Below are 55,374 nucleotides of genomic sequence, written 5' to 3' on the forward strand. Positions count from 1 at the left end.
CAGTTCCTGGAAGCGATCGAGCGCGACCTGTTCAAGCCACGCGGCTGGGACTACAAGGTCCAGTTCACCGGCCCGACCGGTGCCGACGCCGTCGAGGCGGCGTTGAAGCTGGCGCGCAAGGCGACCGGGCGTACCAAGGTCGTATCGTTCTACGGGGCTTACCACGGCATGACCGCCGGCGCCCTGGCCGTCACCGGCAACCGCACTCGCCGTGGCCCCGGGCTTTCCACCGACGTGGTGTTCGTGCCCTACGAAGACAGCCCCTATGGCGAATTCGACAGCATTGGCTTCCTCGAGCGCCTGGCCAACGACCAGGGCAGCGGCTCGGAGCTGCCGGCGGCGGTGATCGTCGAGTCGGTGCAGATCCAGGCCGGCGTCTACCCGGCTTCCAACCAATGGCTGCAACGCTTGCGCAAGTGGACCACCGACCACGGCGTGCTGCTTATCTGCGACGAGATCCAGGCCGGTTGCGGCCGCACCGGCGACTTCTTCGGCTTCGAGCGCTCCGGGGTGGTGCCGGACCTGATCACCTGCGCCAAATCGATCGGCGGCTTCGGCCTGCCGATGGCGATCGTGTTGCTTCGTGCCGGGCTGGATGTATGGCAACCGGGCGATCACATCGGCACCTTCCGGGGCAACCAGTTGGCGTTCCTGACCGCCCGCATCGCGCTCAGCTATTGGCACGATGAGCAGTTCCTGAAATTGCTGGCCGACAACTGCGCGGCCATGGAGCGCGCGGTTGCCGGCTTTGCGGAAATTCCAGGCGTCGCGTCCGCGCGTTGTCGCGGCATGATCGCCGGCATCGATTTCGGCCGCGGCAACGTCGAGGTCGCCAAGGACGCCCAGCAGCGCGTGCTGCAAGCGGGCGTGCTGGTCGACCGCTGCGGCCCGAATGGCGAAATCATCAAGCTGATGCCACCGCTGAACACTCCGACCGACCAACTCGAAGACGGCCTCAGGGCCTTCGGCGAATCGGTCGCGGCAGCGCTGGGCGAATAGCTGCCAGGGTCACCCTTCGGCCTGTGTTGAAGCGCAGGCCGGAGACCTGTTGGACATCAGCCAGAACAATAATCAGGAGACCTCGAGCGTGCGTGAACACAATGATGAAAGCGTCGAGTTCGAAGTGTCCGTGATCGGGCTCGGAGCCATGGGAACCATCATGGCCCAAGCGTTGCTCAGGCAAGGCAGGCGCGTGGCGATCTGGAACCGCTCACCCGGCAAGGCCGCGGCGCTCGTCGCCGCTGGCGCTCACCTGTGCGAGAGCGCCGAAGCCGCGCTGGCTGCAAGCCCGGCCACGATCTTCGTGCTCCTGGACAACCAGGCGACCCATGAGGTGCTCGGGATGCCAGGTGTGATGCAGGCACTGGCCAACCGTACGATCGTGGATTACACGACCAACGCCCGGGACGAGGGCCTGGCGCTTCAGAGTCTCGTCAACCGCGCGGGCGGCCATTACGTCAAAGGGATGATCGTGGCCTACCCGCGCAATGTTGGTCGTCGCGAAAGCCACAGCATTCATACCGGTGATCCTGAGGCCTTCGAACGGCATCGGGCGCTGCTTGAGGGGCTTGCCGGTCATACGACGTTCCTCCCCTGGGACGAAGCATTGGCCTTCGCCACCGTGCTCCACGCGCATGCGTTTGCCGCGATGGTGGCTTTCTTCGAGGCCGTGGGGGCTGGTGTCCACTTCGGCCTGCCGCCTTCGAAGACCGCTCGGCTCATGCTCGACACGTCGCGCTTTTTCGTCGCCGATGCACTCGAGGAAGCGGTCCGTCGGCTGGAAGCGCAGGATTTCGCAGGCGATCAGGCGAGGCTCGATGTGCATGCCCAGGCCTTCGCCCATATCGCCGGAGCCCTGCACGCACAAGGGGCCTGGACGCCGGTCTTCGACGCGCTGTGCCAGGCCGTGCAACGCGCGGCAGCCATGGGCTATGGCGACCAGGACATCGTAGCCGTCACCCACCTGTTCGCCCGCGAATGCGACACCGCAAGCGCGGCGGGACAGTGACTGCGCTGCGCTTCTAAGGTCCTCGTGGATAGCGCCCGAAGACAACAACTATAAAAAATCGCTGGAGAATCATATGCGCCGATTCGGTTTTCTACTGGCTGTCCTTGTACTGGTCATCTTCCTGAGTGCACTGTTTTCGAAGCCTTCCGTCGTCAACCGCGGGACGGCTCAGCGCATGGAGCACTACCCCACCGTCGGTATCGGAGACATCTTCCGGGGGCACTAGCCAGGCCTCGGGCGACAGACAGCCTCAAAGCCTGCCATGCGGTCGCTGCCACCCGTTCGACAGCGACCGTGTGCGCCTCAGTGGTCTATGGCTCCGCTGGCGCCAAGGCCGGTCTGGCCTCGTACGTACTGGTCGGCGAAGGCTTCCCTTTCCGCCATGGCCCGCGTGGTCCGGTCCAGGCGGGAAACGCCATACGCCACCAGGAACGCCAACGGCATGGAGAACAGCGCAGGCTGGGTATAGGGGAACAGCGGCTCGGCGAAGTGCAACACATCCACCCACACCAGCCTGGAGAAAACCACGAAGCCCATGGCGCTGAACAACCCGACGTAGCCACCGGCCAACGCGCCACGGGTGGTCAGCCCCGACCAGAACATCGACAGGAACAGCACCGGGAAGTTGGCCGAAGCGGCGATGCCAAAGGCCAGGGCGACCATGAAGGCCACGTTGATGTTCTCGAACACGATGCCCAGGGCTATCGCCACCAAGCCAAGGCCCAGGGTTGCCAGCTTGGTTACCCGCAGCTCCTGCGCCTCGCTGGCCGCGCCCTTCATGATCACCCGCGCATACAGGTCATGGGCGATGGCGGACGCCCCGGCCAGGGCCAGGCCTGACACCACGGCCAGGATGGTGGCGAAGGTCACGGCGGAGAGGAAGCCCAGCAGCAGGTTACCTCCCACTGCCTGGGCCAGGTGCATGACCACCATGTTGCCCCCGCCCAGCAGCTTGCCTCCCGCTTCCCCGCCCTCGAAGAACCGGGGCTGCTGGCTGACGATCACGATCGACGCCAGGCCCAGCAGGAAAATGACATTGAAGAAGTAGCCGATGAACCCGGTGGCGTAGAGCACCGACTTGCGCGCCTCCCGGGCATCGCCGACGGTGAAGAAACGCATCAGGATGTGCGGCAGCCCGGCGGTGCCGAACACCAGCCCCAGGCTCAGCGATAGCGCGGTCAACGGGTCGGCCAGCAAGCCACCAGGGGCCAGCAGGCGTTCGCCCAGGGCATGGCTATCCATCGCCTGGCTGACCAGCCTGTCATAGCTGAAGTCGAATTCGCGCATCGCCAGGAACAGCACCAGCGAGCCGCCGACCAGCAGCAGGAATGCCTTGACGATCTGCACCCAGGTGGTTGCCACCATACCGCCGAAGGTCACATACAGCATCATCAGCGCACCGACGATCACCAGGGCGATCTGGTAGTCCAGGCCGAACAGCAGCCTGATCAACTGCCCGGCCCCGACCATCTGCGCCACCAGGTAGAAACACACCACGGTCAGCGAGCCGATGGCGGCCATGGTGCGCACCTTGCCCTGGTCGAGACGGTACGAGGTGATGTCGGCGAAGGTGAAGCGGCCCAGGTTGCGCAGCCGCTCGGTCATCAATAGCAGCAGTACCGGCCAGCCCGCGAAGAAGGCGATGAGATAGATGTAGCCATCCATCCCGGAGCTGTAGATGAGCGCGGTGATTCCCAGCAGCGTGGAGGCGGACATGTAGTCGCCGGCCAGCGCCAGGCCGTTCTGCCAGCCCCGGATACCGCCACCGGCGCTATAGAAATCCGCCGTCGAATGGGTCCGTCGCGCCGCCCACCAGGTGATGCACAGGGTGAACAGCACGAACACCATGAACATGCCGATGGCATGCAGGTTGAGCGGCTGGCGCTGGCCAGCGTCCAACGCGGGCGAGGCCAACAGCAGGCCGGAGTGCAGCGACAACGCCAGGGGAAGGAGCTTCTTCATGCGCCCCGCTCCTCTTCCAGCCCAGCGACCAGAGCCTGGGTCAGGCGATCGAATTCGCCGTTGGCGCGGTACACATAGAGCGCCGACAAGGCACAGAAGAACACGAACAGGAACACGCCGGCCGCGACCCCGAAGGTCATGTTCGAGCCCTGCGCCAGACGCCTGGCAATCAGCTCGGGGCAGAACGATACCAGCGCGATGTAGCCGTGGAACGTGGCCAGGATCAGCAGGAGCAGGCTCAGGGTGAAACGGTTTCGGCGCGCCACCAGTTGCTGGAACCGGGCACTGGCGCGGATACGCGCGTATAGCAGGCTGGACATGGGACACCTCGGGCAACCTAGTTATTGTTATGGAATGTGCGGGTGCGGCAGCGCCATCAGCGGCCGGCGTCGCCGGCCTCCTCCTCCTGCCGGGCCCACTCGCGCAGGACGAACTTCTGGATCTTGCCGGTGGCGGTCTTGGGCAGTTCGGTAAGCGTCACATGCCGCGGCGCCTTGAAGTGCGCCAGGCGCTCGCGGCACCAGCGGACCAGATCGTCACCCGTGGTTCTGGGTAAGGCATCCGCCCGCAAGGCGACGAACGCGTGGGGTGTCTCGCCCCAGCGCGAATCCGGGCGCGCCACCACCGCGGCCTCGACCACCTCGGGGTGCTGGTAGAGCACTTCCTCGATCTCCAGCGAGCTGATGTTCTCGCCGCCGGAAATGATGATGTCCTTGGCCCGGTCCTTGATTTCCACGTAGCCGTCCGGGTGCAGCACGGCCAGGTCGCCGGTGTGCAGCCAGCCGTCGGCCAACGCGGCGCGGGTGGCCTCGGGGTTGTGCAGGTAGCCTTTCATCACGGTGTTGCCCCGCACTACCAGTTCGCCAAGGGTGCGGCCGTCGGCCGGGACCGGACGGCCGGTGTCGGTATCCAGCACTGTGGCCTCCTCGAGCATCGGGTGGGCGACGCCCTGGCGGCTCATGAACTGGGCCCGGGCCTCCAGCGGCAATTCGTCGACCCCCGGCTGCCACAGGCACAGGGTGCTGGGGCCGTAGCTTTCGGTCATGCCGTAGGCGTGGGTGATGCTGAAGCCGCGTGCTTCCATGGCGGCGATGACCGCGCTGGGCGGCGCGGCGCCGCCGGTGATCACCGATACCGGCACGGCAGGGACGCTGGCATGCTCGGCATGGATCAGCATCGACATCACCACCGGCGCGGCGCTCAGGTGGGTCACGGCATGCTCGGCAATCGCAGCGTTGATCGCATCAGGCTGGACCTTGCGCAGGCACACATGGGTGCCACCGGACAACGTCACCGCCCAGGTATGGCTCCAGCCGTTGCAGTGGAACATCGGCAAGGTCCACAGGTAGACGCTGCGCGGCCCCAACTGGAAGATCAGCGCGCCGGCGCAGGCGTTGAGGTAGGCGCCGCGGTGATGCAGGACCACGCCCTTGGGATCCCCCGTGGTGCCGGAGGTGTAGTTGATGGCGATCGACTGCCATTCGTTCTGCGGCGCACTCAGCGGCCGCCCGGGGTCGCCCTGGGCCAGAAACGCCTCATAGTCCAGGTCGTGGGCGAGGTCGGCGCGCTCGGCCTGATCATCGTCGATGCCCACCAGCAAGGGCGGCGCATCGAGCATGGCCAGCGCCTGCTGGGCCACGGCACCGAACTCACGGTCGCAGATCAGCACCCTGGCCGCGCAGTGGCGCAGGATGAAGGCGATGCTGCGTGCCTCCAGGCGGATGTTGATGCATACCAGCACCGCCCCGGCACCGGGTACGCCATAGTGGGCCTCGAGCATTTCCGGGATATTCGGCGCCAGTATCGCCACCCGCTCGCCCGCTTGTACGCCGACCCGCTCCAGGGCACTGGCGAGGGCGCAACTGCGCTCGTGCAACTGGCGGTAGCTGTAGCGCCTTGCGCCATAGACCACCGCATCGCGCTGCGGGTACACCTGCGCGGCACGCTTGAGGAACGACAGCGGCGACAGCGGGACATGGTTGGCTTCGTTGGGAGCAAGCTCGTGCTCGAGGGTAGGAACCATCATGGCAGCCACCTCATCGACACATTGCTCCGGTCTTGCACGCACATACATACCTCCTGTTCTTGTTGTTATTGCGCCAGGGCGCGTTACAGGCTGCTGCACAGGTGGCCGCCATCGACCACGATCTCGGCGCCGCTCATGGCCCGCCCGGCATCGCTGGCGAGCAGCAGCAAGGCGCCGTCCAGGTCCGCCGGCACGCTGAAGCGGCGGCTGGGGATACGCGAGCGCAACTTGTCGCCGGCCTCGCTGGCCAGGAAGGCCTCGTTCAGGTCGGTCATCACGTAGCCGGGCGCCAGGGCATTCACCCGGATGCCATGGCGCGCCAACTCCAGCGCCATGGCGCGGGTCAGGTGGGCCAGGCCGGCCTTGGCCGCCAGGTAAGGGCCGACGGCACCGGCCACACGGCTGGCGAGGATCGAAGTGACATTGATCAGGCTGCCGCCCTTCCCCGCCGCGACCATGCGCCGGGCACTTTCCTGGGCCACCGCCCAGGCGCCCTTGAGGTTGGTGTCGAGCACGCGGTCCCAGCTTTGATCGTCGCAGGCCAGCAAGGGCTGGCTGTCGCTCACCCCCGCATTGTTGACCAGCACATCCAGCGGGCCGGCGGCATCGAGCACCCGGCAGATATCCTCACGGCAGGTCACATCGAGGGCAAAGGCCTGCGCCCGCCCTCCCGCCACCTCGATGGCCTCCACCAGCGCCTGCAGCGGCGCCTGGCGCCTGGCGGTCACCACCACCTCGGCGCCTGCGGCGGCCAGGGTCATGGCGAAGTGGCGGCCAAGGCCGCTGGAGGCTCCGGTCACCAGGGCGCGGCGCCCGTTGAGGGCGAACAGTCGGGCAAGGTTCGGTTGCATCAGTGGGCCTCCAGGCGCTGGTCGAGCAGCTTCTTCGCCAGGCTCATGCGGTGCACCTCGCTCGGGCCGTCATAGATGCGGAACGGGCGAATGTCGCGGAAGATCCGCTCCACCACGGTGTCTCCGGTCACCCCGCGCCCGCCCAGTACCTGGACGCAACGGTCGACCACCCGCCACAGCGCTTCGGCGCTGATCACCTTGGCCATGCTCGAATCGACGTTGGCGCGCCGGCCCTGGTCGAGCACCCAGGCGCAGTGCCACACCGCCAGGCGCACCACGTGCAGGTCCATCATGTTGTCGGCCAGCATGAAGCCCACACCCTGGTGCTCGCCCAGCGGCTTGCCGAAGGCGTCGCGGGTGCGCGCATAGTCGCAGGCGATGTCGTGGGCACGGCGCGCGGCGCCGAGCCAGCGCATGCAGTGGGTCAAGCGCGCGGGCGCGAGGCGCACCTGGGCATAGCGGAAGCCCTTGCCGATCTCGCCGAGCACATCGCTCGCCGGAATACGCAGGTTGTCGAAACGCAGCTGCCCGTGGCCACCGGTGAAGCAGCTGTCCAGCGAGTCCAACTGGCGCTCATGGGTGATGCCGTCGCGTTTCATGTCGGTCAGGAACATGGTCGCTGTACCATCCTCCATGCGCGCCATGACGATGCCGAAGTCGGCGCCTTCTGCGCCGGTGATCAGCCACTTGCGGCCATTGATCAGGTAGTCGTCGCCATCGCGGATGGCGGTGGTGCGCAGCATCGAGGGGTCCGAGCCTGAGCCTGGCGCAGGCTCGGTCATGGCGAAGCAGGAACGGGCATGGCCCTGGACCAGCGGGCGCAACCAGCGGTCTTTCTGCGCCTCGGTGGCGACCACGTCCATCAGGTGGATGTTGCCTTCGTCCGGGGCATGGATGTTCAGCGCCACCGGGCCCAGCGGCGAGTAGCCGGCCTCTTCGAAGACGATCGCCTTGGCCACGTGGCTCAGCGCCAGGCCACCCATTTCGCGGCTGGCGTGGGGCGTCAGCAAGCCGGCCGCGCGGGCGCGGGCCACCAGGTCCTGGCGCAGGGCGTCGCTGGGGCCGTGGCTGTCCTGGCGGGGGTCGTTCTCGAGCGGGATGACCTGTTCGGCGATGAAGTCTCGGGTCTTGGCCTGCAAGGCGAGCAGTTCGTCCGGGAGGGTGAAGTTCATGGTTGTCCTTCTGGGTGCTTGTCTGTCGGGAATGAGATGGCTGACGCCGTTCAGGGCAAGGCCTTGGGATTGCTGATGGCCAATCGGGCGAGGGTGACCTGGCGCAATGTCTCGACCAGGGTTCTATGGTTTTGCGGGGCGTCATGGCTGCCCAGGCGAATGGCCCGTGCCAGTTGGCGGCGCAGGTCGGGCAAGGCTGCGGGCGCCTCGTCGACCAAGGCGGCCAGACGTGTCCGCTCCTGGTCCTCGGCCAGAGCCCCCAGGCGGCTTTCGCGGGCTGCGATGGCCATGGCATTGGCGATCATCAGGGCCGGGTAACGCAGCTCGCCGGGCAGCGCTGGCAGCAGTTGCTCCAGAAGCGTCGAGCGAGCGATGTCGAGCAGTTCATGGGCATCGGGCTGGGTCATGGCGCTTCGGCTCCGGTCATGTGCAGGATGTCGAGCTCAAGCTCCGGCAGCAGTCGTGCGGTCAGTGCCAGCTCAATGGACGGCTCTTCGCCGGACAGGTGGCGCTGGCCTTGCTGCAGGGCGATCACCGCCCAGCGCAGGGTGGCCATGACCTGCCAGTAGTGCAGTTGGCTGCGCTCGATACGCAGCGGAGACACCTCGTGGTAGCCCCCCAGGAAGTCCTCCAGTTGGCCGATACCGCCGGCCTCGAGGTCTGGGCGGGTGAAGCGCCAGCAGCGGGCGGTGAACCAGCCTAGGTCCTCGCAAGGGTCGCCCCAGCCGGTGAACTCCCAGTCGAGTACGGCTTCGAGTCCCTGTTCGCTGGCCAGGTAGTTGCCGGTGCGGTAGTCACGGTGCAACAGACACAGGGTGCCGTTGTGCGGTGCGTGCAGCTCGCACCAGCGCAGGCCCCACTCCAGCACCGGGTAGGCATCGGCGAGGGTGTCGAGGTAGCGGCGATAGGCGTCGATGATCGCCAAGGCCGGTGAGCGGGTTGGCATCGGCAGGAAATCCAGCGCGGCGCACGGCGGGCGAACCTGATGCAGGCGCGCCAGGTTGGCGCCAAGCTGCGCCGCCAGCTGCGCCCGGCCCTGGGTGCCGGCGCCGGCGCTGAGCAAGCGACCGGCGGCGACACCCGGCACGTACTCCATCAGGAAGAACACCCGCCCATGCACGCGCATATCGCGGCACAGCCACAGCGGGCGCGGTACTTTCACTCCGGCCTGATGAACCACTTGCAGCACCGCGAACTCCTGTTCGCGGTCAAGGCTGGCGGGTAGCGCGGAAAGCGCATCGCTGCGCAGCACCCAACGCCGGGCGCCAGCCCAGGGGCCGCCTTCGATCAGCAGGTCCAGCAGCCAGTTTTCCTGGATGGCGCCGCCGCTCAGGCGCTGGCGTGCCTGGATGACCACCCGCTTCGCTGCGGCGTGCTCGCGGATGAACTCGACCAGTGGCTGGTCGTCCGGGGCCACGAATGTCTCGCCGTCCCGTACGGTCGTAGGAGGAGTGCTCATGGGGTTGTAGGGCCTGCCTGTAGTCATGTTGTCAGACAGCTTTAGCAACGCCTGGGCCAATTTTCGGGATATGCCTGTAACCCGCGCGCTCTCTGGCGCCAGGCTTTTCCATGGCGCTCGACGAAGCAATCCGGGTTTCACTTTTGCAACGAACTGATTCAGTATCGAAACAATTCAATCCTGAACAGGTTTCGACATGCGTCCTCCCCTTTCCCAGGTCGTCGTGCTGGTCAGTCACCTTCAACGACCTCGGCAGCGCAGTCGCCTCGCCAGCCTGGTGGCCGGCCTGGCGGCGGGCTACCCGGACGTCCATATCGAGGTGCTCGACACCTCGGTATCCGAAGCCCTGCAAACCGCCCGCGATCTCGAACAGCGCGGCAAGGCCGACGTGTTCGTCTGCGCTGGCGCCACTGCCGCCTACCTGCGTAGACACCTGGCACGTCCGGTTCTGACGATGCGCGTTGGCGGCGGAGACCTGTTGCGTGCGCTGGAGCAAGCCCGCGAACACTCCTCCCATGTCGCCCTGCTCAGCTACAACCGCATCGACCGGGACCTGCAAGCCATGCGAACGCTGTTCACGGTGCAGGTTCACCAGGTTGCCTACACCACCCTGGAAGAGGCTCGCCAGGCTGTCCTGGAGGTAGCCCGGCTGGGTTGCCGCAGCATCATCGGCTCGTCGACGGTGGTGGAGCTGGCGGAACAGGCAGGCCTGCACGGCGTGCTGTCGCTGAGCGAAGACACTGCGCGCAAGGCGCTCGAGGAAGCCATGGGAGTCCTCGACAGCCAGCGCCTGGAGATCGCCAAGCGGCGGCATCTGGACGCGGTGCTGCAACACATTCCAAGCGGTGTGGCAGCGGTCGACAACCAGGGTGTGGTGCAATCGCTCAACCCTGCCCTTGCCCAGTTGCTGGAGTTGCCGGTCAGCTCGGCTCTGGGTCGACCGTTACAGCAGCTATGCCCGGAGCTTGACCTGCAACAGGCGCTAGAGGATGGCGGTGGCGAGGAAAACCGGGTGATCCGGCTGGGCTCGCACGCCGTGGTCAGCAATCTCCTGCCGATCCTGGAGAATGGCGAGCGTACCGGCCTGGTGCTCACCTGCCAGGACATCACCGCCGTGCAGCGCGCGGATCAACGCATCCGCTCCACTCGCCGTCCAGGTGCCTTCACCGCGCGTTACCGGCTCGAACAACTCAACGGCGCGAGCAAGGCCAACCGTGAGATGTTGCAACTGGCCAAGCGCTTTGCCGCCAGCCATTCGACCATCCTGATCACTGGCGAAAGCGGCACCGGCAAGGAACTGCTCGCCCAAGGGATCCATAACGAGAGCCCTCGCCGGCACGGGCCTTTCGTCGCCATCAACTGCGCGGCGTTTCCCGAGTCGCTACTGGAAAGCGAACTGTTCGGCTACGAGGAAGGCGCCTTCAGCGGTTCGCGCAAAGGCGGCAAGCCCGGCCTGTTCGAGGCGGCGCACCGTGGCACGCTGTTCCTCGACGAGATCGGCGACATGCCTGTGTCGCTGCAGACTCGCCTCCTTCGTGTATTGCAGGAGCGAGAGGTCTTGCGCCTGGGCGGCACCGAGCCGATCTCCATCGACGTGCGCATCGTCGCCGCCACCCACAAGGACCTGGGGGCCGCCATGAAGGATCGCGAGTTTCGCACCGACCTGTATTACCGGCTGAATATCCTGCGCTTGCAGACCACCCCCCTGCGCGAGCGGCCCGAGGACATCCCTCTGATTTGCCAGGGAATCAGCCAGCGCCTGCTGGTCCAGGGCCAGCCACCGGGTGCCGCAGGCATAACGACGCTCCTGCTACCCTACCTCGTCCGCCATTCCTGGCCCGGAAACGTCAGGGAACTGGAGAATGTCATCGAACGGGCGATGCTCTCCGCCAGCGAAATCTTCCATGAGCACGGCGTGGATGAGCATTACCTGGCTCGCGTGCTGCCCGAGCTATTCGAAGGCCAGCCTCAGCCCAGGTCCCGGAAAGAGCCATCGCGCACAAAGGATTTGCACGCCATCGGCAAAACCGCGCAGTTGCGCTACATACAGGAGACGCTGGACAGCTGCCAGGGCAGCCTTGACGAGGCTGCGCGTCGGCTCGGGATCAGCCGGACCACGCTGTGGCGGCGGCTTCGTTCGGCACGCTGAGCAAAACGATGCGCCTGGGCGATGCGGAACTCGCCCAGGCATGGACGCGGCCGGTGCCGTGAAACTCAATTGATCAGCGGAACCTGCTTGCCGATCTGCAACGCCTCCAGCGCGTCCAGTTGCGCTTCGATCTGCAGGAAGCGCATGGCCCGCCGAGGTGACATCTTCTCGGCCACTTCCTGCACGTACCGGTGCAGCACGGCCAGCTGTTTCTCCTGCAATCCCCGATAGAGGTCGACCATCCTCGAAGCTTCCGCGTCGGTAATGCTGCCGGAACCATAGGCGCGGGCATATTCGAGCAGGAGCTGGAATGTCTCCTTGTGCAGGCTGTCCGTCTCGCCTCGGTAGCGTGAATAGATCGGCCAGAACGTCTCGGCTTCGGTACCGTCCAGCGCCATGTTTGCCTCGACCATCCGTTTGCGCTTGTAGTTGATGGTTTCCAGCTGGTTCCTGATCTTTTCCTTGTGCTCGTTCATCACCTGCTCGACCGATGGCAGGGGTTCGTCGGCATGAGCGGCAAGGGAAAGGGTCGCGACCAGGGTGGCCACGAAAAGCAAGCGCCTGGACATCGGCGTTCTCCTTCTGGGTTGATCGAATGGATTCATGTTGCCGCGGTGCGATGCGACATCAACGGGCCCCGCTCCTCAGGGCGATCCTGGGCGCCCACTCCAGCCATTCGTCATTGGCCGAATCGAACAGGGCGAAGGTCTGCCCCGGCTTGGCGGGCTCGCCCATCTGCGCATTGTTCGGGGTGGCGAAGGCAATGCCGCCCTCCATCAGCGCCTCCATCGACTCGGTGCGTAGCGACAGGCCCTTGAACAGGCTGGCGTCGACGCCGAAGCCGCTGGCATTCCAGAAACGGCTGCCGGTACGCACCAGCGGTACGTAGCGCGGTTCGATGAGGATGCTGATCAGCACCCGGTCGGCCTGTTCGCCCAAGGCCAGGTCGACGACCTTGCCCACCGGGATCTGCCGGTAGGTCACCAGGTTGCCCGGCTTGATCGAGCCCTTGCGCGGCGCACTGAGGGTCAGCCGCAGGCCGTTTTCCCGACCCAGCAGGTTGGGCGCTTCGGCGAGAGTCTGGAAGCGTGCCTGGCGCTCGCCCGGCGTGCTCGACGGCAGCGCCTCGATGTAAGGGCCGCTGACCAGGGTTCCGAGGTTCTCGGTACGCAGCAGGCCGAGCGCCGGACGCACCACCCAGAAGCGGGTTCCGCTGCGGGCGACGCGCTCGCCGGCGGAAGTCAGGCGGGCCTTCATCAGTACCCCGGAGAGGTCCGGGTTCAGCTCGACGCTTTCGATCTTGCCGATGTCCAGGCCCTTGAAGCGGATCGGCGTGCCTTCGCGCAGGCCGTCGGCATTGTCGATGCTCAGCTGGATTTCCACGCCACGGGCCATCGCCGCCTCCTCGCTGTCGAAGAGGGTGAAGCGACGCACCTTGGTCACGGTCGGCGCCTTCGGATCGAGGGTGTCGAAGGAAATCCCGCCGGTGATCAGGGTCTGTAGCGACTCGCTCTTCACCTGCACGCCGCTGAGGTTGCCGGTCAGGGTGATCCCGCTGGAGTTCCAGAAGCGCGTCGAGGTATTCACCAGGTGCGCGTACTCCGGCTCGATGTGTACACCCACCACCACTCGCTGGCGGTCGCGCGACAGCTGGTAGCTCTGCACGCTGCCGACGCGGACCTGGCGGTAGAGGATCGGCGCGCCGATATCGATCGAGCCGAGCTTGTCGCTGGTCAGCACCAGGTGCAGGCCGGGCGCGTCGGTGTTCAGCGGCGGCGCTTTCGGGCGGATGGTGAACTCGCGACTCGGCGCGCCGCTCTTGGCGAAGCGCACGTCGATATAGTTACCTTTCACCAGGGCCTCGAGGCCGGTGATGCCGGCCAGGGAGATGCTTGGCTTGACGGTCCAGAACTCGGTGCCTTCCAGCAGCATGTCCTCGACCCGCGGATCCATCGCCAGGTCGGCAGTGGCACTGCTGTAGTCCTTGTCCATGTCGATCGACTTGACCAGGCCGACCTGCACGCCGTTGAACATCACCGGGGTGCGGCCCGGATCGATACCACTGACGTCGTTCATCTTCAGCTTCACGCGCAGACCGGCCTGGGCCGCGTCGTAGTCGTCGTACAGGCGGAACGGCTTGCTCGGATCGGTCGGCGGGCTGTCGCCTCGACTATCGGAAGTAGCGAAAGCGATGCCGCCGGCCGCCAGGGTCAGCAACGATTCGCTACGCACCTTGAAGCCGGACAGGCCACCGGAAATGGAGATGCCGCTGGCGTTCCAGAATCGCGTGTGCTTGCGCACCAGGTCGGCGTAGGCCGGCTCGATGTGCACCTTGATCTCGATGGTCCTCTGGTCATCGCCCAGCTGGAAGCTCTTCACCTGGCCGACCTGGATCTGCCGGTAGAACACCGGGCTGCCCTGCTCCAGGGAGCCCAGGCGATCGGCCTTGAGGGTCAGGTGCAGGCCGGGCAGCCTGTCGGAAAGGGGGGGCGGCTGCTTCAGCGCGGTGAAGTTGCGTTCTTCCTTCTCGCCCTTCACCGGATCGACCGCGATGTAGACTCCAGAGACCAGGGTTTCCAGGCCGGTGACGCCAGCCAGGGAAACCCGCGGCTTGACCAGCCAGAAGCGGGTACCCTTGCTCAGGTACTGGCGCGCCTCCTTGTCCATTTCGATGGTGGCCACCACGCCCTTGATATCTTCGCTGACATCCAGCGCGACGACCTTGCCGACCGCGATGCCCTTGTACAGCACCTCGGTCTTCTTCGCCTGGATGCCATCGCTGCTCTCGAAGCGCACCTGGATCAGCACCCCTGCCTGGTCGTAGGCGCGCCAGCCCAGCCAGGCCCCGATAGCCAGGGCCACCAGCGGCAGCACCCAGATCGCCGACCAGTTCGAGGTCTTGTGTTTCTTCGGGCTTGGCAAATCACTCATTCTCGTCGTCCAGATTGGTGTTGTCCCAGATAAGCCGGGGGTCGAACGTCACGGCGGCGAGCATGGTGAGCACCACCACGCTGGCGAAGGCGGCGGCGCCGAGATTGGCCTCGATGCTCGCCAGGTTGCCGAAATTGACCAGCGCCACGAGGATGGCGATGACGAAGATATCGAGCATCGACCAGCGCCCGACCCATTCGATGAAGCGGTACATCATGATTCGCTGGCGGGCCGACATCGGCTGGTGCCGCTGCACCGAATAGAGCAGCAGGGCGATGCCGACCAGCTTGAAGGTGGGGACGACGATACTGGCGACGAACACCACCAGGGCGATGGGAAGCATGTCGGCCTGGATCAGGGTCACGACCCCGCCCATGATGGTCGCCGGGGAGCCCTTGCCGAGCATGTTGACGGTCATGATCGGCAACAGGTTGGCGGGAACGTAGAGAATCATCGCCGAGATCAGCAACGCCCAGGTACGGGCGATGCTGCTCGGCCGCCGAGGATGCAGCTTCGCGCCGCAGCGACTGCAACGCGGATGCTCGTTCCCGTCGGCGCGATTCAACTGGTGGCACTCGCCGCAGACCAGAATGCCGGCATCGATCGCACGCATTATCGTTCTCCAGGATCTCTGCCGGGACGGTGATGGTTTGTCGTCGTCCAGCACGGCGGCCAACCTGTGCCTTGCCCGGCAGGGAATGGGCACGGGGAAACCACCTGTCGGGGGAGGCTGCCGTCGGAAGACGATTCTGTTCGGGGCGTTACAGCGATGGCATGGGTTCGGCCACTCACGCGCATCAGTTGTCCGCTCGGCTCGATCTGGCCAGGCTGGGCCGGACTCGCTATTCATGCCGCTTGGACGACGATCGAGCGCTGGGATCGCATGATGCTTATATAGTTCACATGAGTCAATATTGTCTCATGTGTTTTTCACCATCGCGCTATACGGAGCCAAGCGGCGATCCTGCCAGGGAGGCATCATGGCATTCGCCACGGAAGGAAGGACCCCCGGAGAGATTGTGGCGCGCCTCCTGTCTCATGCCGATGCAAGTGGCGGTATCGGACGAGAATCCCTCGACACCGAGAAGCGGCTTTTCCGCGTCCAGGCATGGGACGATAGGAGCGCTCGGGTAGCCCTGGATCGATACTCGCTTTGCTCATTCGGGGTACAGGCAGGAACACCGGCGGGCCTCTTCCGGGGCTCCTCCAGTGTCCTGCTGCACACCTCTGAGGCTTCGATATCCTCCGAACCTCGTCTTTGCCCGGTTCCTCTTTCAGTCAATCGCCGCCCGCGTCTCAACCCCGTCCACCAACCGCGCAATCCCCAATGGGTTGCCATCCTTCAGCGCTTCCGGCAGCCACGCGTCCGGGTAGTTCTGGTAGCACACCGGGCGCAGGAAACGGTCGATGGCCAGGGTGCCCACCGAGGTGCCGCGGGCGTCCGAAGTGGCCGGGTACGGGCCGCCGTGGACCATCGCGTCGCAGACTTCCACGCCGGTCGGGTAGCCGTTGAGCAGCAGGCGCCCTGCCTTCTGTTCCAGTAGCGGTACCAGGTCGGCGAAGGACGCCAGGTCTTCCGCTTCGGCGATCAGGGTCGCGGTGAGCTGCCCGTGCAGCCCATGCAGCGCGCGCTTCAGTTCGGCGTGGTCGGCGACCTCGACGACCACGCTGGCCGGGCCGAAGACTTCTTCCTGCAGCAACTCGTCGCCCTCCAGCAGCAGGCTGACGTCCGCCTGGAACAGTTGCGGCCGGGCCTGGCGGCCCTCCTGCGGTTGCCCGGCGAGATGGCGGACGCGCGGGTGGGCGTGCAGCGCCGCCAGGCCTTTTTCATAGCTGGCCAGCGTGCCGGCATTGAGCATGGTCTGCGCCGGCTGGTCGTCCATGCGGGCGGCGAAGCGTTCGAGGAACGCCGAGAATTGCGCAGAGTGGATGCCGATGACCAGCCCGGGATTGGTACAGAACTGGCCGCAGCCGAGCACCACCGAGGCACTCAGTTCGTCGGCCACGGCCTCGCCGCGCTTCTTCAGCGCCGCCGGCAGCAGCACCACCGGGTTGATGCTGCTCATCTCGGCGAACACCGGGATCGGTTGCGCCCGGGCGGCCGCCATGTCGCAGAGGGCGCGGCCGCCCTTCAGCGAACCGGTGAAGCCGACCGCCTGGATCGCGGGGTGGCGGACCAGCCGCTCCCCTACTCCGCCGCCGTAGATCATGTTGAACACGCCCGCCGGCATGCCGGTGCGCTCGGCCGCGCGGAGGATCGCCGCGGCGACCCGTTCGGCGGTGGCCATGTGTCCGCTGTGCGCCTTGAACACCACCGGGCAGCCGGCGGCCAGGGCCGCGGCGGTATCGCCGCCGGCGGTGGAGAACGCCAGGGGGAAGTTGCTCGCGCCGAACACCGCCACCGGGCCGAGGCCGATCCGGCACTGGCGCAGGTCGACGCGTGGCAGCGGCTTGCGTTCGGGCCGGGCGCGGTCGATGCGCGCGCCATGGAAGTCGCCGCGCCGCAGGACTTCGGCGAACAGGCGCAGCTGGCCGCTGGTGCGGCTGCGTTCGCCCTGGATGCGCGTGGCCGGTAGCGCGGTTTCACGGCAGACGATGGCGACGAAATCAGCGTCCAGCGCGTCGAGTTCGGCGGCGATGGTATCGAGGAATTCCGCGCGGCGGCTGGCCGGCAGTTGCCGGTAGTGCGGGTAGGCGCTGGCGGCGGCTTCGGCGGCGGCGTCCACTTCTTCCGGGGTGGCTTGCACGAAGCGGTACGGCAGCGCCTCACCGCTGGCGGCGTCGAGGCTTTGCAGGAAGAGCGTGCCGGCCGCGCTGCGGGCGCCGCCGATGAAGTTGTGTCCGAGGATGGCTGTCATGTCGACCTCATACAGGGGAAGCCCCGCCGGGGATGGCCGGCGGGGTTGGAGCCAAGGCTCCGCAGGAATGAAGGAAACCGTGCCGCGGGTTTCTCGTGGAGCTCCGGCCTATGCACGGCGGTGGGGCTTCAGAGCGCTACCACCCGCCCCGGCGTCAGTGCGGTCTCGACGGCGGCGATGCCATTGCGCAGCGGCGCGCCGAACTCGGCCATGGCGATCTCGAAGACATCCCCCGGAGCAGCCTTGATCCCGTCGGCGAAGGACAGCGTGGCGGTACCGAAGTAATGCACGTGGACGTCGCCCGGACGGAGGAACTGCGCGTACTTGAAATGGTGGTACTCGAGGTTCTCCAGGCTGTGGCACATGTTGTCCTCGCCGGAAAGGAACGCCTGCTGCCAGAGCACTTCGCCGTCGCGCAGGATCCGGCTCTCGCCCTGCAGGTGGCGCGGCAGTTCGCCGACTCGCAGCTCCGGCCCGTAGCAGCAGGCGCGTAGCTTGGAATGCGCCAGGTACAGGTAGTTGCGGCGCTCCATCAGGTGGTCGGAGAACTCGTTGCCCAGGGCGTAGCCGAGCCGGTAAGGCCGGCGGTCATCGCCGATCAGGTAGAGCCCGACCAGCTCCGGTTCCTCGCCGGCGTCCTCGGCGAAGGCCGGTAGCGGGAAGTCCGCGCCGGGTCGCACGACGATGCCGCCGTCGCCCTTGTAGAACCATTCAGGCTGCGCGCCGACCTGGCCCGCCGGTGGCTTGCCGCCCTCCAGGCCCCACCTGAAGATGCGCATGGTGTCGGTCAGCGCGGTCTCGTCGCCCTGGTTCTGCTGGTGCATGCGGTCGCGCGTCGCGGCGCTGCCCAGGTGGGTCAGGCCGGTGCCGCTGACCAGGCAATGGGCCGGGTCGTCATGATCCAGCGGCGGCAGCACCCTTCCCTCCTCCAGCAACCCGGCATAGTCCGGGCCTGGCTCGCTGCCTCGGCGCAGCACCTCGTCGTGCAGGCCGCTGCCCGCGCGAATCGCCGCCAGCCCCAGTTCGCGCGTGCTGCGCACGCCGCGCAGCACCTGTATCCCGGCGCCTTCGACGACGCCGACCCGGCGCTGCCCTGCCCGGTCCTCGAATTGAATCAGCCGCATCTCGGCTCCTCCTGTGGGCTCCGACTATCACTCGATGATGATGAAATCCTTGAGGTGCTCTTCGGATATCTCCAGGCCCAGGCCGGGCTTGTGGTCGTCCAGCTGGATATAGCCGTCGACCGGCTGCGGCTCGCCCTTGAACACGTAGTAGAACAGCTCGTTGCCGACCTCGACGTCGAACACCGGGAAGAACTCGGCCATCGGCGAGGCGGTGCTGGCCATGGTCAGGTGATAGTTGTGCAACTGTCCGGCGTGCGGGATCACCGGCACCGACCAGGCCTCGGCCATGGCGTTGATCTTGCGCGCGGCGGTGATCCCGCCGACGCGGTTGGTGTCGTACTGGATGACGTCCACCGCGCGGCGCTCCAGCAGGTCCTTGAAGCCGTGGCCGGTGAATTCGTGCTCGCCGCCGGAGATCGGCATGATCCCCATCTTCTTCAGCTCGACGTAGCCCTCGATGTCATCGGCGATCACCGGCTCCTCCAGCCAGCGCGGTTCGAACTCGGCGAGCTTCGGCAGCATCCGCCGGGCGTATTCCAGGGTCCAGCCCATGTAGCATTCGAGCATGATGTCGATGTCCGGCCCGGCCAGTTCGCGTAGCGCGCGGACCTGCTCGATGTTCCTGCGCATGCCCGCCGGGCCGTCCTTGGGGCCATAGCCGAAGCGCATCTTCAGCGCGGTGAAGCCCTGGTTCAGGTAGCCCTGGGCCTCTTCGAGGAAGGCGTCGAGGTTGTCGTTGGCGTAGAGCTTCGAGGCGTAGGTCCAGATCTTCTCCTTGGTGCGGCCGCCGAGCAGCTTGAACACCGGCTTGTTCACCGCCTTGCCCATGATGTCCCAGATCGCCAGGTCCACCGCCGAGATGGCTGCCATGCCGATGCCCTTGCGGCCCCAGGCGTGGGTGCGGCGATACATCTTCTGCCAGATGTACTCGTTGTCGAACGGGTCTTCGCCGATGCAGATCGGCGCCAGGTAGAGGTCGACGATTTCCTTCGCCACGCGCGGCGCCAGGGCGCAGTTGCCGATGCCGACGAGGCCGTCGTCGGTCTCGATCTCCACCACCAGCCAGCCGTGGAAGCGGAACGAGCCCATGGCGTCTCCTTTCTCGAACAGGATGTCGCTGGCATTGGTGCAGAAGTGCGCCTGCGGCGGGACGACCTTGCCCTTCCATTCGAAGACGCGGGTACGGACGGATTTGATTTTCATGTCGCAGCTCCTATCGGTGCGTAGTGTGGGTCAGCCGGCCTGCCGCGCTCGCAGCGGGACGGACGGCGATCCGGAGGTCTTCAGCCGGGCCAGCAGGCAGGCGCCGAGCAGGCCGACGGCGGCCAGGGCGAACATGCCGGCGCGCGGGTCGGCGAACTGGCTTTCCATGAGGGTCTTGAGGTTCGGCGCGACGAAGCCGCCGAGGTTGCCCAGGGAGTTGATCAGGGCGATGCCGCTGGCCGCGGCCGCACCGCTCAGGTAACCGGTGGGAAGGGTCCAGAACAGCGGCTGCACCGAGACGAAGCCGGACGCGGCGAAGCAGAAGGCGATCACCGCCAGGCCCAGGTTGCCGGCCAGCGCCGAGGCGGCGATGCCGGCTGCGGCCATGCCCAGCATGGCCACCGCGAGCTGGCGGTGCAGGCCGCTGCGATCGGCCTGGCGGGTCACCAGGCGCGTTACCACCAGGGCGCAGACCCAGGGAATCGCGGTGATCAGGCCGACGTTCAGGCCGACCTGGCCGTCGAGGAAGCTGGCGATGCGGGTCGGCAGGTAGAACACCACGCCGTACACGCTCATCTGGATGGTGAAGTAGACCAGGCAGAACTTCAGCACCTGGCCGCTGCGCAGAGCGCTGAGGAAGCCGTGCGGGCCGCGTGCCTGTTTGCGGGTGTCTTCTTCGGCCAGCTCGCCTTCCAGCGCCCGCTTCTGCTCGTCGCTCAGCCAGCCGGCATCGCGCGGGCGGTCGACCAGGTAGAAGTAGGCGGCAATGCCGACCAGCGAGGCCAGCAGTCCCTCGGTGACGAACAGCCACTGCCAGTTGGCCAGGCCGAAGATGCCGTGGAACTCCAGCAGCCAGCCGGACAGCGGACCGCCCAGCACCAGCGCCAGCGGCAGGCCGAAATAGAACAGGCCGAGCGCCTGGGCACGGCTGCGCTGCGGGAACCAGTAGGTGAGGTAGAGGATGATGCCGGGGAAGAAGCCCGCCTCGGCGACGCCCAGCAGGAAGCGCAGGACATAGAAAGTCATGGCGTCGTCGGCGAACATCATCGCCGCCGAGACCAGGCCCCAGGTGACCATGATCCTGCACAGCCAGACCCTGGCGCCGAGGCGGTGCAGCATCAGGTTGCTGGGTACCTCGAAGCAGGCATAGCCGATGAAGAAGATGCTCGCGCCGAACGCGAAGGCGGCATCGCCGAGGCCGGTGTCGGCTTGCAGGAAGGCCCGCGCGTAACCGACGTTGGCCCGGTCGATGAAAGCCAGTACATACATCAGGACCAGGAAAGGCAGGAGCCGCAGGCGGCTGGTGGCGATCGCCGAGGACAGCAGCCTGGCGTGGTCGTTCATGGCGCTCATGGAGGGCTTCCTTCTTGTTGTTGTTCGACGCGGAGGCGGCATGGCCGCTTGCGTTGGGCCGACTGTAGCCAGGCCGCTCCCGCGCGGATAATCACTTCTGCGCATTCATCGATAACCCCAGGCAATACCTTTTCACCAATCAGCCAATCGCCGGTTATCGGGCAGCAGCGAGAACGGCCCTGCGCTCAGAGCAGCGGCAGGGAATACGAGAGGATCAGGCGGTTCTCGTCGACATCGGCGGCATGGTTGGACCGCAGCATGGCGTTGCGCCAACGCAGGCCGAGGTTCTTCAGCGGGCCGCTCTGGATCACGTAGGCGACGTCCACGTCGCGTTCCCAGGCGCGGCCGTCGTCCATCGCCTTCGTCCGGGCATGGGCGCCGCTGGCGTAGCGGGCCATGGCGGTCAGCCCGGGAATGCCCAGGGCGACGAAGTCGTAGTCGTAGCGCAGTTGCCAGGAGCGCTCGCCGGCGCTGGTGAAGTTGCGCACCTGGATGTCGTTGACCAACGGCGTGCTGGTGCCGGCGATGTAGAGCATCCCGTCGTCGCCGTACATGCGCTGGTAGCCGGCGCCGAGGCTGTGGCGGCCGCGGGTCGCGCTGAAGAAACCGGTCAGCGCGCGATTCTCCAGATCACCGAGCTTCGCGGCACCTTCGTCGCGCGTGTCGAAGAGCCCGACGCTGGCGCCCAGGCGCCAGCCGCCGAAGCTCTGCTTGTGGCTCAAGCTGTAGTAGTCCTGCCGGTAGATGTCTTGCAGTCGCGCCTGCCACAGCCCGACCTGGCTGCGCTCGGCATTGAAGCGGTACTCCGCGCCCAGGTAGTCGAAACGGTCGGAGAACACCCCGCCGCGCCCATCCACCGAGAGGTCCTGGTGGTCGCTGGAGTTGCGCTGGCTGAGCGAGCGCATCTGCCCGCCGTGCAGGGTCAGGCCGGCGATTTCCCTGGAGGTCAGCATGCCGCCCTGGAAGGTCTGTGGCAGCAGGCGGCCGTCGTTGCGCAGGAGGATTGGCAGTTCCGGCAGCAGTTCGCCGAGCTTCAGCTCGGTATTCGACAGCTTCAGCTTCGGCGCCACGCCCAGTCGCGCGTAGTCGTCCGCGGCGCGTCCGTCGGCGTGGCGTGGCAGCAGCCCGGAGCCGGCACGATCAGGACTGCTGTCGAGCTTCAGGCCGAGCTGGCCGATCAGCTCGACGCCGAGGCCCAGGGTGCCCTGGGTATAGCCGGATTTTGCCTGTAGGAGAAAGCCTTGGGCCCACTCCTCCTGCTTCGACTGCGCCGCGCCGGGCTGGCGGAAGTCGCGATTGAAATAGAGATTGCGCAGGCCGAGGCTGACGCTGGCGTCTTCGATAAAGCCCTCGGCGCCGGCGAGCGACGGCAGGCCGGCCAGCAGGACCGGAGCGAGCGAGGCGGATTTCAGCAGGTTCGGAGCGGAACGGGTCATTGTTGTTTTTCCTTTTCCCAGGCCGAAGCGAGCCGTGGAGCGCTGCGGCTCCAGGCGATGTGTCTCTCGTCGAAGGTGCGACGCCTCCTGCCCCGCCGCGACGGTACAGGGAGGCGCCAGGGAGCGCGTTACGAAGGGGCGGCGCTCTGGTTGTCGCGTCGCATGCAGGCGATCAGGCTTTGTGCCTGCCCATCCGGCAGGCGATCTCGAACGCCTGGCGGGTGGCGCCGACGTCGGCCCTTCCCTGCCCGGCGATATCGAAGGCGGTACCGTGGGCCGGCGTAGCGATGGGGATCGGCAGGCCGCCCTGGACGGTCACGCCGCGGGAGAAGCCCATCAGCTTGATCGCGATCTGCCCCTGGTCGTGGTACATGGTCACCACCGCGTCGAAGGCACGGGCGTCGCCCTGCACCTTGAGGAAAATGGTGTCGGCGGGATACGGGCCGTCGGCGGCGATCCCCTGTTCGCGCGCCTTCTGCACCGCCAGAGCGATGATGTCCAGCTCCTCGCGGCCGAAGCTGCCGTTGTCGCCGTTGTGCGGGTTCAGTCCGCAGACGCCGATGCGCGGCCGCGCCAGGCCGCTGCGGCGCAGCGCGTCGTCGATCAGGCGGATCGCCTCCCCTACCCGCTCCTGGCTGAGCAGGCCCGGCACCTCGGCCAGGGCTACGTGGGAGGTCACCCGCGAGGTCCAGAGGTCGTCGAGGACGTTGAACTCGCAGAACGGGCCGCCGAACCCCAGGCGCTCGGCGAACCAGTGCAACTCGTCGCTGTGGTCCATGCCGGCCATGTGCAGCGAGGTCTTGTTCAGCGGGCCGAAGAGGATCGCGTCGGTCCTGCCGCTGCGGGTCAGTTCGAGGGCCAGCGCGAGGGTTTCCAGGCTGTAGCGGCCACCGACGGCGCTCGCTTCGCTGCGTGGGAACTCGTCCCCGCCCTGGCTGAGCCAGGGATGCAGCAGTGGCGTGGCGTCGGCGAAATCCAGGGTCTCCAGCGCGTCGATGCGTCGGTAGGGGAATTCGCAGCCGGCGATGCGCATGCCGCGGCGCATTTCCGCTTCGTCGGCGATCAGCACGATGTGCGCCTTCTCGCGCACCTCGGTGTCGGCCAGCAGGCGGGCGATCAGTTCCGGGCCGATGCCGGCCGGATCGCCCAGGACCATGGCCAGTCGCGGTAGGGATGGAGCGTTCATGGGGAAGTCCTCGGGTCGGGCGACGCCTGCTGCAGGCGCACGGTGTCGGGTACGGTGCGGTAGATGCGCCGCGCGTTGCTATGGAAAAGCCGTTCCTGGTCGGCGTACGGCAGGTCGACGACGATGCGTTTGAAACCGCCATAGATGTCGTCGAACGAGCCGCACAGGCTGTCCACCGGGAAGTTGCTGGCGAACATCGCCCGCTCGACGCCGAACAGGGCGATGCTTTCGCGGACGATCCAGGCGTTGTCCTCGACGCTCCAGCGCCGGCCGGCCTGGCCGATGCCGGAGATCTTCAACGCCACGTTGGGGCATTCGGCGAAGCGCGCCATGGCCCGTTGCCAGGCGGCCAGCCCCTCCTCGCTGCGATCGGACGGCAGGCCGGCGTGGTTGAGCACGATCAGCGTATCGGGGAAGTCGCGCGCCAGGCATGCGGCCTCGGCGAGGTTCCACCAGGGTGTCTGCAGGTCGAAGTGCAGGCCGTGCCGGGCCAGCTCGGCATAGCCGCGACGCCAGCGCTCGTCGCTCATCAGGCTGCGCAGCTCGCCGACCTGTTGCGGGCGTTGCGGACCGCCGGGCTTGTGGCGGACGCTGCGGACCCGTGCGAAGCCCGCCTGCGCCGCCAGCACCTCGGCGGCGTCCGGCGCGTCCAGCCAGGCCTGCGCCACCACTGCGTGGGGCGCGCCATGGCGTTCGGCGAGGTGATGCACGAAGCGGGTTTCGCCGAGCGGATCGCGCGGGTCCCACTCGGTTTCCACGTAGACCGTCTCGACCACCCGGTGTGCGCCGACGTCGCCGAAGTAGTCCGCCGGCAGGTAGCGGCGCTTGATCGCGCTGTAGTCGCCGTAGCGGAACGGAATCTTGGCGTCCTCCGCGAGCCAGGGGTGGTAGTTCGCCTGCGGGTCCCAGAAATGATGATGGGCGTCGACGATCGGCCCGTCGTACAGCTCAGCCATGCTTTGCCTCGGTCTTGTCCAGGGAAATCAGCAGGGTGCCGACGATGAAGGCTGCCGAGCAGAGGGCGAAGAAGCCCAGCACCGCGGCATATCCGCCCAGGTGTTGCAGCAGCAGCCCGACCAGGATCGGCACGGCGATGCCGCCGAGGCTGCCGGCCATGTTCATCACCCCGCCGACCAGGCCGACCCGGGCCGGAGTGGCGAGCAAGGCCGGAAAGCTCCAGTACAGGCTGCCCCACATCAGGAAGAAGGCAGTCAGCGCCAGCAGGGTCACGGCGGCATAGGCATCTTCCAGGCTCGGCAACAGCAGGAAGGCGACCAGCGCCGCGAGGCCCGAGACCGTCAGCAGGCCCTTGGCCGCCAGGCCGCGGCGCACGCCCTTGCGGATCAGCAGGTCGCAGAGGAAGCCGCCGACCAGGGAACCGACGGCGCCGCAGAGGAAGATGACGAAGGTCGCGGCGCCGATACCCTTGATATCGAAGCCGCGCGCCTGCGCCAGGTAGCTAGGACCCCAGGTCAGCAGGCCGAAGAACACCATGGCCCAACTGGCGCGGCCGAGGACGATACCGACCAGGGAGCGGCCGGCGATGCCCAGTCTTCCGCCGGCCTGGCAGTCCGCTTCGGCGAGCGGGGTGGTGCGGTCGGCGTTGATCCGGTCCAGCTCGGCGGCGTTGACCCCGGGATGCTCGGCCGGGTCGTCGCGCAGGTAGTGCCAGGCCAGCCAGGCCATGGCCAGGGTGGCGATGCCGGCGATGAAGAAGGCGCTGCGCCAGGAGCCGAGCACGGCGATCAGGTAGGCGATGACCAGTCCGCCGAGAGCGACGCCCAGCGGCCCTCCGCAGTCCATCAGCACGGCGCCGCGGCTGCGTTCGCTGGAGCCCAGCCACAGCGAGTTGAGCTTGCCGCCGGAGGGGAACAGCGGCGCTTCCGCCGCGCCCAGGGCGACCCGGGCGAACATCAGCGACAGGCCGCCGCTGGCGAAGGCCGCGAGGGTCTGGAAGGCTCCCCAGAGGCCGGTGGACCAGCCGATCACCCGGCGCGGGCCGTAGCGGTCGATCAGCCAGCCGCCGGGAATCTGCAACAGCGCGTAGGCCCAGAAGAAGCTGCTGAGGATCAGCCCCTGCATGCTCGGCGTGAGCTGGAATTCACCGGCGATGGTGGGCATGGCGATGGACAGCGAGACCCGGTCGACCAGGTTGATCACCGTCAGGGCGAAGACGATGGCGAAGATGCGCCAGCGGACGTTGCTGGGTTTTGCGGCAGTGGCCTTGTCCTGGGCAGGATCAGCCTGGAGCACGGCGGTCTGTGCCTGAGCCATGGGTCGTACCTCTTTTATTGTTGTTCTTGTGCTGCGGAACTGGGTTGGCAGGTCCGGCAGGCCCACTATCCGGCTTTCCATCGATAACCGTCTAATCAAAGCTGCTCATACGGCCATTTCCTACGGTTATCGCTCCAGGTATCCGACATCCGCTTCCACTCATAACCCCAGGCTATCGGTGTATGCCTTATTTTGAGTGGACGCTTATCGGTTCGCTTCGCACACTCCGCTCTACCCATAACAACAATGACAACCAGAGGTCCTCCATGCGTACCGCATATGCGCGCTCCGTCCCCTCCTTCCTGGCCGCTTGCGCCCTGCTCTGCTGCACCGCCCTGCCCGCCCTGGCGGCTGCCTGGAAACCCGAAGAGAACCTGGAGATCGTCGTCGCCGGCGGTCCCGGTGGCGGCACCGACCAACTCGCCCGCCTGGTCCAGTCGGCGATCAGCCAGAACAAGCTGCTCGACGTCAACACCGTGGTGCTGAACAAGGGCGGCGGCAATGGCGCCGAAGCCTTCCTCGACCTGAAGCTGGCCAAGGGCAACGCGCACAAGCTGGTGATCGGCACCAACAATGTCTACCTGCTGCCGCTGGTGGCCCGGCTGGGCTACCAATGGACCGACCTGACGCCGGTGGCAGCGGTGGCCGAGGACGACTTCATCCTCTGGACCTACCAGGCGGCGCCGTGGGCGGACGCCGCGGCGTTCCTCGCCGATCTGAAGAAGGACGCGGCAGGCATGCGCTTCGGCGGCAGCCAGTCGAAGGACGTCGACCAGACTCTAAGCCTGCTGCTCGGCAAGCAGGTCGGCGGCAAGCTGACCTACATCCCCTTCAAGAGCGGCAGCGAGGCGTCCATCCAGTTGGCCGGCAGGCACATCGCCGCCAACCTCAACAACCCGGCGGAAAGCCTCAGCCAGTGGCGCGGCGGCCAGGTCCGGCCGCTCTGCGTGTTCAGCCACGAGCGCATGATCTACACCGCCAAGGTCGCTGCCGAGCAGTCCTGGGCGGACATCCCCACCTGCCACGAACAGGGCCTGGGCATCGACCAGTACCGCTTCCCGCGCACCGTGTTCCTGCCCGGCGGAGTCAGCGACGAGCAGCGCGCCTTCTACGTCGAGTTGATGCGCAAGGTCAGCCAGACCGCCGAGTTCAGGGACTATGTCGAACGCTCGGCGCTGGCGCCGACCTTCCTCGCTGGCGAAGACCTAGTGAGCTACATCGAGAAGGACCGCCAGCGCGTCATCCCGCTGTTCCAGGAAGCCGGCTGGCTTCGCCAGTAACCCGCGTAGCGCGACCAGGAGACGAACATGTCCAGCTCATCCGATGCGCCGCTGGTCGCCACCCGCTGGGTGGAGATCGGCCTGGCGCTGTTCACCGCCGCGCTCGGCGCGATCGTCATGTACGGCAGCCAGGATATCGGCATCGGCTGGGGCGACAGCGGCCCCGAGGCCGGCTATTTCCCCTTCTACATCGGCCTGCTGCTGAGCGCCGCCAGCCTCGGCAACCTGCTCTTGGCCCTGTGCCGCTGGCGGGCGCTGGGTACCTCGTTCGTCGCCCGCACGGCCTTTCGCCGGGTGCTTGCGGTGTTCCTGCCGATCGCCGCCTACGTGGCGGCCATGCCGTTCGCCGGGATCTACCTCGCCTCCGCGTTGTTCATCGCCTGGTTCATGTGGCGCGACCGTAGCCGCGACAAACCCTACGGCGTGCCGCTGATCGTCACGCTGTCCTGCGGCGCGGCGCTGGCCAGCTACCTGGTCTTCGCCGTCTGGTTCAAGGTGCCGCTGGATGCCGGAATACTGGCCGACCTCGCGGCCTTCGTCGGGAGCGCCAGGCCATGAGCGAATTCGATTCCCTGATGCAGGGCATGAGCCTGGTCCTCAGCGCCCATCACCTCGGCCTGATGGTGATCGGCGTGCTGCTCGGCATCCTGGTCGGCGTGCTGCCGGGCCTCGGTGCGCCGAACGGGGTGGCGCTGCTGCTGCCGCTGACCTTCAGCATGTCGCCGGTGTCGGCGATCATCCTGCTTTCCTGCATGTACTGGGGCGCGTTGTTCGGCGGCTCGATCACCTCGATCCTGTTCAACATCCCCGGCGAGCCCTCGTCGGTGGCCACCACCTTCGACGGCTACCCGATGGCGCGCAACGGCCAGGCCGGCGAAGCGCTGACCGCCGCCTTCACCTCGGCGCTCCTCGGGGCGCTGGTCGGCGTGCTGCTGCTGACCTTCCTGTCCACCCATATCGCTCGCTTCGCCCTGGCGTTCAGCTCGCCCGAGTTCTTCGCCGTCTACCTGCTGGCGTTCTGCACCTTCATCGGCATGAGCCGCAACCCGCCACTGAAGACCCTGGTGGCGATGACCATCGGCTTCGCCATGGCCGCCGTGGGCATGGATACCGTGTCCGGCGACCTGCGCCTGACCTTCGACCAGCCCTGGCTGCTTTCCGGGCTGAGTTTCGAGGTGGCGGTGATCGGCCTGTTCGGCATCGGCGAGATCCTCTGCACGGTGGAGGAAGGCCTGGTGTTTCGCGGCGAGCGCGCACGCATCACGCCGATGGTGATCCTGCGTACCTGGGCCAGGCTGCCGCGCTACTGGCTGACCTGGCTGCGCAGCGCGCTGGTCGGCTGCTGGATGGGCGTCACTCCGGGCGGCCCCACCGCCGCCTCGTTCATGAGCTACAGCCTGGCGCGGCGCTTCTCGAAGAACCGCGAGAACTTCGGCAAGGGCGAGGTGGAAGGCGTGATCGCTCCGGAGACTGCCGACCACAGCGCCGGCACCAGCGCCCTGCTGCCGATGCTGACGCTCGGCATCCCCGGCTCGGCGACCGCCGCGGTGATGCTCGGTGGCCTGATGATCTGGGGGCTGCATCCCGGGCCGACGCTGTTCGTCGAACAACACGACTTCGTCTGGGGCCTGATCGCCAGCATGTACCTGGGCAACGTGGTCAGCCTGATCGTGGTACTGGCGACCGTACCGCTGTTCGCCTCGATCCTGCGGATTCCGTTCGCCATCGTCGCGCCGATCATCGTCATGGTCTGCGCCATCGGCGCCTACTCGGTGCACAACGCCATGCTCGACGTGGTCCTGATGCTGCTGTTCGGCGCGCTCGGCTACCTGTTCAAGAAACTCGGCTACCCCATCGCCCCGCTGGTGCTCGCCGCGGTGCTCGGCGACAAGGCCGAGGACGCGTTCCGCCAGTCGATGCTGTTCTCCGACGGGCAACTCTCGGTGTTCTGGTCCAACCCGCTTGTGGCCAGCCTGACCGGCGCGGCGCTGGCGATGCTGCTCTGGCCGTTGCTGGCGCGGTGCGCCGGGGCGCTGTTCCGGCGTGGCCGGCGGAGTCTCCGGCATGCCGCCTGAGCCTGCGTCTGGCGGCGGGGTGGATTTCTTGTCACCCTGGGTCTCCCCGCCGCCAGCGAGATACGCCATGTCCCGGATTCCCGACGCCAGCATCATCCACAGCCGCCTGCGCCTGCGCCAGTTGCGCCTGATGCTGGCCCTGGAGGAACTCGGCTCGCTGCGCCGCGCCGCCGACGAGATCGGCATGACCCAGCCGGCGGCGACCAAGATGCTCCACGAGGCCGAAGACCTGCTCGGCGTCGAGTTGTTCGAGCGTTTGCCGCGCGGCATGCGCGCGACGCCTTTCGGCGAGACGCTGATCTATTACTCGCGGATGATCTTCGCCGAGCTGTCCGGGATGCGCGAGGAACTGGTTGCCCTGGAATCCGGCAACCTCGGCCGGGTCACCGTCGGAGCGATCCCGGCGCTGGCCTCGAGCCTGCTGACGCGCACCATCGCGACCCTGAAGCAGAGTCATCCACGGCTGTCGATGAGCATCCAGGTGGACACCAGCGACGTGCTGGTCCAGGCCCTGCAACAGGACCAGCTGGACGTGGTGCTCGGACGCATCCCCAGCGGCGCGCGCACCGACGACCTGGTGTTCGACAGCCTCGGCGAGGAAGAGCTCTGCGTGGTGGTCGGCGCGCAGAACCCGTTGTCGCAGGCACGCAAGCTGGACTGGGGCGAGTTGCAGGAGCTGACCTGGGTGTTGCAGCAGCACCCCAGCCCGATGCGCGGGATCGTCAACCAGGCCTTCCACAATGCGCGCATCGACCTGCCGAGCAGTATCGTCGAGACCACCTCGATCATGACCCTGCTCTCCCTGCTGCAACAGACCGACATGATCGGCATCACTCCACGCTCGGTGATCGAGGACTACCCGGGCAAGCACCTGCTGGCGATCCTGCCGATCCAGCTGGAGCCGCGCCTGCCGCCCTATGGCCTGATCACCCGACGCAACCGGGTCCACTCCTCGGCCATGCAGACCTTCATGGCCAGCGTACATGCCGAACAGGCGCGGCACCTGGCGAAGTGAGCGGCACTAGCACTAGCACAAATGAGCTAATAGCCGCGAGCCGGCTGGACCTCTAACATCCTCGGGCATTTCAACGGAGTGAATGCCATGCCCTCGATCAAGCCCTTCGGTCTCGCCCTGCTCGTCCTCGGTCTCAGCGCCTGCGCCTCCCTCGGTCAGTCGGGGAATCGCGACAACGAGGTCAAGGTCGCCGCGCAGAAGCTCATCGGCCAGCCCGCCGACAAGGCCTTCGAACTGTTCGGCAAGCCCGACCAGGGCCTCGGCCCTTCGTCCTACGGTAGCGGCGGCTTCTACGCCTGGAACCGCGTGCGGACCCACATGGGGCCGGACAAGGTCTTCATACAGACCGGCACCGAGTACGTCGGCCAGCGCGAGACCTGGGTCGGCGTCGGTGGCCAGGGGGTCGCCGGCATGGCGCCGGTGAGTAGCGAGGCGGTCTATCGCAAGACCGGCTACTACGAGAACGAGACCATCCTCGATTATTTCTGCAGCATCACCCTGTACACCGACAGCCGGGACATCATCACCAACGCCAGCGTGATCGACTGCCGGGACAGCCGCTGACGGGGCCGCCGGGCCCCGGCCTTCCTTCTCGACGACGAACCCCCGACGCGGAAGCCCTGCGGACCATGGCGTTACGCTATCGTTTTTTATTTCCTTGAATCCTTGTTTTCATACCTCTTATTTCGTCTGGAAATAAGATAGATCGATTCATTCTTTTCTCCCGACCCTTGGCCCCTGCCAAACTCCCTTCGCCACGGGATCCCCCCCGCGCCGACATGGCGGCATTCCCATCCGGAATGTCCGCCCCACATTGCAAGGCCCTGATCGTCGATCGCGGCCGACAAGGAGCTGGAACTTTCATGAAGAAACTCCCCGCCATCACCGCCCTCGCCCTTGCCCTGATCTCCGGCCTGGCCCAGGCCGACCGCCTGGAGGACATCCGCAAGGCCGGCGTATTGCGCGTCGCGTCCTTCGACAGCAACCCGCCGTTCGGTTTCGTCGACGCCAAGAGCAAGCAGATCGAAGGCCTCGACGTCGACTATGCCAAGGCCCTGGCCGACAAGCTGGGCGTCCGGCTGCAAGTGCTGCCGACCAACCCGGCCAACCGCATCCCGCTGCTGACGGCGAACAAGGTCGACCTGGTCCTGGCCAACTTCACCATCACCCCGGAGCGTGCGCAGCAGGTGGACTTCAGCATCCCCTACTTCTCCTCCGGCCAGCAGTTCATCGTCAAGAAAGGCACCCTGACCTCGCCGGAAGTCCTCAACAAGTGGCGGGTCGGCGTGGACAAGGGCACGGTCAACGAAGGCGTGCTGCGCGAGAAGTTCCCCGGCGCCAAGGTCATCGCCTACGACGACACGCCCTTCGCTTTCACCGCCCTGCGCAACGGCCAGGTCCAGGCCATCACCCAGGACGGTCCGAAGCTGATCGGCCTGCTGGCCAACGTGCCCGACCGCGACAAGTACGAAGTGCCGCCCTTCACCATTTCCAACGACCTGATCGGCGTCGGTATTCCCAAGGGCGAGAAGTCCCTGACCGAGTTCGTCGACAAGAGCCTGCGCGAGCTGGAGCAGGACGGTCAGGCGCAGAAGATCTACGACACCTGGTTCGGTCCGCAGACCAAGACCCCGCTGGCGCGCCTGTACAAGATCGGCGACAAGAGCTGAGCGGCCCGCTTCGCCCGCACGACCCGCGCGCCTCACTTCGCTGAGGCGCGTTTTTCGTTCTACCCGACGGAATCCCGCACATGTTCGGCGAACTTCTCGCCCCGCAGTACCTGCGCTGGTTGCTCGACGGCTTCCTGCTGACCCTCGGTCTTGCCCTGCTCAGTTGCCTGCTCGCCACCCTGATCGGCGCCCCCCTGGCCATCGCCCGGCTGTCGCGCCGGCGTCTGCTGTCCTGGCCGGCGCGCGCCTACCTGGCGCTGTTCCGCAATACCCCGCTGCTGGTGCAGTTGTTCTTCTGGTACTTCGGCGTTCCCGCGCTGCTGCCGGAAGCGCTGGTGAGCTGGCTGAACACGCCGCACGAGACGCCCTTGCTCGACTGGCCGTCCTTCGAGTTCCTCGCCGGTGCCTGGGGGCTGACCCTCTATACCTCGGCTTTCGTCGCCGAGGAGTTCCGCGCCGGCATCGCCTCGGTACGCCCCGAGCAGCGCGCCGCCGGCCTCGCGCTGGGGCTGACCCAGCGCCAGGTATGGCGCGTGGTGGTGCTGCCGCAGGCCCTGCGCACGGCCCTGCCGCCGCTGCTCGGGCAGTACATGAATGCGCTGAAGAACTCCTCGCTGGCGATGGCCATCGGCCTGGCCGAGCTGTCCTACGCTTCGCGCCAGGTGGAAACCGAGACCTTCAAGACCTTCCAACCCTCCTCTACATCGGCGCCATCGCCCTGATCGAAGCCTTCGGCCAGGCGTTGCAGCAGACCCGCCGCTACCGCCAGGGAGGTGCCTGAGATGGATTTCTCGGTCATCTCGGATAACCTGTCCTACCTGCTGCTCGGCGCCTACCCGGACGGCCCGCTTGGCGGAGCGGCGCTGACCCTGCTGCTGGCGTCGCTCTCCGGACTGGCTTCGGCGGTGCTCGGCCTGGTCCTCGGCGTGGCCCTCGCGGTGCTGCCCGGCAAGCCGCGCCTGCTGCTGGTGACGTTGCTTGGCTTCTTCCGTGCGATCCCGGTGCTGATGCTGATCTTCTGGACCTACTTCCTGCTGCCGATCGTCTTCCATGTCGACGTACCGGCGCTGGCCACCGTGGTCTGCGCGCTGTCGCTGATCGGCGGCGCCTACCTCGCCCACTCGGTGTACGCCGGCATCCACAGCCTCCCCGCCGGACAGTGGGCGGCCGCCCGCGCGCTCGGACTGCGGCCGTGGCAGGTGTTGCGCCTGGTGATCCTGCCGCAGGCGCTGCCGGTGATGCTGCCGTCCTTCCTCAACCAGTGGGTGTCGCTGATCAAGGACACTTCCCTGGCCTACGTGATCGGCGTCGGCGAACTGTCCTTCGTCGCCACCCAGGTGAGCAACCGGGTGATGGTCCACCCGACGGAGATCTTCCTGTTCGTCGCCCTGCTCTACTTCCTGCTCTGCACCAGCCTCGACCTGGCCGCCGCTTTCCTCGCCCGCCGCCGGCGGGCCTGAGCGGCGGCCGGTGGCTCAGGCGTCGCCGCGCGCCCGCGCGTAGTCGACCAGGTCGCCGAGGTAATGCGGCGAGGCGCGCAGGACGCCATCGTCCCAGCCGTAGAGCACGCCCAGCGCCGACACCTCCATGGCCCACCAGCCCCAGGCGTAGGGGCCGGTCAGGCGGCGGGTCTTCTTCTGCGCCTTGGGGGAAAGCTGGAAGAACTCCCGGTACTGGCTTTGCAGGTAAGGCGCCAGCGCCTGGGCGTCGCTGCCGTCCGCCTCTTCGAAGAACGCCCGCAACTGCCCGAACGGCCGTGGATGGAAGGTTTCCTCGCTGGCGGAAGTCAGGCCGAGGGCGGCCGCGCCGAGATAGTCGAGCAGGCGGTCGGTATCGAACTGCAGGACCTCCTCGACCAGCGCCGGGATTAGCTCCTGGGCGTCGAGCAGCACGCCCATGGCGAGCAGTTGCAGCGCGAACGGGTACTGGTCGGTGCGCGGCGCCAGGGCCGGCGCCGTCTCGAAGTCGACCTCGCCCTGCTCGCGCAGACTGTCGCGGGCGGCGCCGAGCAGCCGGCTGTAGTCCAGCCACAGCGCGGCGGTCTCCAGGTAGATGGAACGCAGTTCGGCGCCGGCCAGGCCCCGGTCGATGGCCTTGAGCAGCAGCGTACTGGCGTTTTCCGCGGCCTGGCCCCAGGCCCAGGCGTTTTCCAGGGCTGCGTGCCCTTGCGCGGTGAACGGCTGGCGATAGCCGTGGCTCCGGGAAAACCTGTCGAGCGCGGCGATCAGTTCGCGCCAGTCGGCTTTCCAGTCGGCGAGGTCGATGTTCCTTCGCGGCGCCCGGTCGGTGCGGGCCAGGTTGCGCCATAGCGGCAGGGCGTCGGCGAGTCGGTTGTCCAGGGTGAGGGGGAATGCGTGCATGGCGGCCTGTGGTGATCGCGGCCGTTTCCGGCCGATCCGTGCGATCCGGAGTGCGGCCGTCCAGGCCGCGTCCGGTATGGACGGCCGATGCTAGCGCAGCGCGACGCCCCTGCGAAAGGCCCGCCCTAGCGGCCCGTCGGCTGGTTCCGGTAGTAGCCGAGGAAGGCCTCCAGCGGCAGTGCCTTGCCGAAATGCCAGCCCTGGCCGAGGGCCTCGGGCGAGCGGCGCAGCACGTGGTCGGCCTGGGCCTGTGTCTCGATCCCTTCGACGACCACGCCGATCTCCAGGTGCTCGGCCATCGAGCAGAGCTTGTCGAAGATCAGTTCGACGGCGCTGCTGTCGCCGATGGACTGGGTGAAGACCTTGTCGATCTTGATCGCGTCGACCGGCAGGTTGGCCAGGTAGACCAGGTTCGAATGACCGGTGCCGAAATCGTCCACGTAGATCTTCAGGCCGAGTTCGCGCAGGCGGTTCATCCCGGCCAGCAGGCAGCCCTGGGCCTCGGTGGTGCGCTCGGTCAGTTCCAGCGCGACCTGTTCCGGGCGCACGCTTTCCCTGGCCATCTGGCGCATGGCGAAATCGATGAAACCGGGGTCGGCGATGTCCTTGCCGGTGACGTTGACACTGACGTAGAAGCTCCGCTGCTCCCTCAGCAACGGCCCGAGCTGCTTCAGGGCGCGGCGGAAGACGAAACGGGTCAGCAGTTCGATGTCGCCGCTCTCCTCCAGGGCGCCGATGAAGACATCCGGGGAAACCCGCCCCAGGCTGCTATCGGTCCAGCGCGCCAGGGCCTCGACCCCGGCGCAGCGGCCGCTGGCCAGGCGCACGATGGGCTGGTAGTGCACCTCCAGGGCCTCGCGCTTCAACGCGCGCAGCAGCCTGGCTGGCAGTTTTTCGTCGTTGAGGAAGCCGAACAGATAGCTGAGCAGCAGCATGACGCCGAACAACAGCCCGCCGCCGAGCGCCGCGGCCATGGCCGCGCGTCCGGGCTCGGTGCCAAGCAGGCCGCGTTCACGGAGATGGGAGACCACGCAGATGTCCTGCGTCGGGTCGCACAGGCTTATCTGCCGGGCGCCGATGAAGCGCGGCCAGCCGGGCCGGCCGAGCGCCTCGAGGGGCTGGTCGTCGTCCCAGGCGAAACGGTGGTAGATGTAGTCGCCGCCGCGGCTGACGGCCGCCGCCGAGATGCCCGGGTCCGGGTGGTCGACATCGAAGTAGGCATGCGGGGCGATGAAGAGGATGGCGTTGCCGCGCCCGACCAGGCCGGAAGGCAGCATCTGCAGGGGCAAGGGCATGCCCTCCGACCAGAAGCGGGTGCCTCTGGCGTCGATCCGGTCGGGCGCAGCCAGCCCCCACGGCGATCGTAGCCGGCCGCGGACGCCGGTGCAGACGATGCGATTGCCGCTGACCCGGCCGACGTCGCTCATGAAGCGCGATTCGAGCACGATGGAGCGCAGCGCCTCCAGGTCCTGGTCGCTGCAGGCCGCGGGGCCGCCGGCGTTCATCTCGTGGAGCATCTGCTCGGCCGCGGAGGAAATCTCCAGCGCCCGCTCCAGGGCCATTTCGGTGTAGGACGCCAGGTGCGCCCCGTCGTGCTGGCGATCCAGTTCGTTGATCACGAAGATCCCGCAGACACCGCCCACCAACGACGTGGTGAGCAGTATCGGCAGGATCCGCCGCCAGTTGATCCGGCCCGCGGCAGCCGTTTCACGCTCGGACATACCTTCTTCCCGTCAAAAGAGTTCATGGAAAGCACGCCAGATTGCCGAACAGCTTCACGGGCCCTGTCGGGCCGTGCGCAGAACCTTTTCAGATTTGTCCCGATCGTGACAACGCTACCTTCGCCAGCGCCGTCCAGTCCGATTCCCCGTCGCCATGGGCGATGGCTTCGAGCAACACGTCGTGCAACAGACTGGCCAGCGGCAGCGGCACGTTGTGGCGCTTGCCGGCGGACAGCGCCAGGTCGACGTCCTTCAACCCGAGGACCAGGCGGAACCTGGCCGGGGTGAAACGCTGCTCGACGATCTGCGGGCCGTAGTTGCGATAGACAGGCGCATCGAAAAGCGTCGAGGACATGAGTTCCATGAACCGGCCGGGCTCGACGCCCAGGCGCTTCACCAGGGCGACGCTTTCGCCCATGCTTTCGATGGCGCTGGCGATCATGAAGTTACCAGAGATCTTCACCGCCATTGCGCTGCGCGGGTCTTTTCCGAAAAACCATGTCTTCTGTCCCATAATTTCCAGCAGTGCCTTGACTTGCTCGATGGCTTCCTCCGGGCCGCCGACGACGATGTTCAGCTTGCCGGCCTCGGCCACGTCGGTGCGGCCGAACACCGGCGCGGCGACGAACGCGATGCCCTGGCGCTGGTGTGCCTGGTCGAGCGCCTCGACGCAATCGAGCGACAGGGTCGACATGCTCAGGTGGATGAGACCCGGCCTCGCCCGTTCGAGCGCACCGCTGTCGAGCAGCACGGCGCGAATCGCCTGGTCGTCCGCCAGCATGCTGATGACCACGTCGAGGCCGAACAGCTCGCCGACCTCCTCCGCCCTGGTCGCGCCCAGCGCCACCAGCGGCTCGCAGGCCGCCGCGGAACGGTTCCACAGCGTCACTTCGAGCCCCGCCTGCACCAGGCGGGTGGCCATGGCGGCGCCCATGCCGCCCAGGCCCAGAAATCCGACTTTCATCCGTTTCACTCCTCGTGGGGTCTTTTAGGTTCCGGATCTACCGGAGACAGGCTGGCCGCTGGCAGTTCCTCGAGAAGGAACACCTGGCGGTCCGCCAGGAGATCGGCGACGGCATCGGCCATCGCCCTGTAGTGCGGCATCCGTCGGTGCCGCTCGATGGCGTCGCGGTCGGCCCAGCGTTCGACGAAGACGAAGCGCCCGGCCTCGTCGAGGCTCCGGTGCAGGACGTAGGACAGACAGCCGTCCTCCGCCCGCGACGGCTGCACGCAGGCCAGCAGCAGCCGCTCGACCTCCGCCGCCCTGCCCTCGCGCGCCTGCAACAGCGCTACCACGCGGATCGCCTGGTTCATGCGTCGGCTCCGACGCGCACCACCAGCTTGCCGAAATTGCGTCCCTGGAGCAGGCCGAAGAAGGCCTCGGGGGCATTCTCCAGGCCGTCGACCCGCTCTTCGCGGTACTGGATGAGGCCGTCGGCGAACCACTTCGACATGTCGCGCTGGAATTCATCGTAGCGATGGCCGTAGTCGTCGAAGATGATGAAGCCCTGCACCTTGATGCGCTTGCGCAGGATCGTGCCCATCAGCGCCGGCAAGCGGTCCGGCCCGGGCGGCAGGTCGGTGTCGTTGTAGTGGGCGACGATGCCGCAGACCGGAATCCGGGCCTTGGCGTTGAGCAGCGGAAAGACGGCGTCGAAGACCTTGCCGCCGACGTTCTCGTAATAGATGTCGATGCCGTCCGGGCAGGCCTCGGCCAGTCGTTCGGCGAAGTCCGCGGCATGGTGGTCGAGGCAGGCATCGAAGCCGAGCACCTGCACGGCGTGGCGGCATTTTTCCGCACCGCCGGCGACGCCGACCACCCGGCAGCCCTTGAGCTTGCCGATCTGTCCGACGGTGGCGCCGACCGGCCCGGTGGCGGCGCCCACCACCAGGGTCTCGCCGGCCTGGGGCTTGCCGATGTCGAGCAGGCCCATGTAGGCGGTGAAGCCGGGCATGCCGAGCAGGCCCAGGGCGTAGGACGGATGCTCCGGCGACTCGCCCAGGCGCGCCAGGCCGCTGCCGTCGGAAAGCGCGTAGTCCTGCCAGCCGTTGGCCGAGAGTACCCAGTCGCCGACCTTGAACCCGGGATGGTTCGAGGCTTCCACCCGGCTGACCGTGCCGCCGACCATGACCGCGCCGAGTTCCACCGGCGGCGCGTAGGACGGCGCGTCGCTCATCCGTCCGCGCATGTAGGGATCGAGCGACAGGTAGACGGTGCGCAGCAGCACCTGGCCCGCGCCGGGCTCAGGAAGCGGAACCTGCTCGATGCGGAAGTTATCCCGGGTCGGGGCGCCGTGGGGGCGCGAGGCGAGGACGATGCGGCGGTTGACCTGCGTGGATTGGGACATATCCAGACTCCTCTGTCTGACGCATGTGGCGAACGGTTCATACCGTGCGCGGTATAAATTAGACCAGTCGACTACTAACAGGCCGAAAAAATACCCGCCTCTCGCGGGGCGGGTATTTCCTGGCGGAACCTCAGATTTCCAGCAGGCTGCGGGTGGTCTGCATGGCTGTTTCCAGCGGTCCCGGGCTGCGGTGCAGCTTGCTCAGCAGGCTCGCGCCGAGCCACAACTGGTACAGCGCGCTGGCCATGTGCCGGGCATCGCAGGGCGCGAGGGAGCCGTCGTCGCGGCCCTGCCCGAGGCAGCCGACCAGGCGTTCGATGATCCCGTCGGAGCCGTCGCGCAGGGTGATGCGCATGCTTTCCGAAAGGTCCGCCACCTCGGCGCTGAGCTTGACCACCAGGCAGCGCTGCTCGTCGCAGGGCGGGCAGGCATTGTCCAGCCACTTCTGCCAGTAGCTCATCAGCCGTTCGCGGGCATTCAGCCCTGGCGCGGCGAAGCGCTGGTCCATGTCCGCCAGGTAGACGCGGAAGTAGTCCTCCAGCAGGGCCTGGCCGAACTGTTCCTTGGATTTGAAGTAATGGTAGAACGAGCCCTTGGGAACGCCCGCGGTCTGCAGGATTTCGTTGAGGCCGACGCCGGAGAAGCCTTTGACCGCCATGATCCGGTATCCGGTATCGAGCAGATGCTGGCGGGTGTCGTCGTAGCTGGGTTTCATGGACGCACGGTAGCTTGAATTAGACCAGTCGTCTAGAAATAATTCGAAGCCATGAGTATAGCGCCGACGGCAACTGCGCCGCTGTCGGGAACCGTGCGGAACGGACGCCGGACCGCCGCCCGCCCCGCTCCGCGGATTTACCCCTCGCGGACCTAGCAGGCCGCGACCGCCACGGCGGCAGGCTCCGGCTGGAAGCGCGCGGCGAGGAACGGCGCGATGTCCAGCGGCAGCGTCTCTTCGTGGACCAGCCGGTCGAGCAGCACCCCGGTGATCGCCGAGGTGAGGATGCCGGTGCGGAAATGCCCGCAGGCGTTCAGGTAGCCCTCCACCTCCGCCACCGGACCGAGAATCGGCAGTTCGTCCGGCGAGCCCGGGCGCAGGCCGGCCCAGGTGCGCTTGAGGTTGACCTGTTGCAGCTCCGGCACGCAACGCACCGCGCCCTGCACCAGGCCGGCGATTTCCGGGAAGGTGTTGCTGACGTCGAAACCCTTGTCCTCGGTGGTGCTGCCGATCAGGATTTCGCCATTGTCCTTCTGCGCCATGTAGCAGTCGCTGGTGGTCAGGCAACCGTTCAGCAGTCGTGGCATGCGTTCGGTGAGGACGATCTGGCCCTTCACCGGCTTCACCGGGATGCGCCGGCCGGTGGCCATTTCGCTGAGTTCCGCGGCCCAGGCGCCGGCGGCGTTGATCAGGGTCCGGCAATGCAGCACCCCGGCATTGTCCGTGCGCACCCCGCTGATCCGCCGGCCCTGGCGCAGCACGCCGATGACGTTGGTTCCCAGCAACAGCTCGACGCCGTTCTGGCGCGCCGCCTCCAGGTAGGCGTCGGCCAGGCGGAACGGGCTGACCTGGTGGTCGCAGAGGAATTCCAGCGCGCCGTGGGCCGCCTGGCTGACCGCCGGCTCGGCACGACGCAGTTCCTCGCGGTCCAGCCAGCGTACCTGCTCGGCCAGATGCGGGATCTGCGCCACGATGTGCTCGGCGTACTGGCGATCCTCGTCGTCCTGGATCACGTATTTCAGGCCGGTGCGCTCGAACTTGAAGTCCATCCCGTGGCGTTCGATCAGTTCTCGGTGCAGTTCCGGGTACAGCGCGTTGGATTGCAGGGCGAGGTCGAAGAACGCCGGCGGCAGGATGTGCGGCGTGCTCGCGTCCACCGCCACCGCCGCGCCCTGGGCCTCGCGCCGGTTGCGGGAGGACATCATGCGGAAGAAGATCACCCCGCAGCCCAGCCCCACCGATTCGCCGATGGCCCAGAGGCCGCCGGCCGAGGCGCGGGTGGCGTTGCCCGGTCGCTTGTCGTCGACCACGGCGATGCGCAGGTTGCCGCGCCTGGACAGTTGGTAGGCGCAGGACGCGCCGATCACGCCGCCGCCGGCAATCACGATGTCATAGGTTCTGTTCATGTTCAGGCTTCCGTACCGAGGTTCTGGAATGCGGAAAACGGGATCGGATCGATCGGGAAACGCGGCCGCAGCCAGCCGACGTCGTGGCGTCCGGTGGCGCGGCGCAGGCGATCGCTGCAGTAGCCGATGCACATCCGCCCCTGGCAGTCGCCCATGCCGGCGCGGGTGCGCATCTTCAGCCCGGCGATGTCCTGCACGCCCTGTTCGAGCGCGCGCTCGATGTCGCCACGGGTGACCTGTTCGCAGCGGCAGATCACCGTATCGGCCCGCGCCAGTTCGACCTGGCGGGCGCCGCGCTGGGTGTAGCGCTCAACTCCGGCGCGGAAGCGCTTGATCGCCTCCAGCCGGGCGAGATGGGATTCTCGGCGTTCGATGGCCTCGGCGGGCGCGATCGCCTCGCGTTGCAGGAGGATCGACAAGGCCGCGATGCGCCCGCCGATCATCGCCGCCTCGCCGCCGCGGATACCCGCCATGTCGCCGGCCAGGTGGATGTGCGGTTGGCTGCTCTGCTGCCAGACGTTGCATTCCGCGCGCAGGTATCCGTCGTCGCTGAAGCCGTGCTCCAGGCCCAACTGCTGGCTGAGCTGGGTGCGCGGGATGAAGCCATAGCCGACCGCCAGGGTGCTGGCCTTCACCGGTCGCGCGTTTTCCAGGTCGGGCCGCCACTCTTCGTCGTAGGGCGCTACCGTCACTTCCGTCAGTTCCCCCTCGCCGCTGGCCTCCACCACGCCCCAGCCATAGTGCAGCGGAATGCCGTTGAGCTTGAGATAGCCGAGCATGCTCAGGCCGTCGAGGAACAGTTGCGGCTTGTTCAGCAGCGCCAGGCTTTCCCTGGCCATGCGGCCGAACGCGCAGGCCTCGTAGACCCCGGCGACACGTACCCCGGCCGCATGCAGCTGGCAGGCCACCAGTGGCAGCAGCGGGCCGCTGCCGGCGATCAGGGTATCGCCCAGGGGCTTCACCACGCCGCTCTTGATCTGCAATTGCAGGCCGCCGAGGAGCATCACCCCGGGCAGGGTCCAGCCGGGGAACGGCACGCTGCGCTCATGGCAGCCGGTGGCCAGGAGCAGGTGCGAATACTCCACCTCGTGCAGCCGTTCCGCCTCGTCGAGGACCATCAGGCGCTGGCCGTCGCCGCCGACCACGCGGCTGTTCAGGCGCAGGTCGATGTGCCCGGCGCAGGCGGAGAAATCGCGCCGCAGTTTTTCCAGCATCCGGGTGTAGCGCGCGCCGAGGTAGGCCGGATCGACGCCGGCCCGCAAGGGGCCGCGATAGACCACCCCGCCGGGACGCGAGGCCTCGTCGAAGAGGATGCAGGGGACCCCGCGCCTAGCCAGCTCGATGGCTGCGGCCATGCCGGCCGAGCCGCCGCCGACGATCACCGGGCGCAGGTTCATGGCCGTTCCTCCCGGTCGAAGCGGTTGCTTTCGGTTTCCACCCGCATGCCCGGCCGGACGACGGTCTGGCAGGCGCGGCGCTTGGGCCGGCCGTCAATGGCGACCAGGCAGCAGTGGCATACGCCCATGCCGCAGAAGGCGCCGCTGGCCTGGCCATGGTCGTTGCGCGCGAGCCGGCGCAGGCCCACGGCATTGAGCACGTTGAGCACGGTCTCACCGGCAGCCGCCGCGACGGGCTGGCCATTGAGGTGGATGGTCATGTCTGCCCGCGAGAGGGGCTGGATATCGTGTTGACGTTCAAGAAGGTGCATTGCCCTTTCATCCGTGAGAGAGAGTCGGGAGCCGGCGACACTAGGAGTCGGGCCGGGCGCGGACATTGATCCATGACAGGTGGGTATCTTCCCCTGCCAATTCTGGTAGGTGGGGTGCAGGCGTTCGCGCGGAAAAGTCGAACCCGCGCCTACCCCAGGGTGCCAAGCAGCAAAGCCGGCTCACCCGTGGAGGCCCCATGTGGTTCTCCCTGAATTGCGCGCGGGGAATTCGAAGTTTCTTCCCGGCGTCGCAGTCATCTACCTAGCGCTCGCGCGCGCAGCGTGCGGAAAACAAAAAATTTGCCCGCGTTTTCTGATATCTCGCCGCTGCCCGGATTCTTATTCTCGACTCCTTCTTTGGCATATGCGGGAAAACGAACCATGCGTATCGACGGTCATCGTCAGGTGGTTTCTAACGCAACGGCACAGCCCGGACCGCTACAGCGCCCCGCGGATATGCAGGCACGGGCTCTACAGGACCTGTTCGATGCGCAGGGGGTGGGGGTTCCCGTGGAACATGCCTTGCGCATGCAGGCGGTGGCCAGGCAGACGAATACCGTCTTTGGCATTCGCCCGGTTGAAAGAATCGTCACCACGCTGATCGAAGAGGGTTTCCCGACCAAGGGCTTCTCGGTGAAGGGGAAAAGCTCGAACTGGGGTCCGCAAGCGGGGTTCATCTGTGTCGACCAGCATCTCAGCAAGCGGGAAAACCGCGACACGGCGGAAATACGCAAGCTGAACCTGGCTGTGGCGAAGGGAATGGATGGCGGAGCCTATACCCAGACCGACCTGCGGATCTCTCAGCAACGCCTTGCGGAGCTGGTGCGGAATTTCGGCTTGGTGGCAGACGGAGTCGGGCCGGTTCGCCTCCTGACCGCGCAGGGCCCCAGCGGCAAGCGCTATGAGTTCGAGGCCCGCCAGCAGCCGGACGGTCTCTACAGGATCAGCCGCCTGGGGCGGTCGGAAGCGGTGCAGGTACTGGCCAGCCCGGCTTGCGGGCTGGCGATGACCGCCGATTATGACCTCTTCCTGGTAGCGCCCTCGATCGAGGCGCATGGCAGTGGTGGTCTCGATGCAAGAAGGAATACCGCGGTCAGATACACCCCCCTCGGTGCAAAGGATCCCCTGAGCGAGGACGGATTCTATGGCAGGGAGGATATGGCCAGGGGAAACATCACTCCGCGCACGCGGCAACTGGTGGACGCCCTCAATGACTGCCTGGGCCGGGGGGAGCACAGGGAGATGTTTCACCACAGCGACGATGCGGGCAACCCAGGCTCCCATATGGGTGACAACTTCCCGGCCACCTTCTACCTTCCCCGGGCCATGGAGCATCGGCTCGAAGAAGAGTCCGTTCGCTTCGACGAGGTCTGCGTGGTGGCGGATCGGAAGAGCTTTTCCTTGCTGGTCGAGTGCATCAAGGGCAACGGCTATCACTTCACCGCCCATCCCGACTGGAACGTGCCGCTGCGGCCCAGCTTCCAGGAGGCGCTCGACTTTTTCCAACGTAAGGTCTGATGCGCGAAGGTCGTTGGCAAAGCCCGCTTTCCCCGGCGGCATGGGCATCCTGCCGCCTGTCCAAGGCCTTCCGCTTGCCGGAATATGCTGGGCGGCGCGGGGAAGCTAGGAATGGATACTCCACTGGCAGGCGGAAGCGGGTATAGGCGAATCGTCCACCGTATGGATCAGTCCGCAAGCCAGGGCGTCTTCCGGACCGAGGATGCGCGGATAGGCCATCAGGTAGCTCGGGATATCCAGGCGTTCCGGCGCATCACGGGTGTTCTCGGCGACGATCCGGGCGTAAAGCTCCAGGTCGTAGTCGAGGCTCATCGCATATTCCGCCATCCGCGCATGGTCCACCGCGCCATGCAGGGTCCAGTGGAAAGGATGGAACAGGAACTTGCTGTGGGCACTGGCGCTGCGTCGCTCGCCGGCGAGGAACAGGATGTTGCCCATCGACTCGACGGTACCCAGGTTGTGGGTATGTATCGGCACCGGCAGCGCGCGCAGGAAGTTGTACAGGGTAAAGCCGTAGCTGCATTCCCCGCCCATGGTGGCGATGTTGATCCGCAACTCCTCGGCCTCCTGTTGCAGGACCTTGGCGCAAGTGTTGATCAGATTGCCGCAGGTGGACGAATTGATCGGCCCGGTGAAATGGATGATGTGCTGCTTGGACATGCTCGCCTCTCTTTCCGTATCGGTTCCTCGACGGTCTGCACGGGTTTCCCTACAGAGGATTGTCGCGCCTGCGCCGCGAGCCATCGGCGCGACGAATGGCAGTGCCGGCCAGGAACCAGGCACGATGAGCACGCGGCTGCCTTACGCAGGGAGGCTTCAGGCGTCGCGCTGTCGTTCCTCGCAGGCGCATTCGCGGGCTTCTTCGCTGGCTACGCCCTGCGGCGTATCTCCATCCCGCTCACCCATCCGCTGGTAGCGCTCACGCAGTTCGCGCAAGGTGTCGGCGTCCAGGTCGTCGAGTCCGAGCAGCGCGTTGTGGGCGCGCCGGGTGCTGCGCAGCAGTTCGTCGATCTTGATGTGCAGCGCATCGGTATCGCGGTTCTGGGTGTTCTGGATGAGGAAGACCATGAGGAAGGTAACGATGGTGGTCGAGGTATTGATCACCAGTTGCCAGGTATCGTTGAAGTCGAAGAACGGCCCGCTGATCGCCCATGCCAGGATCAATCCGAGGGCGATGACGAAGGTCGGCGGCCGGCCGCTCCAGTTGGACAGGCGTTGGGCGAATCGGGAAAAGCTCATGGTGGCGAACCCCCTGTGACGTTCTCCCTACTCCTGACCGCGGATTGGCATCGGCGCTCCAGCGGCCGGACGGAATGACCGGCCGCCTTCGTGGGCGCGCTTGCCGGCCGGACCGGCCAAGGCCGGCTGGAGATTCTCCTCCAGCAGTTCTTCCACCAGCCGGCGCAGCGCCACGTGCCGTTCCTGGCCCGCTGCGCGCAATGTCTGGTAGCGCCGCAACTGGCGACTGGCGGAGGTCTCTCCGAGCAATCCACGGGCATGCTCGTAGGCCCATTCGTTGCCCTGGCGGGCCTGCGGCCGGCACTGTCGCCAGGCCATTTCCAGCCAGTCCCCGGCACCTACGCAGCGGCCGTCGACGAGATAGCGGCCGGCGCAACCGTAACGCAGCGCCTGCCAATAGTTTTCCTCCAGGCAGGCGTCGCGCGCGACCGGCAACGCACGCGGGCCCGCGCCTAGCGCTTCGCCCACCAGCGCCCTGAACAGCCCGGCCAGGCTCAGCGCGTCGGCCAGGCGCGGGCAGGCGTCGCAGATACGCAGCTCCAGGGTCGGCACATGGGAAGACGGCCGGATCATCCACCAGACCTGGCCATCCTCGCGGATGCAGCCGGCCTCGCGCAGCAGCGCCAGGTGGCGGCGATAGGCGTCCTCGTCGGGCAAGGCAGGAGGAATGTTCATCCTCGGCCACTCGCCGCACAGCGCCCGTCGATAGCTCGCCAGGCCGCTGCGCCGGCCGCCGCGGAACGGCGAGGATGCGCTCAACGCCAGCAGCAGCGGCAGCCACGGCAACACGCGCTGGAGCACGGCCATGCGGTCGTGGCTCGGCGGTATCTCCACATGCACGTGCAGGCCGCAGACCAGGCTGCGCCGGGCCACCCGCCCCTGGTCCTCGAACAGGCGGGCGAAGTGCGCCGCCGGGTTGCTTCGCGCCCGCCGCCAGTCGGCGAAGGGATGGGTGCCGACGCAGAGCGAGCGCAGGCCGAAGTCCATGGCCAGATGCGCCAGGCGTTGCCGGGCCTGCCCGTGGAAGCGCGCGGCCTCGGCCAGGGTGGAGAACACCGGGCTGGCCACCTCGACCTGGCATTCGAACATCTCCTCGGCGAAATGCTCGCCGAGCGTGTCGCGGCAGGCCGCGACGAATCCGGCGGGTGCGGAGCGGACGATGTCCAGGTCGGAGGCATCGAGCAGGAAGAATTCTTCCTCGATGCCGAAGCGAAGGCCGCTGGCGGCCAGGTCGTGGGTCATCGGCGCAGCTCCCGGGGTTTGTCTCGGGAAGACGCCGGAGTGCCCTCGAGGTTCGTTTTTTCCGCCGTGAGGTTCCCCGGCGCGCCACCGATCCTGCCAGTGAAACCTTTTTCCCCTGGTATCACTCGCACCCATATGTGTGGTCGCCCCGGCCGCCCCCGCAAACCCACGACAAGGAACGCGACATGAGCCTGTCTTCGCCCCTCCCTGCCTCCAGTGCAAGCCCTTCGCCCAGGGTCCGCGACCTGTACCACGCCCTGCTCGACGAGCCCCGCGAGCATCTCGAAGCCGCCGGCGAGTTCCTCGACCAGCAATTGAGCCTGGCCGCCACCCATGACGACGACCTGCCGGAGGACCCCGCCGATTGGCCGGCCTGGCTCGATGCCGGGGCCCGGCGCACCGCCGAGGCGCATGCCGAATACCTCCGGGCACGTCGGCGCGGCGAAGGGCGACGCTACTTCCAGGTTCCCTCCCAGGCGATGCACTTCATTCGCAGCGTGGCCCCGACCAAGCTGGTCGATGGCGCCTGGCTCTATGGGCTGTTGCCGCATCATGGCGAGGAACGCCTGCGGCCGCTGCTGGAGACCTTCCTCGAAGAACTCGGCGACGGCGTCCCGGCACGCAACCACGTCCTGCTCTACCGGCGCCTGCTGGCCAGCATCGGCAGCGAGGAAGTCGAAGGCCTCAGCGACCTGCACTACCTGCAGGGCACCCAGCAACTCGCCCTCGGCCACCTCGCCGCGGACTACCTGCCCGAAGTGATCGGCTACAACCTCGGCTACGAGCAACCGCCGCTGCACCTGTTGATCACCACTCAGGAGCTGCGCGAGCTGGGCTTCGACTCCTACTACTTCCAGTTGCACGTGACCATCGACAACGCCGCCAGCGGGCATGCGCGCAAGGCCCTGCGCGCGCTCTACGACAACCTGCCGCAGCTTGGCGGGCGCGCGGCCTTCCTCGAACGGGTGAGGAACGGCTACCGCCTGAACGAGGTCGGCCTGAGCACCGAGCAGGTGATCGACGGCTTCGATCTCGAGGAAGAATTGCTGGCCATGTTCGAGCGCAAGCGCCCCTACGCCGCCGGTATGCATTCGGATCGTTGCCGGATCGGCGGGCGCACGGTGAACCAGTGGCTGGCGGTGCCCGGGCGGTTCCCGGCGTTTCTCGCCTGCCTGGAGGAAGAGGGCTGGATCCGGCGCCATGCCGATCCGCGCGGCAGCCGTTTCTGGAACCTGATCGAGGGCGACCGGGCGGCGATGTTCGGAGTCTTCACTCCCTACGAGCGGCAGTTGCTGTACGACTGGATCGCTGGCGACTGGCAAGCCCCCGCTCCGGCGGACAGGGACCCGCTTGCGCCGCTGGCGGAGCCGGCGACGGCGGGCAGCGACGTGGACGCCGAGCAGGTCGCGCTGCGACGCGAGCTGCTGCGGCTATCCCCCGAGCAGGGCGTCGCACGCCTTCTCGAACTGATGGCCCCGCACCGCCACCACGGACCCGCCGGTCTCCTTGCCACGCGGATGTTCAGCCAGCGCTGGAGGGCCGCCCATGCCCAGCCTGAATGATCCGCGCCTGGACGTCCTGGTCAGCCTCGGCAACTGGTTGCGAGGCCAGGACTACCGTTTCGTCACCGTCACCCCGGCTACCCATGAGCGCGTCAACGCCCGCCCGGAAAACCGCATGGCCCGGGACCTGGCCGGCATCTTCGGCTGGAGCCGGGCATTCGCCGGGGAAAGCCTGCCGGCCGACTGGCTGACCCTTCTTGCCGGCGCCGACCTGATCCGCCGCGAGGCGGACGGCTGGCGCAGCCAGGTGCGCGTCTCCAGCCTCGGCGAGCAACTGTTCGTCCATTCGGCCTTCCCTACCCTGGCCGCCGACGCGGTGTTCTTCGGCCCCGACACCTACCGCTTCGACCGGCTGATTCGCAGCCACCTGGCATCGTCCGATCCGGCACGCATCCGCCGTGCGGCGGATATCGGCTGCGGCGCCGGCCCCGGCGCGATCCGCATCGCCATGGCCTGCCCGGACGCAGAAGTACACGGGCTGGATATCAATCCGGCGGCGCTCGACCTGGCGCGGGTCAACGCGGCGCTGGCGGGGGTCGGTAACCTGACCCTGGCGCGTAGCGACCTGCTGAGCCAGGCGCCCGGTCGCTTCGACCTGATCGTGGCCAACCCGCCCTATCTCCTGGATGCCTCGGAGCGCGCCTACCGGCATGGTGGCGGGATGCTCGGCGCCGGGCTCTCGCTGGCAATCGTCGATGCCGCCCTCGAGCGCCTGGAAGCCGGCGGCAGCCTGCTGCTGTATACCGGCGTGGCGATGGTCGAAGGCGGCGATCCGTTCCTCGCCCGCATCCGCGAACGCCTGGCGTCTCGGGAGTGGGAGTGGGACTACCAGGAACTGGACCCGGACGTGTTCGCCGAAGAGTTGGACAGCCCCGCCTACCGCGAAGCCGAGCGGATCGCCGTGGTCGGCCTGCGGGTCACTCGTCGCGCCTGAGGCGCTCCAGGCCTTCCACCAGGTCCTCGTTCAGGCGCTGCCAGCGCTCGGCCACCTCGGCCTCGGCCGGAATCACCGCGAGGACCTCGCCATCCACCCACTCCCAGGGCAGGCACAGGCGTTCCGCCTCGGCCCGGCTGGCGGCGCGCACGGTGCGGGCGAAACGCCGCCAGCCGCGCATGTGCTGGATTTCGTAGGTGGTCATGGGCTCCTCCGGAAGACAGGGACGTTTGTCTTTCGGCGCTCCCCGCGTCTTCCGGTTCAAGGCCCTGGATGGGTGGTCGCGGACCGCCCGGCACGCCACCTGAACCCCCTCGCGCCGGGCCGGTCCAGACTCCTGAACGCCACAGAAAAGAGGTGCCCGTCATGACCCGCGAAATGGCTCGGCTACTGATCAGTCCCACCAATGCCTGGCCTCGTCTGCGCCAGGACTACGACCATCACCCTTTCGCCTTCCTCGTTCCGCTGTTGCTGTTGCCGCTGCTGCCGGCGGCCTGCCTGTTCATCGGCACGACCCAGGTCGGCTGGTCGCTGCCGGGCAACGACAGCGTGCAACACCTCTCCAGCGGCAGCGCCCTGCTGCTGGCGACGATGTGTTACCTGGGCTTCGTCGCCGGCGTGGTGATCATGGGCTTCTTCGTACGCTGGGTGCTGTTCCGCACGCCGTCGCGTCCCAGCGTACCGGGCAGCCTGACCTTCACCACGGCGATCGCCGTGCCCTTGATGCTCGCCGGGATCGTCGCCCTGGTGCCCTGGCGGGTCCTCCTGCTGCTGGCCGCGGCGGCTGCCTGCGCCTACTCGGTACGCCTGCTGTTCACCGGCCTGCCGCTGTTCATGCGCATGCAGGAGCGGCAGACATTGTTCTACGCCTTCTGCATCCTCGGCGTCGGCTTCCTGACCCTGCTGACCACCGCCTTCATCTTCATCGAGTTCTGGGGGCAAAGCCTGGCCGGCAGCGGCGAGTACCTGCGCTGAGGCTCAGCCGGCCTTCAGCGTGCCGGTCAGGAACAGGTACAACTCTTCCTGGCCGAACGGCTTGGCCAGCTTGGGCAACTGTGCCGCCGCGCCTTCGATCTTTTCCGCGAAGCCGGTGGCCAGGGCCATCTTCAGCGGCCGGCCCTGGGCCATGACCCGCTCCACCAACTGGCTGCCGTTCATCCGTGGCATCGCCTGGTCGGTCAGGAGGATGTCCAGTTCCGGCGTCGCCGTGAGAATCTCCAGGGCCAGGCTGCCGGAGTCGGCCTTGAGTACCGAGCAACCGAGGTCCTCCAGCATCGCCGCGGTGTTGTTCAACACCAGCGGGTCGTCGTCCACCACCAGTACTCGACAGGACAAGCGCACCCGCTCGTTTTCGCTGGGCGCCTGCGGCGTCGCGCCATTGCCCGTACGGGCGCTTTCCGGGGTTCGCGGGACGGCGGGTATCCAGATGTTCGCGGTGGTGCCGACGCCCGGCTGGCTCTCCAGGGTGAGCCGGCCGCCGAGCTGCTCGGCGAGGCCGTCGACGATCGACAGGCCCAGCCCGGTGCCACGCCCCACCCCCTTGGTGGTGTAGAAGGGTTCCACCGCACGGCGCAGGGTTTCCTCGTCCATGCCGCTGCCGGTGTCGCTGATGCTCAGGCAGATATAGTTGCCCGGTGCGAGGCGATGGGGATTGTCCGCCGGCACCCGCTGGTTGCTCGCGGAAAAGACGATGCGCCCGCCGTTGGGCATGGCGTCGCGGGCGTTGGTGGCAAGGTTGATGATGGACAGTTCGAGCTGGTTGGCGTCGGTCAGACCGAGGTCGAGATCCAGGGGAAAGCGCGTCTCGATCGATACGCTCGGTCCCAGGGAATGGATCAGCAGGTCGGTCATCCCGCGCAGCAGGTCGGGGATCGCGCAGGGCTGCGGATCGAGACGCTGCTTGCGGGCGAAGGAAAGCATCCGCTGGGTCAGGTTGGCGCCGCGCTGGGCGGCCTCCAAGGCGTTCTGCAAGAGGTCGGCGGTGCGCTGGTCGCCGGGCAGGCGTTTCTTCAGCAGCCCGAGGCTGCCGATGATCACCGTCAGCAGGTTGTTGAAGTCGTGGGCCACGCCGCCGGTGAGGTGCCCCAGGGACTCCATCTTCTGGGCCTGGAACAGCTCCTGGCGGGCCCGTTCCAGTTCGCGTTCGGCTTCGATCCGGTGGGTGATGTCACGGGTTACCTTGGCGAAGCCGATCAGCCGGCCATCGCTGTCGCGGATCGGATCGATCACCACGTTGGCCCAGAAGCGACTGCCGTCCTTGCGCACCCGCCAGCCTTCCTTCTCGAAACGCCCTTCGCGTTCGGCGGCGGCCAGGCCACGGGCCGGTTCGCCGGCCTCGCGGTCTTCGGGGGTGTAGAAGCAGGAGAAGTGCCGGCCGATCACCTCTTCCGGCAGGTAGCCCTTGATCCGCTGGGCGCCGAGGTTCCAGTTGGTGATCCGCCCGCGGTGGTCGAGCATGTAGATGGCGTAGTCGGTAACGCTCTGCACCAGCAGGCGGAACTGCTCCTGGCTGCGCCGCAGCGCCTCCTTGGCCGCGCGCCCTTCGCTGAGGTCGTGGATCAGTTGGGCGAAGCCGAGCAACTGGCCCTGGCTGTCGCGGATGGCGTCGATCACCACCTGCGCCCAGAAGCGCTTGCCGTTGCTGCGCACCCGCCAGCCCTCGGTCTCGAAGCGGCCCTCGGCATCCGCCAGGCGCAGCGCCTGTTGCGGAACGCCGGCGTCGCGGTCCTTGCGGGTATGAAAGCAGGCGTAGTCGCGGCCGAGGATCTCGCTCGCGTCGTGGCCGAACAGGCGCGCCGCGCCGGCGCTCCAGCTGGCGATACGGCCAGCGCTGTCCAGCGTGTGGATCGCGTAGTCGTCGACCGCTTCGTCGAGCAGGCGGTTGCGCGTGGCCTGGTTCAAGGGGACTTTCGGTTTTCTTGTGGTTTTCATGGACGTGTTCACTCGTCGGCTGCTCGACCCGGGCTGCAAGGCACACCCAGCAAGGTAGTACGAAGAACGTCTTCCGGCCGCTCGCTGGCTCGCCCCAGGAACTTGGCCGACCTTTCGGAAGACCCCGGAGCGGCCGGCGAATTCCATTCGCCGGAACCTTGTGCGGAGTATGGCTTTCGATATGCAGGTAGGGACATCTCCTTTCCACCGCACCGACCCCGGAGTTCCCATGCGCAATCTGGAAACCGCAACCCTGAAGCTGGGGATATTCCATCCCCACGACAGCCTGAGCCAGGCGCTGATCGCCGCCGCCTTGCAGCGACAGATCGAAGTCAGCGCCTTGCAAGCCGATCTCAACAGCCTGCAGGCGCGCCCCGGGCTGCGCTGCAAGCCAGCCAGCCTGGCGTCGTCGATCGAGGCCAGCCAGGCGGCTGCCGGTCTCGACCTGCTGTTCGCGCCGTTGTCCGACTACGCCGCCGAAGCCTTGCCGCCGATCTGCGCCGCGCTGATCGATGGCGCCCTGCGCGCCGAGGTACCGCGCCTGTTCCTGCTTGGCCATTGGCAATGGCTGGTGGCGCCGCGCGACGCCGGCGAGGAGCAACTGGGTGCCGGGCTCGAGCGCAGCCTCACGGTCAGCGGCCTGGACTGGACGCTGGTGGAGGTCCCGAGCCTGCCCGCCGGCCTGCGCATCGACGATTTCAGCCGCGCCGGCGACGTCGCGGAAGTGGAGGCCGCCAGGGTATTCGCCTGCGCCGAAGCGCTGCTCGACGAAGTCCGTCTCGGCCTGCACAAGCGCCAGTGCCTGCGCCTGGCGCCCTGAGGAGAACCCGCCATGTCCGGCCCCGATACCCTCAGCCAGGCCTTCGGCACCTTGCTGCTGGCCCTGGCCTTCAGCGCCTTCATCGTTTTCGTTCGCGGCTACCGCCCGGGCGGGGTCAGCGGCGCCTGGTACGACCTGGTGCTCGCCTTCGTCGCGGTATGGCTGGCGTTCTGGCCCGAAGCCGGCGTACTCGCACGCTCGCCGAGCCTGGCCAATGCCCTGGGGTTGGTCTTGCAGGTCGGCGCTACCCTGCTCGGCTGCCTGCTCGGTTACGGGGTGGCAAGGGGATTGCGGCGGGCGATGCGGGAAACCCGGCAAAAAAGATCGGCTTCTTCGCCGGTGAATCGGCGAGGTTCGTAGCGGAGATATCGAGAAAACACATATAACCCGATGGCGTTGCGAGTTTTCCAGATGCTTATAAGGAGTGCCGAACGGGCTTTTCACCCGCGATGATTGCATTCCGGCATCAGCGTTCTGCACGATCTCTTGCATTCTGCATCCCGCGCGCCATGCGGGATGCAGCTTATCCCGCAGATTCTGGATGTTGCCGGCATTTCGGCCTCGCGGCACCTATAGTTATCCGTACCGTTGGCATGTATCGACGGTTTCTCTCTGATTCAGGCTAATCCCGCTCCAGGGACGGAGTGGATTTTTTTCTTGCGTTGCGCAAACCGGGGAGAGCTGGCCAGATGAACCTTTCCTACCTGTACCTGAAGAAGATCCTCGAGGAGGAACTGCGCGACCACGACTGCCAGTGCCAACTGAACCCCGACTTCACGGTGACCATCAGTTGCCGCGTGGGTGGTCCCCACGGCGCGCTCTACATCGTGCCCAACAGTGACTTCCTGAAGAGCAGCAGCTTCAGCGACCTCAGCGCCTTCATCCTCAACCTGCGCGAGGAAATCAGGCGCTTCGGCGAGTTCGAGGCGGAACTCCAGACCGGCACCGGCTGAGCCCCTCCCCCCTTCTTTTCCCTCCCGCCGTCAGGGCTGCTGGTAGTGTCCCGGCGTGGTGCCCGGTTCATGGGTACGTTCCACCTTGCTGACCTGGATATCGCTGATCGCCTCGGCGTCGTGCGGTCGATGCAGTGCCTCCAAGTGGCGGCGGGCCTCCTCGCGGCTGAGGGTTTCCGCCTCGCTGTGCAATTCGCAGGTCATCGGCTGGTCGTCGAGGATGTAGCTGATCAGGAACAGCTGGCTGGCCATCGTCTCGCCCTCCTCTCTTCGATGGGCCCTGCGCCAGGCGCAGGGCCCATGGCTATCACGGCAGGTTCGGCGGCAGCTCGGCGTCCAGCGCAGCGTCCTGCCGCGAGTCGTCGCGCTGGCGCTCCTGCAGGCGCTGCAGGCGGCGGGTCAGGTGCTGCACCTCTTCGCGCAGCAACTGCAACTCTTCCCGCGGTTCATTGAGCAGGCCCTTGACATGGCAATGCCCACTCAACCCGCGGCTGACCAGCAGGCCGCCGGCGACCGCCTTGCAGGCGCCGGGCAAGCCACCGCGGGCCAGGCCGAAGCCGGCCAGGACCAGTCCGGCGCCGATGGAAGCGAGTCGCTCGCCGCGCTGCAGGTTGTGCGGCAGGCCATTGGCCGTCGAAGTCGGCAGGTATTCGTTCATGGAATTCTCCTTGCTTCGGTTATCGGTCAGGCTTCGTCGTCCGGCGGTTGCACGAGGAACTCGACCAGCGTCCGCCGGCAAGCCTCGATGCCCTCTTCCAGGACGATCTCGAAACCGTGGGTGTTCTCGGTCGGAATGCCGATGCAGCCGACCTGCGCGGCCTCGCCGTGGCTCAGCAGGGCGCTGGCGTCCGAGGCGAAGTCCACCAGCAGCGCCGCCTGCGGCTGGTACTGGCAGCGTTCGGCGGCGCGCAACAGGCGGTCGGTGACATGGCGGCTGTAATAACCCTTGGAGTCGCCGCTGTTGACGATCGGGTCGCGGCACAGCCGGGTGCCGTATTCGGCTACCGTTGGGCCGACTTCCACCGCGATGCTGATGTCGCCCGGCAGTCGGCGCGCGGCGAACAGCGCGCCGGCGTTACTCTCCTCCTCCATGGTGGTGAGCACCAGGTAGAGGTCGCCGTGCAACTCGTCGCGGCGCCGGGCGATCTCGCGAGCCACGCCGAGCACGGCGAGCAGCGGTGCGCGGTCGTCGAGGAAGTGCGCGGCGACGCAATCCTGGAAGTACAACGGGCGCCGCCACAGACGGTTGAGCACCACGCGGGTACCCGGTCGCACGCCCAGATTCGCCAGTTCCTCGGCGCTGCGCCGGGTGACCACGTGTACGTCGCGCCAGTGCACCGCGCCCGAGAGCACGTCGGAGCCCTGCGGCGACTCGCCGGTAGCATGCATGCTGCCGTAGGACAGCACGCCGTCGAGTACCGCCTCGCCGGCCAGGATCTGTACCGGACAGACGCCGAAGCTCACCGGCTGGGCGCCGCCGAGCGCCACTACGCGCAGGGTACCGTCGGCCTCGACGCGCTTGACGATCATGGCGATCTCGTCGAGGTGCGCGAGCAGCCGCACCGCGGCCCGCCGCGCCTGCTCGCGCGGCAGGTGCGGCGGGCTGATGCGCGCGACCAGGTTGCCGGCGGCATCGCTGCCGACCTCGTCGCAACAGCCCTCGAGTTCCCGCTGGCAGATGGCCCTGACCTCGTCTTCCTGGCCACCGGGGCCACGTGCCAGCAGGAGTTCCTCGAGCAAGGCGCGGTCTTCTTCGCGCATGCCTCAGGCCGCCCGTTTTTCCAGGCGCGCCTTCAGCTCTTTCTTGTGCTGCTGCATGGCCTGGCCGAGTTGCTTGAGGGCGGCGGCGTCGAGCAATTGCCGGGCGCGCGGGAACAGCTCGCCC

General features: G+C 67.0%; 53 protein-coding genes and 1 pseudogene (2 of these 54 only partly in view). 18 read left to right on the plus strand and 36 right to left on the minus strand.

Annotation, left to right across the window (positions count from 1 at the left end; genetic code table 11):
* A protein-coding gene (locus M6E97_RS11750) for an aspartate aminotransferase family protein (RefSeq protein ID WP_003089166.1) crosses the window boundary here: on the plus strand, positions 1-999 show its 3' portion. It extends 255 nt beyond the left edge of the window; 999 of the gene's 1,254 nt are visible here — the last part of the coding sequence; its start codon lies off the left edge, out of view; it ends in the stop codon at positions 997-999.
* An 88-nt stretch (positions 1,000-1,087) separates the two neighbouring features.
* Positions 1,088-2,008 carry an NAD(P)-binding domain-containing protein gene (locus M6E97_RS11755; protein ID WP_049875014.1) on the plus strand — a complete coding sequence of 307 codons (921 nt, stop codon included), beginning with the start codon at positions 1,088-1,090 and terminating at the stop codon, positions 2,006-2,008.
* 303 nt (positions 2,009-2,311) lie between these two features.
* Here M6E97_RS11755 and M6E97_RS11760 read toward each other — a convergent pair whose 3' ends face one another.
* The 7 genes from M6E97_RS11760 to M6E97_RS11790 form a co-directional block, all read right to left on the minus strand.
* Positions 2,312-3,970 (minus strand): cation acetate symporter, encoded by a 1,659-nt coding sequence (locus tag M6E97_RS11760; protein ID WP_033938847.1) that lies wholly within the window; start codon positions 3,968-3,970, stop codon positions 2,312-2,314.
* Positions 3,967-4,290, minus strand: a complete 324-nt coding sequence (locus M6E97_RS11765; protein WP_015502944.1) for a DUF485 domain-containing protein — start codon at positions 4,288-4,290, stop codon at positions 3,967-3,969. The genes M6E97_RS11760 and M6E97_RS11765 overlap by 4 nt, the downstream gene beginning before the upstream one ends.
* Positions 4,291-4,346: 56 nt before the next feature.
* Positions 4,347-5,993, minus strand: coding sequence for an acyl-CoA synthetase (locus M6E97_RS11770; protein WP_371245891.1), 1,647 nt, complete (start codon positions 5,991-5,993; stop codon positions 4,347-4,349).
* Between the two features lie 86 nt (positions 5,994-6,079).
* Positions 6,080-6,847 (minus strand): SDR family NAD(P)-dependent oxidoreductase, encoded by a 768-nt coding sequence (locus M6E97_RS11775; protein ID WP_033938848.1) that lies wholly within the window; start codon positions 6,845-6,847, stop codon positions 6,080-6,082.
* Positions 6,847-8,019 carry an acyl-CoA dehydrogenase family protein gene (locus M6E97_RS11780; protein ID WP_033938851.1) on the minus strand — a complete coding sequence of 391 codons (1,173 nt, stop codon included), beginning with the start codon at positions 8,017-8,019 and terminating at the stop codon, positions 6,847-6,849. The genes M6E97_RS11775 and M6E97_RS11780 overlap by 1 nt, the downstream gene beginning before the upstream one ends.
* Positions 8,020-8,069: 50 nt before the next feature.
* Entirely contained in the window at positions 8,070-8,426 is a 357-nt protein-coding gene (locus tag M6E97_RS11785; RefSeq protein WP_003089151.1) for a DUF6285 domain-containing protein, read from the minus strand.
* A complete protein-coding gene (locus tag M6E97_RS11790) occupies positions 8,423-9,436 on the minus strand; it encodes a phosphotransferase family protein (RefSeq protein WP_033938853.1) in 1,014 nt (337 codons plus the stop codon). Before M6E97_RS11790 ends, M6E97_RS11785 begins: the two co-directional genes overlap by 4 nt.
* Positions 9,437-9,674: 238 nt before the next feature.
* On the opposite strand from M6E97_RS11790, the gene M6E97_RS11795 reads away from it, so the two are divergent.
* Positions 9,675-11,627, plus strand: coding sequence for a sigma-54-dependent Fis family transcriptional regulator (locus M6E97_RS11795; protein WP_003144202.1), 1,953 nt, complete (start codon positions 9,675-9,677; stop codon positions 11,625-11,627).
* 65 nt (positions 11,628-11,692) lie between these two features.
* Here the strand turns inward: M6E97_RS11795 and M6E97_RS11800 are convergent, their stop codons facing one another.
* From M6E97_RS11800 to M6E97_RS11850, 11 genes are all read right to left on the minus strand, one after another.
* A complete protein-coding gene (locus M6E97_RS11800; RefSeq protein ID WP_003089145.1) occupies positions 11,693-12,196 on the minus strand; it encodes a hypothetical protein in 504 nt (167 codons plus the stop codon).
* A 58-nt stretch (positions 12,197-12,254) separates the two neighbouring features.
* A complete protein-coding gene (locus tag M6E97_RS11805) occupies positions 12,255-14,558 on the minus strand; it encodes a PqiB family protein (RefSeq protein ID WP_023086271.1) in 2,304 nt (767 codons plus the stop codon).
* Positions 14,551-15,171, minus strand: coding sequence for a paraquat-inducible protein A (locus M6E97_RS11810; protein ID WP_003132056.1), 621 nt, complete (start codon positions 15,169-15,171; stop codon positions 14,551-14,553). The genes M6E97_RS11805 and M6E97_RS11810 overlap by 8 nt, the downstream gene beginning before the upstream one ends.
* Before the next feature lie 661 nt (positions 15,172-15,832).
* The gene (locus tag M6E97_RS11815) at positions 15,833-17,416 is read right to left on the minus strand and encodes an aldehyde dehydrogenase (NADP(+)) (protein WP_034005608.1); all 1,584 of its coding nucleotides are present in this window, start codon (positions 17,414-17,416) and stop codon (positions 15,833-15,835) included.
* A 128-nt stretch (positions 17,417-17,544) separates the two neighbouring features.
* Positions 17,545-18,540: an AraD1 family protein gene (gene araD1, locus M6E97_RS11820; protein WP_003111007.1), complete on the minus strand. Its 996-nt coding sequence runs from the start codon at positions 18,538-18,540 to the stop codon at positions 17,545-17,547.
* 27 nt (positions 18,541-18,567) lie between these two features.
* On the minus strand, positions 18,568-19,743 hold the full coding sequence (locus M6E97_RS11825) for an L-lyxonate dehydratase (RefSeq protein WP_003111006.1): 1,176 nt from the start codon (positions 19,741-19,743) through the stop codon (positions 18,568-18,570).
* A 30-nt stretch (positions 19,744-19,773) separates the two neighbouring features.
* On the minus strand, positions 19,774-21,096 hold the full coding sequence (locus M6E97_RS11830) for an MFS transporter (protein ID WP_023091831.1): 1,323 nt from the start codon (positions 21,094-21,096) through the stop codon (positions 19,774-19,776).
* Between the two features lie 185 nt (positions 21,097-21,281).
* The gene (locus M6E97_RS11835; RefSeq protein ID WP_011666668.1) at positions 21,282-22,532 is read right to left on the minus strand and encodes an OprD family porin; all 1,251 of its coding nucleotides are present in this window, start codon (positions 22,530-22,532) and stop codon (positions 21,282-21,284) included.
* Positions 22,533-22,704: 172 nt separating this feature from the next.
* Positions 22,705-23,718: a 4-hydroxythreonine-4-phosphate dehydrogenase PdxA gene (locus tag M6E97_RS11840; RefSeq protein ID WP_034005606.1), complete on the minus strand. Its 1,014-nt coding sequence runs from the start codon at positions 23,716-23,718 to the stop codon at positions 22,705-22,707.
* Positions 23,715-24,674: an amidohydrolase family protein gene (locus M6E97_RS11845; protein ID WP_003123451.1), complete on the minus strand. Its 960-nt coding sequence runs from the start codon at positions 24,672-24,674 to the stop codon at positions 23,715-23,717. Before M6E97_RS11845 ends, M6E97_RS11840 begins: the two co-directional genes overlap by 4 nt.
* Positions 24,667-25,992: an MFS transporter gene (locus M6E97_RS11850; protein WP_034005605.1), complete on the minus strand. Its 1,326-nt coding sequence runs from the start codon at positions 25,990-25,992 to the stop codon at positions 24,667-24,669. The genes M6E97_RS11845 and M6E97_RS11850 overlap by 8 nt, the downstream gene beginning before the upstream one ends.
* A 266-nt stretch (positions 25,993-26,258) precedes the next feature.
* Between M6E97_RS11850 and M6E97_RS11855 the strand changes: the two genes are divergently transcribed.
* From M6E97_RS11855 to M6E97_RS11890, 8 genes and pseudogenes are all read left to right on the plus strand, one after another.
* Positions 26,259-27,272 carry a Bug family tripartite tricarboxylate transporter substrate binding protein gene (locus M6E97_RS11855; protein ID WP_003111000.1) on the plus strand — a complete coding sequence of 338 codons (1,014 nt, stop codon included), beginning with the start codon at positions 26,259-26,261 and terminating at the stop codon, positions 27,270-27,272.
* A gap of 27 nt (positions 27,273-27,299) precedes the next feature.
* The gene (locus M6E97_RS11860) at positions 27,300-27,830 is read left to right on the plus strand and encodes a tripartite tricarboxylate transporter TctB family protein (protein ID WP_004349699.1); all 531 of its coding nucleotides are present in this window, start codon (positions 27,300-27,302) and stop codon (positions 27,828-27,830) included.
* The gene (locus M6E97_RS11865; RefSeq protein WP_003089051.1) at positions 27,827-29,347 is read left to right on the plus strand and encodes a tripartite tricarboxylate transporter permease; all 1,521 of its coding nucleotides are present in this window, start codon (positions 27,827-27,829) and stop codon (positions 29,345-29,347) included. The genes M6E97_RS11860 and M6E97_RS11865 overlap by 4 nt, the downstream gene beginning before the upstream one ends.
* Before the next feature lie 67 nt (positions 29,348-29,414).
* The gene (locus tag M6E97_RS11870) at positions 29,415-30,362 is read left to right on the plus strand and encodes a LysR family transcriptional regulator (protein ID WP_003089050.1); all 948 of its coding nucleotides are present in this window, start codon (positions 29,415-29,417) and stop codon (positions 30,360-30,362) included.
* Positions 30,363-30,449: 87 nt separating this feature from the next.
* Positions 30,450-30,926 carry a hypothetical protein gene (locus M6E97_RS11875; protein WP_034005603.1) on the plus strand — a complete coding sequence of 159 codons (477 nt, stop codon included), beginning with the start codon at positions 30,450-30,452 and terminating at the stop codon, positions 30,924-30,926.
* A 299-nt stretch (positions 30,927-31,225) separates the two neighbouring features.
* Positions 31,226-32,032 carry an ABC transporter substrate-binding protein gene (locus tag M6E97_RS11880; protein WP_003124678.1) on the plus strand — a complete coding sequence of 269 codons (807 nt, stop codon included), beginning with the start codon at positions 31,226-31,228 and terminating at the stop codon, positions 32,030-32,032.
* An 80-nt stretch (positions 32,033-32,112) separates the two neighbouring features.
* A pseudogene (locus M6E97_RS11885) lies at positions 32,113-32,813 on the plus strand (amino acid ABC transporter permease).
* Between the two features lies 1 nt (position 32,814).
* A complete protein-coding gene (locus M6E97_RS11890) occupies positions 32,815-33,492 on the plus strand; it encodes an amino acid ABC transporter permease (RefSeq protein ID WP_003089043.1) in 678 nt (225 codons plus the stop codon).
* Between the two features lie 15 nt (positions 33,493-33,507).
* Here the strand turns inward: M6E97_RS11890 and M6E97_RS11895 are convergent, their stop codons facing one another.
* From M6E97_RS11895 to hcnA, 9 genes are all read right to left on the minus strand, one after another.
* The gene (locus M6E97_RS11895) at positions 33,508-34,392 is read right to left on the minus strand and encodes a DUF1911 domain-containing protein (protein WP_034005602.1); all 885 of its coding nucleotides are present in this window, start codon (positions 34,390-34,392) and stop codon (positions 33,508-33,510) included.
* A gap of 125 nt (positions 34,393-34,517) precedes the next feature.
* Positions 34,518-36,113, minus strand: a complete 1,596-nt coding sequence (locus M6E97_RS11900) for an EAL domain-containing protein (RefSeq protein WP_034005600.1) — start codon at positions 36,111-36,113, stop codon at positions 34,518-34,520.
* 88 nt (positions 36,114-36,201) lie between these two features.
* Positions 36,202-37,077 (minus strand): NAD(P)-dependent oxidoreductase, encoded by an 876-nt coding sequence (locus M6E97_RS11905; protein WP_003089038.1) that lies wholly within the window; start codon positions 37,075-37,077, stop codon positions 36,202-36,204.
* Between the two features lie 5 nt (positions 37,078-37,082).
* Complete coding sequence (locus M6E97_RS11910; RefSeq protein ID WP_023091839.1) at positions 37,083-37,427, minus strand: putative quinol monooxygenase; 345 nt, start codon at positions 37,425-37,427, stop codon at positions 37,083-37,085.
* A complete protein-coding gene (locus tag M6E97_RS11915; RefSeq protein ID WP_003132100.1) occupies positions 37,424-38,461 on the minus strand; it encodes an NADP-dependent oxidoreductase in 1,038 nt (345 codons plus the stop codon). The genes M6E97_RS11910 and M6E97_RS11915 overlap by 4 nt, the downstream gene beginning before the upstream one ends.
* 130 nt (positions 38,462-38,591) lie before the next feature.
* Complete coding sequence (locus tag M6E97_RS11920) at positions 38,592-39,176, minus strand: TetR/AcrR family transcriptional regulator (protein ID WP_003132102.1); 585 nt, start codon at positions 39,174-39,176, stop codon at positions 38,592-38,594.
* 152 nt (positions 39,177-39,328) lie between these two features.
* Entirely contained in the window at positions 39,329-40,582 is a 1,254-nt protein-coding gene (gene hcnC, locus M6E97_RS11925; RefSeq protein ID WP_034005599.1) for a cyanide-forming glycine dehydrogenase subunit HcnC, read from the minus strand.
* A 2-nt stretch (positions 40,583-40,584) separates the two neighbouring features.
* Complete coding sequence (hcnB, locus tag M6E97_RS11930; protein WP_009315733.1) at positions 40,585-41,979, minus strand: cyanide-forming glycine dehydrogenase subunit HcnB; 1,395 nt, start codon at positions 41,977-41,979, stop codon at positions 40,585-40,587.
* Positions 41,976-42,290 (minus strand): cyanide-forming glycine dehydrogenase subunit HcnA, encoded by a 315-nt coding sequence (gene hcnA, locus M6E97_RS11935; protein WP_003089025.1) that lies wholly within the window; start codon positions 42,288-42,290, stop codon positions 41,976-41,978. Before hcnA ends, hcnB begins: the two co-directional genes overlap by 4 nt.
* A 381-nt stretch (positions 42,291-42,671) precedes the next feature.
* Here hcnA and exoY point away from each other — a divergent pair, with 381 nt between their 5' ends.
* A complete protein-coding gene (gene exoY / locus M6E97_RS11940) occupies positions 42,672-43,808 on the plus strand; it encodes a type III secretion system adenylate cyclase effector ExoY (protein WP_034005598.1) in 1,137 nt (378 codons plus the stop codon).
* Between the two features lie 105 nt (positions 43,809-43,913).
* Here the strand turns inward: exoY and M6E97_RS11945 are convergent, their stop codons facing one another.
* From M6E97_RS11945 to M6E97_RS11955, 3 genes are all read right to left on the minus strand, one after another.
* The gene (locus tag M6E97_RS11945; protein ID WP_003089015.1) at positions 43,914-44,468 is read right to left on the minus strand and encodes a ClpP family protease; all 555 of its coding nucleotides are present in this window, start codon (positions 44,466-44,468) and stop codon (positions 43,914-43,916) included.
* Between the two features lie 156 nt (positions 44,469-44,624).
* On the minus strand, positions 44,625-45,047 hold the full coding sequence (locus M6E97_RS11950; protein ID WP_003089012.1) for a low affinity iron permease family protein: 423 nt from the start codon (positions 45,045-45,047) through the stop codon (positions 44,625-44,627).
* Between the two features lie 27 nt (positions 45,048-45,074).
* Entirely contained in the window at positions 45,075-46,289 is a 1,215-nt protein-coding gene (locus M6E97_RS11955) for a carboxylate-amine ligase (protein ID WP_034005596.1), read from the minus strand.
* Positions 46,290-46,474: 185 nt separating this feature from the next.
* On the opposite strand from M6E97_RS11955, the gene M6E97_RS11960 reads away from it, so the two are divergent.
* Together M6E97_RS11960 and M6E97_RS11965 are read left to right on the plus strand one after the other, a co-directional pair.
* On the plus strand, positions 46,475-47,851 hold the full coding sequence (locus tag M6E97_RS11960) for an iron-containing redox enzyme family protein (RefSeq protein ID WP_009315729.1): 1,377 nt from the start codon (positions 46,475-46,477) through the stop codon (positions 47,849-47,851).
* Entirely contained in the window at positions 47,835-48,785 is a 951-nt protein-coding gene (locus tag M6E97_RS11965; protein ID WP_003132117.1) for a methyltransferase, read from the plus strand. Before M6E97_RS11960 ends, M6E97_RS11965 begins: the two co-directional genes overlap by 17 nt.
* On the opposite strand, the gene M6E97_RS11970 is transcribed toward M6E97_RS11965, so the two are convergent.
* Positions 48,769-48,990, minus strand: coding sequence for a hypothetical protein (locus M6E97_RS11970; protein ID WP_009876384.1), 222 nt, complete (start codon positions 48,988-48,990; stop codon positions 48,769-48,771). The genes M6E97_RS11965 and M6E97_RS11970 overlap by 17 nt on opposite strands.
* Before the next feature lie 161 nt (positions 48,991-49,151).
* On the opposite strand from M6E97_RS11970, the gene M6E97_RS11975 reads away from it, so the two are divergent.
* Positions 49,152-49,760 (plus strand): Yip1 family protein, encoded by a 609-nt coding sequence (locus M6E97_RS11975; RefSeq protein WP_003110768.1) that lies wholly within the window; start codon positions 49,152-49,154, stop codon positions 49,758-49,760.
* A 3-nt stretch (positions 49,761-49,763) separates the two neighbouring features.
* Here M6E97_RS11975 and M6E97_RS11980 read toward each other — a convergent pair whose 3' ends face one another.
* Complete coding sequence (locus M6E97_RS11980; RefSeq protein WP_049311259.1) at positions 49,764-51,716, minus strand: hybrid sensor histidine kinase/response regulator; 1,953 nt, start codon at positions 51,714-51,716, stop codon at positions 49,764-49,766.
* A gap of 229 nt (positions 51,717-51,945) precedes the next feature.
* Between M6E97_RS11980 and M6E97_RS11985 the strand changes: the two genes are divergently transcribed.
* The 3 genes from M6E97_RS11985 (at position 51,946) to M6E97_RS11995 (ending at position 53,489) form a co-directional block, all read left to right on the plus strand.
* A complete protein-coding gene (locus M6E97_RS11985; protein WP_267262551.1) occupies positions 51,946-52,536 on the plus strand; it encodes an NAD-dependent epimerase in 591 nt (196 codons plus the stop codon).
* 12 nt (positions 52,537-52,548) lie between these two features.
* Positions 52,549-52,896, plus strand: coding sequence for a hypothetical protein (locus M6E97_RS11990; protein ID WP_003110770.1), 348 nt, complete (start codon positions 52,549-52,551; stop codon positions 52,894-52,896).
* Positions 52,897-53,180: 284 nt separating this feature from the next.
* Positions 53,181-53,489, plus strand: coding sequence for a hypothetical protein (locus M6E97_RS11995; protein ID WP_003132124.1), 309 nt, complete (start codon positions 53,181-53,183; stop codon positions 53,487-53,489).
* A gap of 30 nt (positions 53,490-53,519) precedes the next feature.
* On the opposite strand, the gene M6E97_RS12000 is transcribed toward M6E97_RS11995, so the two are convergent.
* The 4 genes in view from M6E97_RS12000 to M6E97_RS12015 are tightly spaced (at most 55 nt apart) and all read right to left on the minus strand, a layout consistent with a single transcriptional unit that may run on beyond the window.
* Entirely contained in the window at positions 53,520-53,741 is a 222-nt protein-coding gene (locus M6E97_RS12000; protein WP_003088976.1) for a hypothetical protein, read from the minus strand.
* A gap of 55 nt (positions 53,742-53,796) precedes the next feature.
* Entirely contained in the window at positions 53,797-54,147 is a 351-nt protein-coding gene (locus tag M6E97_RS12005; protein WP_003088973.1) for a DUF2892 domain-containing protein, read from the minus strand.
* A gap of 26 nt (positions 54,148-54,173) precedes the next feature.
* On the minus strand, positions 54,174-55,250 hold the full coding sequence (locus M6E97_RS12010; protein ID WP_003088971.1) for a M42 family metallopeptidase: 1,077 nt from the start codon (positions 55,248-55,250) through the stop codon (positions 54,174-54,176).
* A 3-nt stretch (positions 55,251-55,253) separates the two neighbouring features.
* On the minus strand, positions 55,254-55,374 hold the final stretch of the coding sequence (locus M6E97_RS12015) for a hemerythrin domain-containing protein (RefSeq protein ID WP_003088967.1). Its footprint extends 350 nt past the window's final position; the window shows 121 of its 471 coding nt (coding positions 351-471); the start codon falls outside the window, past its right edge — the gene reads right to left on this strand; its stop codon occupies positions 55,254-55,256.

This window comes from Pseudomonas sp. B111 (genome assembly GCF_026428275.1).
GTDB lineage: Bacteria > Pseudomonadota > Gammaproteobacteria > Pseudomonadales > Pseudomonadaceae > Pseudomonas > Pseudomonas aeruginosa.

Coding starts and splice junctions, on each gene's coding strand:
- M6E97_RS11760 (WP_033938847.1), bottom strand. CDS start 3,970: ATGAAGAAGCTCCTTCCCCTGGCGTTGTCGCTGCACTCCGGCCTGCTG.
- M6E97_RS11765 (WP_015502944.1), bottom strand. CDS start 4,290: ATGTCCAGCCTGCTATACGCGCGTATCCGCGCCAGTGCCCGGTTCCAG.
- M6E97_RS11770 (WP_371245891.1), bottom strand. CDS start 5,993: ATGGTTCCTACCCTCGAGCACGAGCTTGCTCCCAACGAAGCCAACCAT.
- M6E97_RS11775 (WP_033938848.1), bottom strand. CDS start 6,847: ATGCAACCGAACCTTGCCCGACTGTTCGCCCTCAACGGGCGCCGCGCC.
- M6E97_RS11780 (WP_033938851.1), bottom strand. CDS start 8,019: ATGAACTTCACCCTCCCGGACGAACTGCTCGCCTTGCAGGCCAAGACC.
- M6E97_RS11785 (WP_003089151.1), bottom strand. CDS start 8,426: ATGACCCAGCCCGATGCCCATGAACTGCTCGACATCGCTCGCTCGACG.
- M6E97_RS11795 (WP_003144202.1), top strand. CDS start 9,675: ATGCGTCCTCCCCTTTCCCAGGTCGTCGTGCTGGTCAGTCACCTTCAA.
- M6E97_RS11800 (WP_003089145.1), bottom strand. CDS start 12,196: ATGTCCAGGCGCTTGCTTTTCGTGGCCACCCTGGTCGCGACCCTTTCC.
- M6E97_RS11805 (WP_023086271.1), bottom strand. CDS start 14,558: ATGAGTGATTTGCCAAGCCCGAAGAAACACAAGACCTCGAACTGGTCG.
- M6E97_RS11810 (WP_003132056.1), bottom strand. CDS start 15,171: ATGCGTGCGATCGATGCCGGCATTCTGGTCTGCGGCGAGTGCCACCAG.
- M6E97_RS11815 (WP_034005608.1), bottom strand. CDS start 17,416: ATGACAGCCATCCTCGGACACAACTTCATCGGCGGCGCCCGCAGCGCG.
- araD1 (WP_003111007.1), bottom strand. CDS start 18,540: ATGCGGCTGATTCAATTCGAGGACCGGGCAGGGCAGCGCCGGGTCGGC.
- M6E97_RS11825 (WP_003111006.1), bottom strand. CDS start 19,743: ATGAAAATCAAATCCGTCCGTACCCGCGTCTTCGAATGGAAGGGCAAG.
- M6E97_RS11830 (WP_023091831.1), bottom strand. CDS start 21,096: ATGAGCGCCATGAACGACCACGCCAGGCTGCTGTCCTCGGCGATCGCC.
- M6E97_RS11835 (WP_011666668.1), bottom strand. CDS start 22,532: ATGACCCGTTCCGCTCCGAACCTGCTGAAATCCGCCTCGCTCGCTCCG.
- M6E97_RS11840 (WP_034005606.1), bottom strand. CDS start 23,718: ATGAACGCTCCATCCCTACCGCGACTGGCCATGGTCCTGGGCGATCCG.
- M6E97_RS11845 (WP_003123451.1), bottom strand. CDS start 24,674: ATGGCTGAGCTGTACGACGGGCCGATCGTCGACGCCCATCATCATTTC.
- M6E97_RS11850 (WP_034005605.1), bottom strand. CDS start 25,992: ATGGCTCAGGCACAGACCGCCGTGCTCCAGGCTGATCCTGCCCAGGAC.
- M6E97_RS11855 (WP_003111000.1), top strand. CDS start 26,259: ATGCGTACCGCATATGCGCGCTCCGTCCCCTCCTTCCTGGCCGCTTGC.
- M6E97_RS11860 (WP_004349699.1), top strand. CDS start 27,300: ATGTCCAGCTCATCCGATGCGCCGCTGGTCGCCACCCGCTGGGTGGAG.
- M6E97_RS11865 (WP_003089051.1), top strand. CDS start 27,827: ATGAGCGAATTCGATTCCCTGATGCAGGGCATGAGCCTGGTCCTCAGC.
- M6E97_RS11870 (WP_003089050.1), top strand. CDS start 29,415: ATGTCCCGGATTCCCGACGCCAGCATCATCCACAGCCGCCTGCGCCTG.
- M6E97_RS11875 (WP_034005603.1), top strand. CDS start 30,450: ATGCCCTCGATCAAGCCCTTCGGTCTCGCCCTGCTCGTCCTCGGTCTC.
- M6E97_RS11880 (WP_003124678.1), top strand. CDS start 31,226: ATGAAGAAACTCCCCGCCATCACCGCCCTCGCCCTTGCCCTGATCTCC.
- M6E97_RS11890 (WP_003089043.1), top strand. CDS start 32,815: ATGGATTTCTCGGTCATCTCGGATAACCTGTCCTACCTGCTGCTCGGC.
- M6E97_RS11895 (WP_034005602.1), bottom strand. CDS start 34,392: ATGCACGCATTCCCCCTCACCCTGGACAACCGACTCGCCGACGCCCTG.
- M6E97_RS11900 (WP_034005600.1), bottom strand. CDS start 36,113: ATGTCCGAGCGTGAAACGGCTGCCGCGGGCCGGATCAACTGGCGGCGG.
- M6E97_RS11905 (WP_003089038.1), bottom strand. CDS start 37,077: ATGAAAGTCGGATTTCTGGGCCTGGGCGGCATGGGCGCCGCCATGGCC.
- M6E97_RS11910 (WP_023091839.1), bottom strand. CDS start 37,427: ATGAACCAGGCGATCCGCGTGGTAGCGCTGTTGCAGGCGCGCGAGGGC.
- M6E97_RS11915 (WP_003132100.1), bottom strand. CDS start 38,461: ATGTCCCAATCCACGCAGGTCAACCGCCGCATCGTCCTCGCCTCGCGC.
- M6E97_RS11920 (WP_003132102.1), bottom strand. CDS start 39,176: ATGAAACCCAGCTACGACGACACCCGCCAGCATCTGCTCGATACCGGA.
- hcnC (WP_034005599.1), bottom strand. CDS start 40,582: ATGAACAGAACCTATGACATCGTGATTGCCGGCGGCGGCGTGATCGGC.
- hcnB (WP_009315733.1), bottom strand. CDS start 41,979: ATGAACCTGCGCCCGGTGATCGTCGGCGGCGGCTCGGCCGGCATGGCC.
- hcnA (WP_003089025.1), bottom strand. CDS start 42,290: ATGCACCTTCTTGAACGTCAACACGATATCCAGCCCCTCTCGCGGGCA.
- exoY (WP_034005598.1), top strand. CDS start 42,672: ATGCGTATCGACGGTCATCGTCAGGTGGTTTCTAACGCAACGGCACAG.
- M6E97_RS11945 (WP_003089015.1), bottom strand. CDS start 44,468: ATGTCCAAGCAGCACATCATCCATTTCACCGGGCCGATCAATTCGTCC.
- M6E97_RS11950 (WP_003089012.1), bottom strand. CDS start 45,047: ATGAGCTTTTCCCGATTCGCCCAACGCCTGTCCAACTGGAGCGGCCGG.
- M6E97_RS11955 (WP_034005596.1), bottom strand. CDS start 46,289: ATGACCCACGACCTGGCCGCCAGCGGCCTTCGCTTCGGCATCGAGGAA.
- M6E97_RS11960 (WP_009315729.1), top strand. CDS start 46,475: ATGAGCCTGTCTTCGCCCCTCCCTGCCTCCAGTGCAAGCCCTTCGCCC.
- M6E97_RS11965 (WP_003132117.1), top strand. CDS start 47,835: ATGCCCAGCCTGAATGATCCGCGCCTGGACGTCCTGGTCAGCCTCGGC.
- M6E97_RS11970 (WP_009876384.1), bottom strand. CDS start 48,990: ATGACCACCTACGAAATCCAGCACATGCGCGGCTGGCGGCGTTTCGCC.
- M6E97_RS11975 (WP_003110768.1), top strand. CDS start 49,152: ATGACCCGCGAAATGGCTCGGCTACTGATCAGTCCCACCAATGCCTGG.
- M6E97_RS11980 (WP_049311259.1), bottom strand. CDS start 51,716: ATGAAAACCACAAGAAAACCGAAAGTCCCCTTGAACCAGGCCACGCGC.
- M6E97_RS11985 (WP_267262551.1), top strand. CDS start 51,946: ATGCGCAATCTGGAAACCGCAACCCTGAAGCTGGGGATATTCCATCCC.
- M6E97_RS11990 (WP_003110770.1), top strand. CDS start 52,549: ATGTCCGGCCCCGATACCCTCAGCCAGGCCTTCGGCACCTTGCTGCTG.
- M6E97_RS12000 (WP_003088976.1), bottom strand. CDS start 53,741: ATGGCCAGCCAGCTGTTCCTGATCAGCTACATCCTCGACGACCAGCCG.
- M6E97_RS12005 (WP_003088973.1), bottom strand. CDS start 54,147: ATGAACGAATACCTGCCGACTTCGACGGCCAATGGCCTGCCGCACAAC.
- M6E97_RS12010 (WP_003088971.1), bottom strand. CDS start 55,250: ATGCGCGAAGAAGACCGCGCCTTGCTCGAGGAACTCCTGCTGGCACGT.